Genomic DNA, 54,847 nt, shown 5'->3' with positions numbered 1-54,847 from the left:
TCGCGCCGGCGAGCGGCTCGATCGTGCGGTAATGGGTGATCGCATGCTTGCCGCGCCCCGCGGGCACCACCGCCATTTTCTTGCGGTTGGCGCTCGACCGGCCGAGCGCCGCGTCGACGGTGCCGTTCGCGGGCATCGGGCGCCCGGTGGCGAGCGCGAGATAGCGGCGGTCGATGCTGTGCGCGGCGAATTGCTTCGCGAGGCCTTCGTGCGCCTTGTCGTGCTTCGCGGCGACGATCAGCCCGCTCGTGTCCTTGTCGATGCGGTGGACGATGCCGGGGCGGGCGACACCGCCGATCCCGGAGAGTTGCCCCGCGCAATGGTGGAGCAGCGCGTTGACCAGCGTGCCGTCGGCATTGCCCGCGGCGGGGTGGACGACGAGCCCTGCGGGCTTGTCGACGACGATCAGATGCTCGTCCTCATAGGCGATGACCAAAGCGAGATCCTGCGCGACATTGTGCGCGGGCGCCGGGGCGGGAAGGCGAACCGCGATCGTCGCGGGCGCCGCGGCCTTCGCGGACGGGTCCCAGAGCACCGCGCCGCTCGCATCGGCGACGCGGCCGCCCTTGATCAGCGTCTTCAAGCGCTCGCGCGACAGGTTCGGGAGCGCCTCGGCGAGCGCCCGGTCGAGCCGCAGCCCGGCGGCGCTGTCATCGAGCGCTACGGTCAAGATATCCTCGTCCCCCTGCATTGAGGGGAATGTGGCCCCGGAACGCCGAATTTCAAGGGGACGCGCTTGCCCTGGGCGGCCTTGCTGCCCTAGGAGCGGGGTCGCGCGGAAATATCCGCGGAACTGCGCTGGGGAGCCATTTCATCCATGACCGACGACCGCGTCGATTTCGCCTCCATGCTGGCCTCGCGGCTGTGCCATGACCTGCTGAGCCCGGTCGGGGCGTTCGCCAACGGGCTCGAATTGCTCGCCGACGAGAAGGATCCGGACATGCGCGCGCGCTGCTTCGACCTGCTCGAACAGAGCGCGCGGACGTCGGCGGCGAAGCTCAAATTCTTCCGGCTCGCCTTCGGCTCGGCGGGCGGTTTCGGCGAGGCGGTGCCGCCCGCCGAGGCCAGGGCGGCGATCGAGGGGATCATGGCCGAGCGGCCGATCACGCTCAATTGGATGATCGGCGACGAACCGCTGCCCAAGCCCGCGGTCAAGATCATCCTCAATCTCGCGCTGATCCTGGTCGATGCGCTGGTGCGCGGCGGCCGGCTCGACATCGGGTGCGAGAAGCAGGACGGCGGCATCGAGATCGCGCTCCACGCCGAAGCCGAGCGCATCCTCGTCGATAAGGATGTCGAGCGCATCCTGGCCGAGGGCGAAGCGAGCGGAGCCATGACCTCGCGCACCGCGCCCGCGATGTTGGTGCAGGCGGTCGCGGCGCAGAACGGCGGCACGGTGATGCTCGCACGCGAGACGCCGACCTCGCTGCTCGTCGGGGCGGTGCTCAGGGGACGGTGATTTCGGGTCACCGGGGCGCCCCTTGCGGTGGCGATTCCCCCGTTTGCAGATTTGATGGGACATACCTTCTCCCCTCCCTTCTAGGGAGGGGCTGGGGGTGGGTAGCCGCCGAAGGCGGCGTTCTTTTGCGGGCTCGCTCCGCTCGCGCACCCACCCCTAACCCCTCCCTAAAAGGGAGGGGAATGGCTCAAATCCACCCCAAAGCCGGCGACACCAAATCCTACGCCCGCCCCGGCGCCCGCGCGCGGAGGAAATTGTCGAGCGCGACGAACAGCATCGCGCGCGCGTCGCCGCCGAGCATTTCGGCGGTCAGCCAGTCGAACTGCGCGCGGTTGCCGCGGTCGACCGCGCCGACCATCGCCGCGAGCAAGGCCTCGTCGAAGCTGACGCGCGGACAGCAGGGCGGGGCGACCGCGAAGGGGTCGGGCCAGATATGGCCGATCGCCTCGACCACCAGCCGGAAACGCCGCGCCGCGAGGATATGGCCCCAGCGCCGTTCGAGTTCGGGCATCGGGTCGCGCTCGGCGCGGCGGCAGAGGATGCAATAGCGGAGCGCAAGGACCGCCTGCGCGGCGTCGACCGACAGGTCGCGGACGAGCGGTTGTTCGGTCAATTGCCGGACGAGCGTGCTGCCTTCCATCGTGCCTCCCGGAAAAACCGGCCCGCGGTTCGGCAGTCCCATGCGGGTCCGAAAAAGATGCCGGCTGCCGCGAACGGGCGCAGCAGCCGGCAGGAGGGGACTGCCCAACCTTGCTATTGAGAATTATTCGCAAATACAAGCAAAAAAGAGAGGCGCCGGTAAGCGCCTCTCCAAATGCCGGGAATCCGGCGGATTTTTACGAAAAATCAGTCGTCGCTGGCGGGCTTCGACTGGAGCTGGACGTAATTTTCGATGCCCATGCGCTCGATCATGTCGAACTGCTTTTCGAGCTCGTCGACATGCTCCTCCTCGCTTTCGAGGATGTGCGCGAAGAGTTCGCGGCTGACATAATCGCGCACGCTCTCCGAATGGGCGATCGCGTCCTTGAGCAGCGGGATCGCCTCTTCCTCGAGCGCGAGGTCGGCCTTCAATATCTCCTCGACCGTCTCGCCGACGCGCAGCCGGCCGAGCATCTGGAAATTGGGCAGCCCGCCCAGAAACAGGATGCGGTCGGCGAGCTGATCGGCGTGCTTCATCTCGTCGATCGATTCGTGCCGCTCGAACTCGGCGAGCCGCTTGATGCCCCAATTGTCGAGCATCCGGTAATGCAGCCAGTATTGGTTGATCGCGGTCAGCTCGTTCTTCAGCGCCTCGTTGAGGAAGTCGATGACCTTTTCGTCGCCCTTCATTGCCGTGTCCTGTCTTATGTCTCGGGTGGGAAAGTGGGCGGCATTATAGGCGCCCGGACCCGGTCAGGCCAAGGGTGAAAATGGCTGATTTCCGCGAAAAATCAGGCGGTCGCTGCGACGTCGCTGATGATATTGCGAGCGAATGACAGGCACTGGCCGCACTTGGGTTTGCGACCCAGTTGCGCATAGGCGGCCTTGGCGCACCGCAATTGGCCGTTCTTTGCGACATCGCGCAAATCCCGTTCCCTTATTGCGTTGCAGACACAGACGACCATGTGCGAATCCTTCTCAACAATTGCGATGTAGGGCTAGTGCGACGGATTCGCAACAAGAAAGATGCGAGTGGTTCGCAATCGGAAAAAGGGGATTTTCATGGGTCCCGCCCCTTGCCCGAAGGGTGATTCGCGGGCATAGGCGCGCCCATCGTTCCCGCCCCCCTCTCGCAAAGGTCCGCCCCATGAAAGTCCAGGTCTATGTGACGCTCAAGCCGGGGGTGCTCGACCCGCAGGGCAAGGCGATCCACCATGCGCTGGAAGGGCTGGGCTTCGGCGGCGTCAGCGACGTGCGCGCGGGCCGCTTCATCGAGCTCGAGGTCGCCGACGGCGTCAGCGACGCCGATCTCGACGCGATGTGCGCGAAGCTGCTCGCCAACACCGTGATCGAGAATTACCGGATCGAACGCGCCTGAGGGCAGGAGACACGCCATGAAGACCGCCGTCATCGTCTTTCCGGGTTCGAACTGCGACCGCGACATGGCGGTCGCGCTGGAGCGCGTCACCGGCCGCGCCCCTGCGATGGTGTGGCATCGCGAGACCGGGCTTCCGGACGGCATCGACTTCATCGCGCTGCCCGGCGGCTTTTCCTACGGCGATTACCTCCGTTCGGGGGCGATGGCGGCGCGGTCGCCGATCCTGCGCAGCGTCGCCGACGCCGCGGCGCGCGGGGTGCCGGTGCTCGGCGTGTGCAACGGCTTTCAGGTGCTGACCGAGGCCGGGCTGCTTCCGGGCGCGCTGATGCGCAACGCGGGGCTCAATTTCGTGTGCCGCACCGTGCCGCTGACGGTCGAGAACAGCCAGTCGCTGTTCACCGCCGGCTACAATGCGGGCGAGACGATCGACATTCCGGTCGCGCACCACGACGGCAATTATTTCGCCGATGCGGCGACGCTCGACCGGATCGAGGGCGAGGGACGCGTCGCGTTCCGCTATGCGGATGGTGTCAACGGCTCGGCGCGCAACATCGCGGGCGTGCTGAACGACGCCGGCAATGTCCTCGGCATGATGCCGCACCCGGAGCGCGCGATCGACGCCGCGCACGGCGGCACCGACGGGCTACGGCTGTTCGAGGCCGCGCTCGGCGTCCTCGCCTGACGGCGGGGCCGCGTCTTCCCCTTCCGATGATGCCTTCGCCGCCGGCTGCAGCCAGCGGCCGATCAACAGCAGCGCCGTCGGCCAGAACATCGTGTTCCAGATGTCGTGCCAATGCTCGGGGTCGGGACGGATCGCCGATCGGCTCGCCTCGGCGGTGACGTCGAGCCACTCGCCGCCGCACGCCATCGCCAGCACCGCGAGCCACGCCACGAACCAGCCGCCGCGCCAGCGCCAGAGCAGCCGGACGAGGAGGAACAGCGCCATCCCGAAATAGACGTGCAGGGCATCCTTATCGAGCCCGCTCGTGGTCACGAGCCAGCTCTTCCGGTCCTCGAAAAGCGAGGCAAGCTCGATCAGGGTCATGGAGGTCAAACCTTGGCGCCGAAGGGATTGAAGTCGGTGCCCTCGTCGAACACGTCGACACCTTCGCGCCGCTTGAGCAGGCCGACGACAGCATAGGTGACGGGCGTCAGCACCACCTCCCACGTCGTCTTGAACAGCCATTGCGACAGCACGACCTGCATCAACTGTTCGGGCGGCCATCCGGCAAGGCCGTAAAAGGCGAGCGGGTAGAAAATCAGGCTGTCCAGCCCCTGGCCGACGATGGTCGAGCCGATAGTGCGCATCCAGAGGAAGCGTCCGCCGGTCGCGAGCTTCATTCGCGCAAGGACATAGCTGTTCGCGAACTCGCCGACCCAGAAGGCCGCCATCGACGCGAGCACGATGCGCCAGCTATTGCCGAAGACGAATTCATAACTTGCCTGACCCGGCCAGCCATCGGCGGGCGGCAGCGACACGACCACCCAAGCCATGAACGCCATGAACGCGAGTGCGGCAAAGCCCGTCCATATCACCCGTCGGGCGCGGGCATAGCCGTAAACCTCGGTGAGAACGTCGCCGATGATGTAGCTGATCGGAAAAAAAAGCACGCCTGCGCCGAACGCCCACTGGCGGCCGTCGGGCAGCGGGATATAGCTGGGCTTCGAAGCGCCGATGATGTTGCTGAGGAGCAGGATCGCGACGAAAGCCGCCATCACGAGGTCGTAATAGCGGAAATGGCGCACCTGTCCGGCGCTGACGTGCGCGAGCGAGGACGTGTGTCCGGACGCGGTCTGGGTGGAGTCGGTCATCGGCACGCTGCTTAACGCGCTTTGCGGTCCGCGCAAACCGCGCTATTCGCCCCTCCGCACAGCCGTGCCGCGCGCCCGTAGCTCAGCTGGATAGAGCACCCGCCTTCTAAGCGGGTGGTCGCAGGTTCGAATCCTGCCGGGCGCGCCACATGGGACCACTGATGTTTCGGCAGCGCCGGCGATGATCGCGTTGCGCTCGGCCCTAGCCGTTCGGGGACGCCGTCGCCGGCTCGGCAAGCGCGGCCTCATAGGCCGACTGCAGCCTGGCGAAGACCGACTCTGCGGGTGCCGGCGCTCCCAGGTGAAGGTGCCGCAGTTCCTCCATGAACTCGGACCATAGCGGCGGACCGCCGTCCTCGAGGATTTTCGCGCGCACCGAAAGCTCCTTCGACGCGGGCGTGTGGCGCAGGCCCCAGCCGCCCATATGGGCGAGCAGCGGCACCAGCGCGATCGATGCTTCGGTCAGGCTGTAGATGATCTTCTGCTTGTGGCCGGGATCGTCGCGGCGCGATATCAATCCGGCTTTCTCCAGGCGCGCCAGCCGGTCGGCCAGAATGTTCGAGGCGATCCGCTCCTCCGACCGGGTCAGCAGTTCGCGGAAACGGCGGCGGTTGCCGAACATCAGGTCGCGGATGACGATCAGGCTCCAGCGATCCCCCAGCGCCTCGAGCGTCAGATTGATCGGGCAGCCCGATCGGTGTGCATGCTTCAATCTCTTGGGCCTCCTACCGCTTGCAAAGTAGGATCGGTCGGGCTAAACCTCAACCGGTTGCAAATTGCAAGCATGGAGAGGTGCGGCCGTGATTACCGTATTCGGCGAGGGGCGCGGCTTCCGGGTCGTCTGGCTGCTGGAGGAAATGCGGCTTCCTTATCGATTGCGGCCGGTGGATCTGCTCGCTGGGGTCGAGAAGGATCCGGAGTTTCTGGCGATCAATCCGGCCGGATTCATTCCGGCGATCCAGGATGGCGACGTCATCATGGTCGAATCGATCGCGATCATGGAATATCTGATGGCGCGCCATGGCCCGACGCCGCTCGCGCCGCCGCCGCACGACCCCGCCTTCCCCCTGTATCAGCAGTTCCTTCACCTCGGCGAGGCCGGGCTGGCAACGTCCATCTATTTCGTCAGCGGCGCGCGCAACATCGCGCCCGAGGGCGAACGGGACAATTGGAGCGCCCGCCAGGCGATGAGCGTGTTCGAATCGCGGCTCGGCCTGGTGACGCGGCAGCTCGCGGGCGCGCCCTATGTCGCCGGCGAGGCTTTCACGGCGGCCGACATCTCGGTAGCCTATGCCCTGCTGCAGGCGAGGCGGAACGGCGGCGTCGTCTGCGGCGAGGCCGAAGAGGCTTATATCGGCCGCGTCACGGGCCGCGACGGCTACAGGCGCGCCATGGACATATGCCAGGATACCAAGGCGTGGGCGGCGGCAAGGGGCGGTTGACGCAGGGCTCAGGCGACCCGTCGAGCACCCATCCCCCATGGGGTGGATACGCCGCGCGAAGGAAAGGAAGAGGCTATGGCCAGGCTCGTGTTTGGAATGAACCAGTCGCTCGACGGCTATGTCGACCATATGGCGTTCGCGCCGGACGCCACGCTGTTCCGCCATTTCATCGCGGAGGCCGGGGGGCAGACAGGCAGCCTGTATGGCCGCCAGCTCTACGAGATCATGCGCTATTGGGACGACGACCATCCCGAATGGGGCGCCGATGAACGCGCGTTCGCGGCGGCGTGGCGGCGCCAGCGGAAATGGGTCGTCTCGCATTCGCTGAAGTCGGTCGGTCCCAACGCGACCCTGATCGGGGATGATCTGGAGGGTGCGATCCGCGCGTTGAAGGCCGAGCAGGAAGGGGAGATCGAGGTGGGAGGCCCCAGGCTGGCGCGGAGCCTTACCGAACTGGGGCTGATCGACGAATATCGCATCTATCTCCACCCCGTCGTGCTCGGGCACGGCACGCCCTATTTCGCCGGGCCCCGGCCGCGGCTTCGCCTCGTCGCCCACGACCGGATCGGCGAGGATGCGATCCGGCTGACCTATGTGCCGGCCTGATTTCGCGGCCCTGCCGATGTTCGCCTTCACTTGAGGCCCAGCCGCTCGGCGAGGAAATCGACGAAGACGCGGACGCGCGCCGGGGTGTTGGCGCCGCCCGCGAACACCGCGTGAATCGCCTCGACGTCGCCGGGATTATAGGTTTCGAGGATCGGGACGAGGCGGCCGGCGGCGAGATCGTCGACGACGCTGAACGCGCCGACGCGCGCGATGCCGACCCCGGCCGCGGCGAGTTGCCCCAGCGTTTCGCCGTTGTTCGCCTCGATATTGCCGCGAACCGACAGCGCGAAATCGCGCCCGTCGCGGCGAAAGGGCCAGACGGGCTCGGCGCGGCGGAAGTTGAAGTTCAGGCAATTGTGCGCGTGCAGCTCTTCGGGCACCTGCGGCGTGCCGTGGCGCGCCAGATAGTCGGGTGAGGCCACGATCACGCGGCCGTTCTCGCCCAGCTTGCGCGCGGTCAGCAGGCTGTCGGCGAGCGGACCGAAGCGAACGGCGACGTCGGCCTGCCCCGCGGCGACGTCGACCAGCCGGTCGGACAGGCTGATGTCGACCAGGATATGGGGATAGAGCCGTGCGAATTCGCCGAGCCGCGGCACGATGCACAGCCGCCCGTGCGCCTGCGCCGCGCTGATGCGCAGCCGCCCGCGCGGCGCGCCCTGATCGGCGATCGCCTGCTCGCTGTCGTCGAGGTCGGCGAGGATGCGGCGCGCGGCGCGAAGATAGGCGTCGCCCTCGGCGGTGAGCGCGAGCGCGCGGGTCGAACGAAGCAGCAGGCGCACCCCCAGCCGCGCCTCGATGCGGTCGACGGTGCGGCTGACCGCCGACGGGGTCAGGCCGAGCCGGCGCCCGGCGGCGGAGAAACTGCCCTCCGCGACGACCGCGGCGAAGACCTCCATCGCGCGGGCGCGATCGGCGCTTCCATCCATCTTTGCATCCATCGCAAAAATCCTTGGCTCACATGCTCGCTAATCAGCGTGGCTACGCTCCTCTATTTATGCGTTCTGTTTACAAAGGAAAGAGCGGGCTGTTCGTCGCCGGCCGGGATCACCCGCGGCGGACCCGCCCTTCGTCCAACCGGAGGACCCTCGATGAAGATCAATCTCCCGCTGCTCGCGCTCGCCACCGGCGCCTTCGGTATCGGCATCACCGAATTCGCGCCCATGGGACTGCTCCCCGACATGGCCGAGGGGCTGGGGGTTTCGATCCCCGCCGCGGGGCTGCTCGTTTCGGCCTATGCGCTCGGCGTGATGATCGGTGCGCCGCTGATGACGCTCACCACCGCGAAGATGAAGCGGCGCACGCTGCTCATCGCGCTGATGGGCATCTTCACGCTCGGCAATTTCCTGTCCGCGATCGCGAGCGACTATGCGATGCTGATGGTCGCGCGGGTGATCACCTCGCTCAACCACGGCGCCTTCTTCGGCGTCGGCTCGGTCGTCGCGGCGAGCATCGTCGCGCCCGAAAAACGGGCGAGCGCGGTCGCCGCGATGTTCATGGGGCTGACGCTCGCCAATGTCATCGGCGTGCCGCTCGCGCCCTGGGTCGGCGAGACGCTGGGCTGGCGGACGGCGTTCGCCGCGATCGGCGTCTGGGGTCTGCTGACCATGGCCGCGCTTCGCTTCGCGCTCCCCGACATGCGCCAGGAGGCGGGCGGCGACATGCTGGCCGAACTCGGCGTGCTCCGCCGCCGCGAGGTGCTCGTCGCGCTGGCGTTGACCGCGATCGGATCGGCGGCGATGTTCACCGTCTTCACCTATATCGCGCCGATCCTGAAGGAAGCCACCGGCGCGACGACGCTGTTCGTCACCGCGATGCTGGTGATCTACGGGCTCGGCCTGACCTTCGGCAACTGGCTCGGCGGCGTCTTCGCCGACAAGTCGATCGAGCGGACGCTGATCGTTTCGCTCGCGGGGCTCGCCGGGACGCTTGTCCTGTTCGCCGTGACGATGTTCACGCCGCTCGCCGCCGCGGTCACGATCTTCGTCTGGGGCATCGCGACCTTCGCGATCGTGCCGCCGCTGCAGATGCGGGTGATGGAGGCGGCATCCGACGCGCCCAACCTTGCATCGGCGGTCAACATCGGCGCCTTCAACCTCGGCAATGCGGTCGGCGCGGCGGTCGGGGGCGGCGTGATCGGCCTCGGGCTCGGCTTTCCGGCCGTGTCGATCGCGGGGGCGGCGATGGCGGTGGGCGGCCTCGCGATCGTTCTCGCCTCGCGATCCGGCGCCCGTCGTGGCGCGATTCCGGCCATCACGCAGCCGTGCGAGACTTATTGATAAATTCGATCAAAACTTCCTGTATTTTCACTTTTCGCATTGCAACATAAAGGGCTAGGGGAGGGCTCCCGACAACAAAGGAGCTCTCCATGTCCGTTCTCAATACGACCCTCAAACCCTTCAAGGCCACCGCGTTCAAGGATGGCAAGTTCGTCGACATCACCGACGCCGACGTGAAGGGCAAGTGGGCGGTTTTCTTCTTCTATCCCGCCGATTTCACCTTCGTCTGCCCGACCGAGCTCGAAGATCTCGCCGACATCTACCCGACCCTCCAGAAGATGGGCGTCGAGGTCTATTCGGTGTCGACCGACACGCATTTCTGCCACAAGGCGTGGCACGACACCTCGCCGGCGATCGGCAAGATCAACTATTATATGGTCGGCGACCAGAACCACGCGCTGTCGAACAATTTCGAAGTGCTGCGTGAAGGCGTCGGCCTTGCCGACCGCGGCACCTTCGTCGTCGATCCCGAGGGCGAGATCCAGCTCCTCGAAATCACCCCCGAGGGCGTGGGCCGCAACGCTGCGGAGCTGCTGCGCAAGATCAAGGCGCTGCAATATTGGGTCAGCCACCCGGGCGAAGTCTGCCCTGCGAAGTGGGAAGAAGGCGCCGAAACCCTCGCGCCCTCGCTCGACCTCGTCGGCAAGATCTAAGCCTTAAATCCACCGTGTGTCCCCGCGGAGGCGGGGACCCAGAGCGTCAGGCCGCAACGCTCGTGCCTGATCGCTCTGGGCTCCCGCCTTCGCGGGAGCGCACGGATGCTTTTCCAATATGCAGGAGCTCTCCCCATGCTCGACGCCAATCTGAAGCAGCAGCTTCAAGGCCTTCTCACGAATCTTCGTGAACCGATCGAACTTGTCTCGTCGCTGGGCGATGGCGCGAAGTCGGCCGAGCTGGCGGACCTTCTCGACCAGATCGCCGCGCTGTCGGACAAGGTCAGCGTGACCCGCGCCGACGACGATGCGCGCCGCCCCAGCTTCCTGATCCGCCGCGCCAGCGACGCGCAAGTCGCTGTCCGCTTCGCCGGCATCCCGCTCGGCCACGAATTCACCTCGCTCGTCCTCGCGCTGCTGCAGGTCGGCGGCCACCCGCCGAAGGTCGCGCCCGAGGTGCTCGATCAGGTCCGCGCGCTGGATGGCGACTATCATTTCGAAACCTATTTCTCGCTGTCGTGCCAGAATTGCCCCGACATCGTGCAGGCGCTCAATCTGATGAGCGTCGTCAACCCGCGCATCACCCACGCTGCGATCGACGGCGGCCTGTTCCAGGACGAGGTCGAGGCGCGCCAGGTCATGGCGGTGCCGACGATCTTCCTGAATGGCGAAACGTTCGGCCAGGGCCGGATGGAGCTCGAACAGATACTCGCCAAGCTCGACACCGGCGCCGAGGCGAAGGCGGCCGAGAAGATCGCCGCGAAGGACACGTTCGACGTGCTCGTCGTCGGCGGCGGCCCGGCGGGCGCCGCGGCCGCGATCTATGCGGCGCGCAAGGGCATCCGCGTGGGGCTCGCCGCTGAACGCTTCGGCGGGCAGGTGCTCGACACGATGGCGATCGAGAATTTCATCTCGGTCCAGCATACCGAGGGCCCGAAGCTCGTCGCGCAACTCGAGCAGCATGTCCGCGAATATGACGTCGACATCATGAACCTGCAGCGCGCCGAAAAGCTGATCCCGGCGGAACGTGAAGGCGGCCTGCACGAGGTGCGGCTCGCGAGCGGCGCGTCGCTGAAGGCGCGCACCGTGATCCTGTCGACCGGCGCGCGCTGGCGCCAACTCGGCGTGCCGGGCGAGGACGCCTATCGCAACAAGGGTGTGGCTTACTGCCCGCACTGCGACGGCCCGCTCTACAAGGGCAAGCGCGTCGCGGTGATCGGCGGCGGCAACAGCGGCGTCGAGGCGGCGATCGACCTCGCGGGTATCGTCGCGCATGTGACGCTGATCGAGTTCGACAGCCAGCTTCGCGCCGACGCGGTGCTGCAACGGAAACTGGCCAGCCTGCCCAACGTCAAGATCGTCACCTCGGCGCTGACCACCGAAGTGCTCGGCGACGGTGCGAAGGTGACGGGGCTCGCCTACAAGGATCGCGGCAAGGACGAGATGCACCAGATCGAGCTCGAAGGCATCTTCGTCCAGATCGGGCTCGTTCCCAACACCGAATGGCTGAAGGACAGCGTCGCCTTGTCGCGCCACGGCGAGATCGAGGTCGACCATCGCGGCGAGACGAGCCAGCCCGGCATCTTCGCCGCGGGCGACTGCACGACGGTGCCCTACAAGCAGATCGTCATCGCGATGGGCGAAGGATCGAAGGCGGCGCTGTCGGCGTTCGACTATATGATCCGCCTGCCGGCCGAAGCCGAGGTCGAGGCGGCGTGATCAGGTTGCGGTTGCGGCCAGCGCATAGCGCTTCGGCGGCAGTCCGACGTGACGCGCGAAGGCGGTGCTGAAGGCACTCGCCGAGCCATAGCCGACACGCTCGGCGATCTCGTCGAGCCGTCCGGCGCGGCGGCGCAACAGGTCCTTCGCGATGCTCATCCTCCAGCCTTGCAGATATTCCATCGGCGGCATGCCGACAATATGCGCGAAGCGATCGAAAAAGGCCGATCGTGACAGTGCCGCTTCCTGCGCGAGCGCTGCAACGGTCCACGATCGAGCCGGCTCGTCGTGAATGCGCCGGATGGCGACGGCGATCCGTGGGTCGGCCAGCCCCCGTAGCAGTCCTGGCGGCGCTTCGTTGCCGCTAACCGCGCGCAGCGCCTCGACCAGCAGCACCTCGACGAGCCGAGCCAGCACCAGATCTCGGCCGGGGCGCTCCTCGCCCGACTCCTGCCGGACCATTTCGACGAGCGTCGTTAGGCGTTCGACGCCGCGCAGGTGAATAAGCGAGGGAAGCTGCGATACCAGCAGTGCGGCATCCGGCGATGCGAAGGAAAAATAACCGCCGAGCATTCGCACATCGGGCGCCCCATCCTGAGGGCCATGGCGCATTTCGCCAGAAAAGCCAGCGGTTGCATGCGGGTCGATCGGAACCGGTTCGACGCGCTCGGCTGCATCGGCGCCCGACATGGTGAAGGCCGGCGTTGCCGGCAGCAGCACAAAGTCTCCCGCCTGCAAGGTGACTGGCGCCTGCCCGTCGATTGCGAGCCGGCAGGAGCCTTCCAGCAGCGTGCAGAAGCTCGGGTTGCCGAACGACGAATAGCGCACGGCCCATCCGCCGCTGCCGCTGATCGCTTTCGCAAAAACGGTTGTTGGGCGCAGCAGCACGATGAGATCGGACAGAGGGTCGAGCATATATGGACTGTCTCGAATAAAATATGGATTTTAAATTATAGATAGTCCTGATCGATAGAATTAGTCTCCTTTCATTGCAATTGGAAAGGACGCAAGATGAAAACTATCCTGATCACCGGCTGCTCGTCGGGCTATGGCCTCGAAACCGCCCGCCATTTTCACGCCCGCGGCTGGAATGTCGTCGCGACGATGCGCTCACCGCGCCTCGACCTCTTTGAAGCGTCTGATCGGATAAGACAGTTGCCTCTCGACATTACCGACGCCGCGAGCCTCGCTGAGGCGCTCAAGGCTGCGGGGCCGCTCGACGTGTTGGTCAACAATGCGGGCATCGGCCTTTTCGGCGCGCTCGAGCATTCGCCGATGCGGAAAATCCGCGAGGTATACGAAACCAACACGCTCGGCACGATCGCGATGACGCAGGCGGTTCTTCCGCAGTTTCGTGTGCGGGGCAGGGGGATGATCGTGAACGTCACGTCGTCGGCGACGCTTGCCTCCTTCCCGCTCGCTGCCGCCTATACGGGCAGCAAGACGGCGATCCAGGGCTTTACCCGCTCGCTCGCGCACGAGCTCGAGCCGCTCGGCATTTCGGTCAAGCTCGTCGAACCCGGCTATGGTCCCACCACTGCCTTCACCCGAAATACCGACATAAGATTGGAGGATGCGTTGCCTGAACCTTATGCCGGCTATGCGGAGCCCATTCTGGCCGCGATGGCCAAGCCGACACTGTTTACCACCGAGGCGGATGTCGCCGACGCGGTATGGCGGGCGGTGCACGACGAATCCGGTTTCGCGCATTTCCCGGCGGGTGCGGACGCAGAGGCGATCGCAGCGGCGGCCTAGCAGCGCATCGCGTCGAGTGAGGCAGCAAGCTGGCCCACCTCGTCTTTGGTAAAGAGCAGCCCCAGCTTGCTGCGCCGCCACAATATGTCCTCGGTCGTCCGCGCCCATTCGCGCTTCACCATCCAGCGGGCCTCGGCCGCCGACAGCCCGTGCGCGATCTCGCCGCCCAGATCGTCCCAGCCTTCGGCTTTGCCGAGCCACGTCCGCGCCGCGGTGCCATAGGCGCGGGCGATGCGGTCGGCGGTCGCGGCGGGCAGAAAGGGGTGGGCGAGGCGGAGCTTTGCGATCAGCGCCGCGAGACCATCGGTCGGGAAATCGCCGCCGGGCAGCGGCGCTCCGCCGGTCCAGCGCGGACCCGACAGCGCCGCTATGTGCGCCGCGAGTTCGTCGACCGCATGCTCGGCGACATGGCGATAGCTGGTGATCTTGCCGCCATAGATGGTGAGCAGCGGCGCGCCCTCGTCGCAGTCGAGGTCGATGCGGTAGCCGCGCGTCGCCGCCTCGGGCTTGCCCGACCCGTCCTCGACCAGCGGCCGCACCCCCGAATAGGTCCACACCACGTCGGCGGGGGTGATCGCGGTGCGGAAATACTGGTTCGCGCCCTCGCAGAGATAGGCGATCTCTTCGGCGCTCGCATGGATATCGGCGAGAGAGCCCTCGTGATCCTGGTCGGTCGTGCCGATCAGCGTGAAGTCGCCCTCATACGGAATGGCGAAGAAGATGCGTCCGTCGGGAAGCTGGAAAAAATAGGCATAGTCGTGATCGAAGATCCTGCGCACCACGATGTGCGATCCGCGCACCAGCCGCATCCTGTAATCGGGCGGCGCGGCGGCGCGGTGGAGGACGTCGAGCACTTCCGGTCCCGCGGCGTTGACGAGGCTGCGTCCGGTGAAGCGATAGGCTTGGCCCTTCGCGCCGGTCGCCTCGACCACCCATAGCCCGTCCTCGACGCGCATCATCTCGGCGCGTGTGCGGGTGCGGACGCGCGCGCCCTTGTCGGCGGCGTCGCGCGCGTTGAGCAGGACGAGCCGCGCGTCGTCGACCGCGCCGTCCGAATATTCGAAGCCGCGGACGTAGCGGCTCTGCAGCGGCGCGCCCGCCGGATGCTGGCGGAGGTCGACCGAGCGCGTCGCGGGCAGCTTCCTGCGCCCGCCGATATGGTCGTAGAGGAAGAGCCCGAGCCGCAGCAGCCAGCGCGGCCGCAGCCCGTCGCGATGGGGGAGGACGAAGCGCAGCGGGTGAATGATGTGCGGCGCGATGCCCCACAGGGTTTCGCGCTCCTTCAACGCCTCGCGCACCAGGCCGAATTCATAATGTTCGAGATATCGGAGGCCGCCGTGGATCAGTTTGGTCGAGGCCGAGGAGGTGCCGTGCGCGAGATCGCCCGCCTCGAGCAGCAGCACCCGCGCCCCGCGCCCGGCGGCATCGCGCGCGACCCCGGCGCCATTGACCCCGCCGCCGATCACGATGACGTCATAGGGCGGCGCGGGGTCGGTCATGGATTCGGCTCTTAGAATCGTTCGGCGCCGGATAGAACTATTTTCACCCCTCCCCTTCAGGGGAGGGGCAGCGAGACTTGGTTCGGCGCTAGCCGAGCCTTAGTCGAGCGGGGTGGGGGCCAGCGGCCTTGCGCTATTTCGATGGCCCCCACCCCAACCCCTCCCCTGAAGGGGAGGGGCCAATCAGCCTACGTATGCGCGTTGCAATCGGGCGGCGGCTCCGCCATTTCAGATAATGGATATTCAAGGGGAACGCCGTGAGCGTCAAAGTCGAGACATTGATATTGTTCGGGGCCACGGGCGATCTGGCGCACCGGATGCTCTTCCCCTCGCTCTACAATCTCCACATGGACGGGCTGCTCGCCGAGGCGCTGACGATCATCGGCTCGGGCCGCAGCGCGCTCGACCGCGCCGCCTTTCAGGCGCAGGTGCGCGAAGCGCTCGCCGAACATCTCCCCGAAGACCGCATCGACGCCGCGGTCGTCGACGGCTTCCTCGACCGGATCGACTATTGCGCGGTCGATGCGGGTTCGGGCACCGGCTATGACGATCTCGCCGCGCTCCTCGGCGAGCGGATGGCGCGCCCGGTCGGCGTCTATCTCTCGACCCCGCCGTCGATGTTCGGGCCGATCGCCCAGGGTCTCGCCGCCGCCGGCATCGCCTGCGCCGAATGCCGCATCGCGATGGAAAAGCCGATCGGCCACGACCTCGCTTCCTCGCGCGAGGTCAATGCCCAGGTCGGCGATGCCTTCGCCGAGGACCGCGTCTTCCGCATCGACCATTATCTCGGCAAGGAAACGGTGCAGAATCTGCTCGCGCTGCGCTTTGCCAACATGTTGTTCGAGCCCTTGTGGAACGCGCAGGCGATCGACCATGTCCAGATCACGGTCGCGGAGACGGTCGGGCTCGAAGGCCGCGTTTCCTATTATGACGGGGTCGGCGCGCTGCGCGACATGGTGCAGAACCATATGCTGCAGCTGCTCGCGATCATCGCGATGGAGCCGCCCGCGAGCGTTTCGTCGACCGCGGTGCGCGACGAGAAGGTGAAGCTGCTCCGCTCCCTGCGCAAGATGAGCGCGGAGGACGTCAAGTCGCTGAGCGTGAAGGGGCAATATACCAGCGGCGCGGTCGGCGGGCAGGCGGTCGCGGGCTATGCCGACGAACTCGGCAAGCCGTCGAACACCGAAACCTTCGTCGCCCTGAAGGCGTTCATCGACAATTGGCGCTGGAAGGGCGTGCCCTTTTACCTGCGCACCGGCAAGCGCATGCCGCAGCGCCAGTCCGAAGTGCTGATCCAGTTCAAGCCGGTGCCGCACAATATCTTCGCGCGCGTCGGCGCGGCGAAGCTCGATGCCAATGTCATGATCATCAATCTGCAGCCCGAAGAGAATATCCGCGTCAAGGTGATGGCGAAGCAGCCCGGCCTCGACCGCGACGGCGTGCGGCTCAAGGAGGTCAATCTCGACGTCTCGCTCTCGCACAGCTTCGCGGGCGAACGGCGGCGGATCGCTTATGAGCGGCTGCTGCTCGATTTCATCGAGGGCGACCAGACGCTGTTCGTGCGCCGCGACGAGGTCGAGGCGCAATGGCAGTGGATCGATTCGATCCGCGACGCCTGGGCCGCGGTCGACATGGCGCCGCAGAACTACACCGCGGGAAGCTGGGGCCCGTCGAGCGCGATCGCGCTGATCGAGCGCGACGGGGCGAGCTGGCATGATTGAGGAAATAAATCCCCTCTCCCCTTGCGGGAGAGGGTTGCGCAGACTTGCCAGCTTGCTGGCTAGTCGAAGCTGGGTGAGGGGTATGCGCTCGCCGAGCGAGCGCGCGAGCCGCTGGCTCGCAACCCCTCATCCAACTCCGCCTAGCACCTTCGGCGCAAGGCTCCGTATCCTTCTCCCGCAAGGGGAGAAGGGATTGGATTTTACATTATGACCACTCTCCACCCCACCATCGCCAAGGTCACCGACCGGATCACCCGCCGCAGCGCCGAACGCCGCGCCGCCTATCTCGACCTCATGCAGCGCCAGCGCGACGCGGGGACCAACCGCGGCATGCTGTCGTGCGGCAATCTCGCGCACGGCTTCGCGGCGTCGGGCGAGGACAAGCCGGCGATCCGCGGCGGCGCGGCGATGAACATCGGGATCGTCACCGCCTATAACGACATGCTCTCGGCGCATCAGCCCTATGGTCGCTATCCCGAGCAGATCAAGCTCGCGGCGCGCGAGAAGGGCGCGACCGCGCAGGTCGCGGGCGGCGTGCCCGCCATGTGCGACGGCGTGACGCAGGGACAGGCGGGCATGGACCTGTCGCTGTTCAGCCGCGACAACATCGCGCAGGGCACCGCGATCGCGCTCAGCCACGCGATGTTCGAGGGCGCTCTGCTGCTCGGCATCTGCGACAAGATCGTCCCCGGCCTCCTCATCGGCGCGCTGCGCTTCGGCCATCTGCCGACGATCCTCGTCCCCGCGGGACCGATGCCTTCGGGGCTCGCGAACAAGGAAAAGCAGCGCGTGCGCCAGCTCTATGCCGAGGGCAAGGCGAGCCGCGACGAACTGCTCGCCGCAGAGGCCGCCTCCTATCACGGCGCGGGCACCTGCACCTTCTACGGCACCGCGAACAGCAACCAGATGATGATGGAACTCATGGGGCTGCACATCCCCGGCAGCGCCTTCGTCAATCCGGGCACGAAGCTGCGGCAGGAATTGACCCGCGCCGCGACGCACCGGCTGACCGAGATCGGCTGGGACGGTGACGACTATCGCCCGCTCGCGCGCTGCATCGACGAGAAGGCGATCGTCAACGCCGCGATCGGCCTGCTCGCGACCGGCGGCTCGACCAATCACGCGATCCATCTGCCCGCGATCGCGCGCGCCGCAGGGATCGTCATCGATTGGCAGGATTTCGACGAATTGAGCCACGCGGTGCCGCTGCTCGCGCGCGTCTATCCGAACGGCGCGGGCGACGTGAACCATTTCCAGGCCGCTGGCGGGATCGGCTTCGTCGTGCGCGAGCTCCTGAACGCGGGACTGCTCCACGGCGACATCCTGACCGTCGGCGGCTCGATGGAGGCCTATGCGAGCGAGCCGCTGCTCGTGAACGATGAACTCCACTGGGAGGCCGCGCCCGCCGAGACGCGCGACGACGCGATGCTGCGCCCGGTCGCAGAGCCCTTTTCGCCCGATGGCGGGATGCGGCTGCTCGCCGGCAATCTCGGCCGCGCGATCATCAAGACGAGCGCGGTGGCCGAGGATCGCTGGACGATCGAGGCGCCCGCGCGCATCTTCGACGACCAGAACCAGGTGCTCGCGGCGTTCAAGGCGGGCGAACTCGACCGCGACGTCGTCGTCGTCGTCCGCTTCCAGGGCCCGCGCGCCAACGGCATGCCCGAACTCCACAAGCTGACCCCGGCGCTCGGCGTCCTTCAGGACAAGGGCTTTCGCGTCGCGCTGCTCACCGACGGCCGCATGTCGGGCGCGAGCGGCAAGGTGCCCGCGGTGATCCATCTGTCGCCCGAGGCGCTGCCCGGCATCGACGGCGTCAGTGGCCCGCTCGCCTATCTGAAGGACGGCGATCCGGTGCGCGTCTGCGCGGTGAAGGGCGAGGTTGTGGCGCTGGTCGACGAGGCCGAATGGGCGTCGCGCGCCCCCGCCGCGCCGCCTCCGCCCGCGCTCGGCGTCGGCCGCGAGCTGTTCGCCTTGTTCCGCATCCACGCCGACGAGGCGGAGAAGGGCGGCTCGGCGATGCTCGCGGCGATGGAGACTGTAATTTAATCCGTCGCCCCCGCGAAGGCGGGGGCCGCCGGCCACCTTGCGCAACACCGATAACGGCCCCCGCCTTCGCGGGGGCGACGATGAAAGAAGAGTTTGAAAATGGCAGAATCAGGCATCGAACAGATCATGGCGCTGGCGCCGGTCATTCCGGTGATCGTCATCGACCGGGTCGAGGATGCGGTGCCGATGGCCGAGGCGCTCGTCGCGGGCGGGCTGCCGGTGCTCGAGGTGACGCTGCGCACCCCCGCCGCGCTCGACGCGATGAAGGCGATGAAGCAGGTCGCCGGCGCGGTGGTCGGCGCGGGCACGGTGCTGAACGCGCGAATGCTCAGCGATGCGCTGGATGCCGGCGCCGAGTTCATCGTCTCGCCCGGCCTCACCGACAGCCTCGGCGAAGCGGCGGTGGCGGCGGGCATCCCCTTCCTGCCGGGCATCGCCAACGCGTCGAACATCATGACGGGTCTCGACATCGGGCTCGACAGCTTCAAATTCTTCCCCGCCTCGACCAGCGGCGGCGTCGCGGCGCTGAAGGCTCTGTCGGGGCCGTTCCGCGGCCTCAATTTCTGCCCCACCGGCGGCATCACCGCCGCGACCGCGCCCGAATGGCTCGCGCTCGACGCGGTGCGCTGCGTCGGCGGGAGCTGGGTCGTTCCGCCGGGCCCGCTCGACCCCGCGAAGATCGAGGCGCTGGCGCGCGAGGCGGCGGCGCTCAAACCCTGACCGTCGCCCCCCGCGCAGGCGGGGGCCGTAGGCGGGGTGACGCAGAAAGCAAAATCACGCTCCTGCTTTCAAACGGAGTCGCCGCCGACGAATGGGACGCATTGCCTAACCCCGTTTTCCCTGCCATCGTGCAGGCACAGGCGGCAATATAGCCGCTGGTGGGGAGATGCGCGTGCCGAGGCCGCAGCCGCATTTGGAAGAGGTTCTTGGCTCCGAACCCGGACCGCATATCGCCGCGCTCTTCGACTTCGACGGAACGATCATCTCGGGCTATTCGGCGACGGCGATGCTGCGCGAGAAATTCCAGCGCCGCGAAATGTCGGTCGAGGAGATCGTCGAGACGGGCAATGTGATCGCGCAGCACAGCATGGGGCAGCTCGGCTTCTCGGGGCTGATGTCGGCGGCGGCCAAATTCATGAAGGGTGTCGACGAGGAAAGCTTCGTCACCTTCGGCGAGGAGCTCTACAAGAAGCATATCGCGCGCAAAATCTATCCCGAAACCCGCGCGATCATCGAGGCGCATCAGGCGAAGGGGCACCGCGTCGCGATCATCTCGTCGGCGACGATCTACCAGATCGAGCCGACCGCGCGCGACCTCGGCATCACCGACATCAAATGCTCGGCCTATGAAATAGAGGATGGCGTCTTCACCGGCGAGATCGTCCGCCCCCTGTGCTTCGGCGAGGGCAAGGTGCTCGCGGCCGAGGAACTGGCCGCCGAATATGGCCTCGATCTGGATCAGAGCTTTTTCTACTCGGACAGCGACGACGACATCGAACTGCTCGAACGCGTCGGCAAGCCGCGCCCGCTCAATCCGAACATGAAATTGAAGGGCATCGCCGACGAACGCGGCTGGCCGGTGCAGCGCTTCGCGAGCCGCGGCACGCCGTCGTGGATCGACTATACGCGCACCATCTACGCGACCGGCTCGCTCGTGGGGGCGTTCGCCGCGGGGCTGCCGATCTGGGCGCTGACCCGCTCGCAGCGCGAGGCGGTCAATTTCTCGATGGGGCTGTTCGGCGATTTCGCGACCGCGATCACCGGGGTCGAGCTGGAGGTCGAGAACGAACGCCATCTCTGGTCGTCGCGCCCCTGCGTCTTCATCTTCAACCATCAGAGCAAGGCGGACGTGATGATCCTCGCCAAGCTCATCCGCCGCGACATGGGGGCGGTGGGGAAGAAGGAAATCCGCGACATTCCCATCCTCGGCAAGCTGATGGAATGGGGCGGCACCGTCTTCGTCGACCGCGCCGACGGCAAGAGCGCGATTCGGGCGATGGAGCCGCTGGTCGACGCGATCCGCCACGAAGGCAAGTCGATCTGCATCGCGCCCGAGGGTACGCGCACGCTGACGCCAAGGCTCGCGCCGTTCAAGAAGGGCGCCTTCCACCTCGCGATGCAGGCGGGGGTGCCGATCGTCCCGATCGTGATCCACAACGCCACCGACGTCGCGCCCAAGAACGAGTTCGTGATGCGCCCCGCGACGGTGCGTGTCACCGTGCTGCCGCCCGTCGATACGTCGGGCTGGAGCGTGCGAAATCTGAATGCACATGTCCGCGAGGTGCGGGGCATGTTCCTGCGCACGCTGGGGCAGAGCGAGGAAGAAGGCGAGGCGGAACCCGCGAAGAAGCCATCGCCCGTCAAGGCTGCGGTCAAGCCGAAGAAGCCGGCAACGAAGAAGCCGGCAACGAAGAAGCCCTCTCCCCGCAAGGGAAAGGCAAGCTAGGCGATGATCCCTTTCTCCGCTTGCCCTGAGCTTGTCGAAGGGCCGTTCTTCCTCTCAACCGTGGGAAAGGAAAAGAACAGCCCTTCGACAAGCTCAGGGCGAGCGGTGTTAGGGGCGGCGGCAAGCGCACCGATATCCGGTTGTCGCCCGTGCCGGAGGACGGGCTGAGCCGTGGCCGACGGAACGCCCCGCGCGCCCGTCGCCTCCGCTGCGGCCGACCGCCTCTACATCATCGACGCGCGCAACCGGGTCGAGCGGCGGGTGCTGCTCGACTGGGTCCATGCGACGGCGGGGGATCTGGGCGGTGATCAGGCGCCGCAATGGGCGAGCCTGTCGATCGCGGACGGCGACCATGCGCTCGATCTCGACGCGCTCGAGGCGCGCCTCGCCGATGCGTCGTGCCGACAGGTCGTGCCGCTGCGCGTCGCGTGGCGCATCCCGCATTTCGAGCGCGAACGCGCGCTCAAGTTCCGCCATCTGATCTTCGGCGATCCGCGCCAGCCGGGGCCGATCCGCGCGCGGCTCATCCTGTGGCGCGACCGGCGGCGCGCGCAGATCCTCGTCGGGGAGGCCGCGACCGAGGACGCGCTCCGGGCGCGCTTTCTCGCCCGGACCGGCGGCGGCGACGGCGCGGAGGGCGGGAGCGAATTCGCCGCCTTCGTCGCGCGGCAGGCGGGGCTCGCGCTCGATGTCGCCGAGCGCGGCATTCGTGGTACCCGCTACAAGGTGCCGCGCTTCGTCGCCGACAGCCTGCGCACCAGTCCCAAGTTCCGCGCCGCGCTCGCCGGCCTGGCGCAGCAGCTCGGCCGCCCGGTCGCCGACCTCTACCGCGAGGCGCGGCCGCTGATGAAGGAGGTCATCGCGACCCCCGGCGCGCTGTTCCTCGACCTGCGCGCGCGGCTCGACCGCATGATGTTCGGCGGCTACGCGCCCGATATGGAGGTCGACGCCGCCGAGCTCGCGAAGCTGCGGTCGGTGCTGCGCGAGCATCCGACCTGCATCCTCTTCACCCACAAGACCTATATCGACGGCGCGACGCCCAGTCGCCTCGCCTATGAGAACGACCTGCCGATGCTCCACAGCTTCGGCGGCGCCAATCTCGACTTCGCGGTGATGGGGCAGTTCTTCCGCCGCTCGGGGATGATCTTCATCCGGCGGAGCTTTCAGGACCAGCCGGTCTACAAGCTGGTGCTGCGCCATTATATCGCCTGGCTGCTCGCCAAGCGCTTCCCCTTGAGCTGGGCGTTCGAGGGCACGCGCTCGCGGCTCGGCAAGCTGATGCCGCCCAAATATGGTCTGATGAAATATGTCCTCGACGCCGCCCACGCGACGGGGACCGGGGACGTCCATTTCGTCCCCTTCGTCACCAGCTTCGACCTGATCCGCGACGTCGAGGAATATGCCGCCGAGCAGACCGGGCGGAGCAAGAAGCCCGAATCGCTGTCCTGGTTCCTCGGCTATATGAAGAGCCTCCGCGCGCCGTCGGGCCGCATCCGCATCGATATCGGCGAGCCCGTGGTGATCGAGCGCGCGCCCGGCCCCGACGACCGGCGCGCGCTCGAACGGATCGCCTTCTCGGTCGCGGTCGAGGCCAACCGCGTGACCCCGCTCACCGTCACTTCGGTCCTCTGCCTGATCCTGCTCGGCACCGCGCCGCGCGGGGTGACCGAGGGCGAGATGCGCGTGACGATCGCGCGGGTCGCCGCCTGGGCGCGCGAGCGCGATATCCGCCTCAGCCGCGAACTCGAAAGCGGCGACGACGCCGCGCTCGCGGCGACGCTCGACACGCTCGTCGCGAGCGGCCTCCTGACCCGCTTCACGGCGGGGAGCGAGACGGTCTATTCGATCGATCCCGCGCATCATCCGATGGCGAGCTATTACCGCAACATCATCGCGCATCATTTCCTCGACCGCGCGATGATCGAGCTCGCGCTGTTCGAATTGCGCGACGCCGACAGCCGCGATGCGACCGACGCCTTCTGGGCGAAGGTCGACCGGCTGCGCGACCTGTTCAAATTCGAATTCTTCTATCCCCCGCGCGACGTGCATCGCACCGCGCTCGAAGCCGAGCTGGGGCGCATCGACCCCGCCTGGGAAAAGCGCCTGGCGAGCGGCGACCGCGGTGTGGCGCAGCTCATCCGCCGCTGCCAGCCGCTCGTCGGCCACGCGATCCTGCTGCCCTTCGCGGAAGCCTATTCGGTCGTCGCCGACATATTGGCGCGCGCGGCGCCGGGCGATGCGGTCGACGAAAAGATGTTGCTCGACGCCGCTCTGGTCGAGGGGCGCCAGGCGTGGCTGCTCCGCCGGATCAGCAGCGAGGCGGCGATCGGGAAATTGCTCTTCGCCAACGGCTTGTCGCTGATGCGGCACAGGGGGCTGGCCGAGACGGCGACCCCCGACGGGCTGAGGGCGCGCCGCGCGCTGCTCGTCGAGCTCCGCGGGCTCGCCAACGTCATGGAATCGATGCGCCTCGCGACGCTGGCGCTCGCGGATCGTTTGCCACCCCATGGAGGATAGGATGCTCAAACAGCTCAGCGCGCAGGACGCCCAGTTCCTCTACACGCAGACCGCGAACAATCTGACGCACATCATGGGGGTCTATATCTACGATCCCTCGACCGCGCCGGGCGGCTTCGTGCGCTTCAAGGACATCATCCGCCACGTCGAGGCTCGCGTCGACACCTCGCCGCTGTTCAGGCGCCGCCTCCACCGGCTGCCCTTCGACCTCGACCATCCCTATTGGGTCGAGGACGAGCATTTCGATATCGAGGCGCATATGAGCCACGCGCGCCTGCCCGAGCCCGGCGACTGGCGCCAGTTCTGCATCGCGGTCGCGCGCTGGTTCTCGAAGCCGATGGACATGAACCGGCCGCTCTGGGACATATATGTCATCGAGGGGCTCGACCGGATCGAGGGCATCCCCAGGGGCAGCTTCGCGATGCTCCACCGCGTCCATCACGCCGCGGTCGACGGCGCCTCGGGCGCGCACGCCTTCATCGCGATGAGCGATATCGACGCGCAGGGCACGCCCGCGATCGCCGAACCCCCGCCGCTGGAGGCGCTGGGCCGCGCGCCGTCGAGCGCCGAGACGGTGACGCGCGCCTGGTCGGCGTCGATGCAGTCGCCGGTCAAGTTCATGAACGCGCTGATGAAGGTGTCGCCCGCGATCGTCGCCTCGGCGCGCAAATCGATCGCGGAGGGCGGGATGGCCGCGGGCGTGCCCGAAACGCGCTTCAACGTCCCCGTCGGCCCGCACAAGATGTTCGACGGCACCACCATCGCGCTCGCCGACGTCGCCGAAGTCCGCAAGAAGGTGCCCGGCGCGACGGTCAACGACGTCGTCCTCACCACCGTCGGTGGCGCGCTGCGCAAATATCTGGAGAAACACAAGGAATTGCCGGGCGAAAGCCTCGTCGCGGTCGCGCCGATCAACCTGCGCGGCAAGGAAAAGGGGGCGGGCCCGGGAGGCAAGGGGGCCTCGACCCCCGGCAATCAGGTCTCGGCGATGAGCGTGCCGGTGCGCACCGACATCGCCGATCCGCTCGAACGGCTCGCGGCGATCCGCGACTATACGGTCGAGGCGAAGGAAGCCAAGGCCGGCGTCAGCGCGCGGCTGATGACCGACCTGTCGCAGCATATCCCCGGCGCGACGATGGCCGCGGTCGCGCGCATCCTGACCAGCGAGCGCTTCGCGGTGCGCGGCACCAACCTCTTCATCTCGAACGTGCCGGGCGCGCAGGTGCCGCTCTATCTCGCTGGCGCGCAGCTCGTGCAGCAATATGGCATGGCGCCGCTCGCCAATAATATGGGGCTGTTCGTCGCGACCCCGAGCTACAACGGCCGCATCGCCTTTTCGATCATCTCCGAACGCGCGGTGATGCCCGACATCGCCTTTTTCCGCGCGTGCATCGACGAAAGCTTCGCGGACCTGATGGCGGCGGCGCCCAAGGCGGAGAAGGTGCCCGCAAAGCCCAAGGCAAAGGCGAAACCGGCGCCCGCAGCGAAAAGTGCGGCCAAGGCGGCATCGAAAGCGGCCACAAAGCCCAAGCCGAAGGCAAAGGCAGCGGGAAAGAAGAAGTCCTCCACTTCGTCACCCCGGACTTGATCCGGGGTCCCGCTTTCCACCGTTGCTGAGCGGGACCCCGGATCAAGTCCGGGGTGACGTGGGTGGAATGAGGGTGTCAAAATAGTTGCCAAAGGCAACGCAACCGGCAAGACTCGCAAAAAATAAACCATATTGCAGGACGACCGAATGATCTTCGCCCCGACGCTCAGCGCCGACGCCGAGCTGGCCAACGCCCCCGACTATGCCGCCTGGTCGAAGGCTGCGCGGACGCATGACGCGAAATCGGGAATGCAGGCGTGGCGCGAGGCCGACGCCAGCGAGCATTTCGATTATAAGGCGATCCGCGCCCGGCTCGAAAAGCTGCGCGGCCTGTTTGCGGCGGGGGACGTCAAGGGGCTGCTCTTCGTGCTCAACGAGGGCATCCACGGCAATATCGACGGCATGGGGCACGAACGCCTCTATCAAAAGGCGCGTTTCGGCACGAAAATACTGATCGAGGCCTATGTCGCCGAGGTCGTCGCCGCGCTGGAAAAGATCGCCGCGTCGCGGTCGATCCCGCGCGAGGAAAAGCGCGACTTCTTCCGCCGCGCCCAGCATTGCTACGGCCGCTCGGCGCTGCTCCTCTCAGGCTCGGGCAGCTTCCTCTTCTTCCACGTCGGCGTGGTGAAGGCGCTGTGGGACGAAGGCGTGCTGCCCAATATTCTCGCGGGGTCGAGCGGCGGGTCGATCGTCGCGGCGATCGTCTGCACCCGCAAGGACGGCGAGGTCGGCACCTTCCTCGGCAGCGACCGGCTCGCCAATCCCGCGCGCGATCCCGAACTCCGCCGCCTCGCCCCCGACGAGGTCCGCGCCCGGCTCGCCGAGCTGATCCCCGACCTGACCTTCCGCGAGGCCTGGGAACTCAGCGGCCGCCACCTCAACGTCTCGGTCGCGCCCGCCGAAAAGCACCAGAACGGCCGCCTCCTCAACGCGATCACCGCGCCCAACGTGCTGATCCGCGAGGCGGTGCTCGCCTCGTGCGCGGTGCCCGGCGTCTTTCCGCCCGTCATGCTGATGGCGCGGGACGAGGATGGCGGGCGCGTGCCCTATCAGCCCGACCGGCGCTGGGTCGACGGCTCGGTGACGCACGACATTCCGACCAAGCGCCTCGAACGCCTCTATGGCGTCAATCATCATATCGTCAGCCAGGCCAATCCGCTGGCGCTGCCCTTCGCGACCGACACGCGCAAGCAGATGGCGCCGATCGAGGCGATCCAGCATGCGTCGATGGCGACCTTCAAGGCGTGGCTCAACGCCAATATGGTGATCTTCCAGAAACCGCTCGAGCTCGTACCGCCCCTGAACAGCCTCGCCAATCTCGCGCGTTCGGTGATCAACCAGGAATATACCGGCGACATCAACATCATCCGGCCGCCCAAATTCTGGTCGCCGACCAAGATCCTCTCCGACCTGTCGCAGGACGATATCGACGAGCTGATCGACACGGGGATGCGCACCGCCTGGCCCAAGGTCGAGATGGTGCGCACCCAGACCGCGATCAGCCGCGCGCTCGACGCGATTCTCGCGAAGATCGACAAAGCGGGCGATGATGGCCCGGGCCATCGCGGCCCGGCGCCGAAGAAGGCGGGGGGTTAAAACGATGGGTTATGAACCTGAATCGCCCTTTTCTCCGTTCGTGCTGAGCTTGTCGAAGCACCGTCCTTATTTTGGCACCGCCAGACGAAAGTACGGCCCTTCGACAAGCTCAGGGCGAACGGCGGAAATTTAATATGGTCGGCAGCGCTATCGTCCTGCCCGCGGGCTCGGCGGGTGCGGGGGCAAAGCTGCACGTTACCCGCTGGCTCCCCGAAGGCTCACCGAAAGCGATCGTACTCCTCGCGCACGGCTATGCCGAACATGCGGGACGGTACGAGCATGTCGCGCAGCGGCTGACCGATGCGGGCTACGCGGTCTATGCGATCGACCATTGGGGCCATGGCCGCTCCGACGGCACGCCGGGCTTCGTGCCGCGTTTTTCGGCCTTTACGGGCGGCATGGCCGAGCTGCTGACGCTGGTCGAGGTCCATCACGCGGGCGTGCCGCGCGTGCTGCTCGGCCACAGCATGGGCGGGCTGATCGCGACCTTGTTCCTGATCGAGCGGCAGGACGCGTTCGTTGCCGCCGCGCTCTCGGGCCCCGCGATCGTCCCCGGCGCGCCGCCCTCGCGCTTCACCGTCTGGATCAGCCGCTTTCTCTCGCGCTTCTTCCCGCGGCTGGGCGTTCTGGCGCTCGATGCGGAAGGCGTCAGCCGCGACCCCGCGGTGGTCGCCGCCTATCGCGCCGACCCGCTCGTCTACACCGGCAAGATCGGCGCGCGGCTCGGCAAGGAGTTCATGGAGGCGATGGCCGCGGCGCAGGCGGGCGCGGCGACGATCACCCTTCCGATCCTGCTCCAGCACGGCGAGGCCGACAAGCTGACCGCCCCCGAGGGCTCGCGCTATCTGTTCGAGCATGTCTCCTCGGCCGACAAGCGGCTGATCGTTTATCCCGGCCTGTTTCACGAAATTTATAACGAGCCCGAACGCGATGCGGTGCTCGACGACCTGGTGGGCTGGTTCGATGCGCATGTCCCCACTCAGAACCCCTCCCCTTCAGGGGAGGGGCAGAGAGACTTGGTCCGGCGTTAGCCGGGCCTTAGTCGAGCGGGGTGGGGTCTATCGGCCTTGCGCACCGCCGACAGACCCCACCCCAACCCCTCCCTGCGAAGGGGAGGGGCTAAGGAGACGCCATGAAAATCCTGCTCGTCCTCCTCTTCGCTCCGCTGATCGCGCTGGCGCTCCTCTATTTCATCTTCCCCGGCCGTCTCGTCGCCTTCGGGCGCTGGCTGCTCCGCAAGCGCGGCGGGATGGTGCAAAAGAGCGTGACGGTCGACGGCCGCACCTGGCCCTATCTCGAGGGCGGCGACCCGGCGAAGCCGTTGCTGCTGCTCGTCCATGGCTTCGCGGGCGACAAGGATAATTGGTCGATGATCGCGCCTTACCTCACGCGCGATTATCATGTCGTCGCGCCCGACCTGCCGGGGTTCGGGGAGAATGAGCGCAACCCCGCGCTCGCTTATGACGTCGCGGCGCAGACCGCGCGGCTCAAGGGCTTCGCCGACGCGCTGGGGCTCGATCGGCCGCACGTCGCCGGCAACAGCATGGGCGGCTGGATCGCGCTGCGCTACGCGCTCGACTATCCGGACGCGCTCGCCAGCCTGATCCTGCTCGACAATGCGGGAGTGAAGGGCGCGAACGACAGCGACCTCGAAAAACAGGCGGCGAACGAGGATTACAACCCGCTCGTCATCGCCAATCTGGAGGATGCCGACCGGCTGGTGGCGATGGTCGTCCACAAGCCGCCCTTCATTCCTTCGCGGCTGAAGCCCGCGCTCTATGGCGACGCGCTCAAATATCGCGACCAGCTCGACGGCATCTTCTGGGTGATCGCCACCGAAATGCGCGACCATCCGCTCAACGACCGGCTCGGCGAGGTCCGGGTGCCGACGCTGATCCTGTGGGGCCGCCACGACCGGCTGATCGACGTGAGCTGCGTCCCCGTGCTCGAAGCGGGCATCGCGGGCAGCACCGCGCACATCATGGAGCATGTCGGCCACGTCCCGATGGTCGAGGACCCGAAAGGCACCGCCGCGATCCTCAAGGGCTTTCTTGCCAAGCTTCCATAACCCCCCGTCACTCGAACAGCAGTCGTCGCCCCCGCGCAGGCGGGGGCCGCCAGCGGTTTGCGCGGCGATGAAGGGCGAGGCCGCCAGCGGCCCCCGCCTGCGCGGGGGCGACGGGATGGGAGCGGCCTTGCCAACCTCCCGCAACCTCGCCACTCTCGCCGAAACAGCGGGGAGAGGGTGATGCGGCTGAAGATCGGCCTGCTCGGGGGCGGCAGCTGGGGAACGACGGTCGCGGCGGTCGTGTCGCGCAACGCGCCGATCACGCTCTGGGCGCGCGACGCCGAAACGGTCGAGAGCATCAACAGTCTCCACGAGAACCGCAAATATCTGCCCGGCATCGCGCTGCCGCCGGCGCTACGCGCGACCGCCGACATGGGCGCGGTCGTCGCCGGGGCCGACGTCCTCGTCATGGGGGTGCCCTCGCACAGCTTTCGCGGGGTGCTCGAAGAGGCGAAGCGGCATTTGCGCCCGTGGGTGCCCGTGATCAGCCTGACCAAGGGTCTCGAACTTTCCTCGGGCAAGCGGATGACCGAGCTGATCGAGGAGATACTTCCGGGCCATCCCGTCGGCGTCCTCACCGGCCCCAACCTCGCGCGCGAGATCATGAGCGGGCAGGCGGCGGCGAGCGTCTTGTCGATGGAGGACGAGATCGTCGTGCGCGCGCTCCAGCCGGTGTTCCACTCGGGCCTGTTCCGCGTCTATACCAACACCGACCTGCTCGGCTGCGAGCTCGGCGGGGTGCTCAAGAACATCATCGCGATCGCGGTCGGCATGGGCGACGGGCTGGGCGCGGGCGACAATACGCGCTCGGCGCTGATGACGCGCGGGCTCGCGGAGATCACGCGGCTCGGCGTCGCGATGGGCGGGCGCGCCGAGACCTTCGCGGGGCTCACCGGCATGGGCGACCTGATCGCGACCTGCACCAGCCCGCTGTCGCGCAACCGCCACGTCGGGGTCGAGCTCGGCAAGGGGCGCCGCATCGACGACATCATCGCCGGAATGAACATGGTCGCCGAAGGCGTGAAGAGCGCCCCCACCGTGATCGCGCTCGCCGAACAACATGGCCTCGACATGCCGATCGCGCGCGATGTGTTCGACGTCACGCAGGGTCGGCGCAGCGCGCAAGAGGTGTTCCGCGGCCTGCTGCGCTCGGCCGTCGGTGACGAGGCGCATCCCGGATAGGGTCGATTCTCCGCCGCCCGGTGTTTTTCGCCGATGAAGCGGGAATAATCGGGCGCTCTCCTTCGTTCCTCCTTCTGACGACAGGTCATGAAGGAGACGAACGATGAAGACATGGACCACGCTCGCACTGTTGCTCGCTCTTCCGGCGTCGGTTGCCGCGGGCGGCCCGCGCTACGAAGCGCCTCCGGGCTTCCAGACGCCCGAAATCCGGGACACGCCGATCGCCGGGGTCTACAACCAATATTGGTATAATTATCGCGCCGACATCGCCGAGGCCGAAAAGGAACTCGGCAGCGACCTTCGCCACGCGACCGACCGCGAGGACCGCTGGGATGCCTGGGACGAGTGGCAGACCGAGGTCATCGACGCCGACAAGGATTATGTGAAGGAAATGCGCAAGAAGGGCTATCGCGCCGCGCGCGTGATCCTCGGCTGATCCCGCTGGCGGGTTGTGAAGGGAAGGGTGGGCGCCGCGCGGCGCCCGCCCTTTCCATGCCCCGTCATTGCGAACGAAGCGAAGCAATCCCGAGCAGGCGCATACCGCTCTGGATTGCTTCGCTTCGCTCGCAATGACGATTATGCTGCCTCCCGTGAGGGCGAAAGGGTCAGCGCCGCCAACCGCCGTCCCTTGCCGCACGCTCGGCGCCCGCATCCAGCGCGTCGCCCGCCATCATGTCCGCCGCCGCGGCCGCGAGGCTTCCCGACGCGGCCTGCCGATAGTCGGTCGCCGCCGCGCCGGGCGTCGTCCGCTCGAGCCGCCAGCGCCCGTCGGCGCGGCACCCGATGCCGTCGACCGCGGCGCTTTCGAAGCTCCGGCAATAGCGGCCCGTGCGGTCGCGGAAGCTGAGGCCGATCCGCACCGGCGCATCCGCCGGCTGGTTCGACGCGAGCTGGGTATCGAGCGCTTCGGACAGCGGTCCCGCGGCGACCAGCGCGCCGCCCTGGACCGCGACCGGCTCGGTGGGTAGCCACGGCCGCAGCCCGATCGTCAGCCCGAGCGCCAGCGACGCCGCGATCGCGCCCCATTGCATCGCGCCGAACCGCGCCCGCTTCGCCTCGCGCCGCGCGGCGAGGCTGGTGTCGACGCGGTCTGCGCCCGCGACCAGGTCGAGCAGCCGGTTCGGCACCGCCTCTTCGGCGACGGGGCCGTAATGCGCCGCCAGCGTCGCGGTCAGCGCGCGGTGGCGGGCGATGGCGTCGGCGATTTCGGGGTCGGCCTCGGCGGCGCGCTCGATGCGGCGCGCGGCGATGTCGTCGAGTTCGCCGTCGACATAGGCGGCGATGGTGGCACGGTCGATCGTCATGCCGCTTCTCCCAACAGGTGCATCAGCGTCTCGCGCCCGCGCGCGAGGCGCGAGGTGACGGTGCCGATCGGCACTTCCAATATCTCCGCCGCTTCGCGATAGGCATAGCCTTCGACAAGGACGAGCATCACCACCTCGCGCTGTTCGTCGGGCAGGTGCGCCATCGCGCCATCGACGTCGCCGCGCAGCGCGCCCGCCTCGACATGCGCGGCGCCGTCGCCGGCGACCTGCAGCACGGCCTCGTCGATCGGCTTCTGGACGCCGCGGCGCGCGGCGGCGCGGCGCTCGTCGATCCACAGGTTGCGGGTGATGCGGTACATCCAGCTGTCCAGTCTCGTTCCGTGGCTCCATTGGTCGCGCGATTTCAGCGCGCGCTCGATGGCCGCCTGGCACAGGTCGTCGGCATCGCTCGCATCGCGCGCCAAGCCGCGCGCAAAACGGCGCAGGCGCGGCAACAGCCCGACCAGTTCGTCCTCAAAGCGCATCGCCTGCCTTTTCGCATGACTGCGGAAGAAACGACGACCTTCTATCGTTTCTTCCGCATCCTGCTAAAATTTTTCGTGGATCGCCTTCACCCGCGATGCGTGAGGAGATGGAATGCGACTGCCGACCGCCCTGATGCTGACGCTCTGCCTGCTGCTCGCGGGCGCCGGGCCGCGCGCGTCGGCGCAGATCGCGCTGCCGCCGGTCCAGCTCCCGGAGCTTCCCCCGCTGCCGCGGATCGGCGAGCGACCGCTGATTGACCTCGACCGCACGCTGGGCCGGCTGCGGCTCGACCGGGTCACCGCGCTGCTCCGCGAGCATCCCGACGCGGTCGAGCTCGACCGCGACGACCAGCCCGCGGTGCGCGGCATCCTCGTCGCGGCCGGAGTCGACGCGGCGATGATCGCGCGCGCGGCCAGCGAAGGCTTCGCGCTGGAGAGCCGCGAGCGGATCGAGGGGCTCGATCTCGACATCGCCCGCTTTCGCGTGCCCGACGGCCGCAGCCTGGCGCGCGCGCAGAAACAGCTCGCGAAGCTGCTCCCCGAGGCCGAGGTCGACGCCGACAATCTCTATTTCGCGAGCGGCAGCGGCGGGACCGCCGGCGCTGTTCTGTCCACGGCAGCACTCGCCGCCGCAGCGCCCGGTCGCGCGTCGCTGGGGCTGATCGACGGCGGCGTCGCGGCGCATCCGTCGGTCGCGGGGCGCGTCGAGCAGCGCGGCTTCGCGCGCGGAGCGCCCAGCCCCAGCCGCCACGGCACCGCCGTCGCCTCGCTGCTGATCGGCGAGGGGACGGTGCGCGGCGCCGCGCCGGGCGCGCGGCTGCTCGCCGCCGATGTCTATGGCGCCGATCCCGCGGGCGGCAACGCGAGCGCGATCGCCCGCGCGCTCGGCTGGTTCGTGCAGCGCGGCGCGGCGGTCGTCACGATCAGCCTCGTCGGCCCCGACAACAAGCTGCTCGCGCTCGCGATCCGGCGCGCGCAGGGGCGTGGGTTGCTGATCGTCGCGGCGGTCGGCAACGACGGCCCCGCTGCGCCCGCCGCCTATCCCGCCGCCTACGCGGGCGTGCTCGGGGTGACGGGGGTCGATGCCAAAGGCCATGTGCTTCCCGAGGCCGGCCGCGCGGCGCAGGTCGATTTCGCCGCGCCCGGCGATGCGGTGCTCGCGGCGACGGGGGCGGCGAGCACCGATCGGCTGCGCGGCACCTCCTTCGCCGCGCCGCTCGTCGCCGGACGCCTCGCGCGCCTCTATCCGGCGCCCGCCGTCGGCCGCATCGACCCCGCGATCCGCGCGCTGGTCGCCGAGGCGCGCGACCTCGGCAAGAAGGGCCGTGACAAGCAGACCGGCTATGGTCTCATCTGCGGCGATTGCGGCCGCTGATTTTTTCGGGAAGAAAATCCGCAGCCTCATCGTTCTCCTTCCAGGCCCACCCCTCCGGGCCACAGCATCAGGAGAAGCATCATGGCTTATCGCACCCATATTTCCGCCGCCGCGCTGATCGCCTCGGCGCTCGTCTTCGCGACCCCCGCTTCGGCGCAGCTGCTCGGTGGCAGCGGCGGGCTTGGTGGCAGCCTCGGCGGCACGCTGGGCGGCACGCTCGGCAATCCGACCGGACCGATCGGCAGCACGATCGGCACGACGGGCGACCTCACCGGTTCGGGGCGCGGCGACGTCGACGTCGACCGCCGCTCGGGCCGCGTCCGCGGGCATGGCGACGCCGATGCGCGCGGCAAGGGATCGGCCGACGCCGGGCTGCTCGGCGACACGCTCGGCACCCAGGCGAGCGGTTCGGGCAGCGCGTCGGGCAGCGGCAGCGTCGACGCGCAGGCCGTCGGCACCGATTTCGTCGGTCAGACCGCGCGCGGCGCGGTCGGCACGGCACGGGGCGCGGCTTCGACCGCAACGGGCACCGCGCGCGGTGCGGTCGGGACTGTCCGCGACCGGGCCGGCGGCGCGCTGTCGAACGTCTCGGGCAGCGCGAGCGGCGCCGGTTCGGCCGCGGGCAGCTTCCAGGGCGGCCTCGGCCAGCTCGCCGCGGCGGGCAGCGGCGCTGCTTCGGGCGACGGCATGTTCGCGGTCGCCCCGGGCATGCCCGTCACCGACCCGCGCGGCAAGGTGATCGGCTACGTCCATGACGTGCGCCAGACCGGCCGCGGCGTCGTGCAGGCGGTGAGTGTCGAGGTCGGCGACCGCGTCGCGACGCTTCCGGCGGCCAGCTTCTCGGGCTCGGGCAATGCGCTCGTCACGGGCATGACCAAGGGGCAGCTCAAGGACGAGGCCAAGCAGCAGGAAGCGGACGCAAACTGACGAACAAGGGGTAGCCGGCGGATCCGCCTGGACGCGCCGGCTATCGACTGGACGGGCCGTCTGACCGGGCGGCCCGTTCTTTTTGCGTGGCCCTCAATAACTCCGCGGCATCCCCAGCACATGCTCGGCGACATAGGAGAGGATCATGTTCGTGCTGATCGGCGCGACCTGATAGAGGCGCGTCTCGCGGAACTTGCGTTCGATGTCATACTCGGCGGCGAAGCCGAAACCGCCGTGGGTCTGGATGCACGCCTCGCCCGCGGCCCAGCTCGCCTCGGCGGCGAGCATCTTCGCCATATTCGCTTCGGCCCCGGCATTCTCGCCCGCCTCATATCTGGCAATCCCGTCGTGGACGAGCAGTTCGGCGGCGCGCATCTGGGCATAGGCGCGCGCGATGGGAAACTGCACCCCCTGATTCTGGCCGATCGGGCGGCCGAACAGCACGCGCTCCTTGGCGTATGAGCTCGCCTTCTCGATGAACCACTTCGCATCGCCGATGCACTCGGCGGCGATCAGCAGCCGCTCGGCGTTCATGCCCGAGAGGATGTAGCGAAAGCCCTTGCCCTCCTCGCCGATCAGGTTCGCGGCGGGGATGCGCATATTGTCGAAGAAGACCTCGGTCGTCGCATGGTTCATCATCGTGTCGATCGGCCGGATCGACAGCGTCCCCGCGGCGAGCGCTTCCTTCATGTCGACCAGGAAGACCGACAGGCCGTCGGTGCGGCTCGCGGCTTCCTCGCGCGGCGTGGTGCGCGCGAGCAGGATCATCAGGTCGCTATGCTCGGCGCGGCTCGTCCACAATTTCTGGCCGTTGACGACGTAATGATCGCCATCGCGCTTGGCCGTGGTCTTCAGGCTCAGCGTATCGGTGCCGCTCGTCGGTTCGGTGACCCCGAACGCCTGCAGGCGCAGCTCGCCCGTCGCGACGCGCGGCAGATAGCGCGCCTTCTGCTCTTCCGAGCCGTGACGCAGCACCGTGCCCATCACATACATTTGCGCATGCACCGCGCCGCCGTTGCACCCCTGGCGCTGGATCTCCTCGAGGATCGCCGCGGCGGCCGACAAGGGCAGTCCCGCGCCGCCATAGTCCTCGGGGATCAGCGCGGCGAGATAGCCCGCTTCGCCCAGCGCCGCGACGAACTCCGACGGATATTCGCGCGCGCGGTCCTTCGCCTGCCAATAGGGGCCGGGAAAGGCGGCGCACAGCTTGGCGACCTCTTCGCGGATGGCGGTGTAATCGTGCATGGGTCTCGCTTTCCTCAGATCGGATCGTAGCCGAACACGTCGCCCGACCGCTCGTCGGGCCGGGCGAAGCTCGGGCGGAACGCGGGCAGCATCTCGTCGGCGATCGCCTGCGCGGTCCAGCCCTCGCTTTTCTGCATCGAACGGATCGGGCGCGGCTTCGAAAAGAGGAAGATCTCGTTCTTGCGCACGCCGAAGATCTGGTTGGTGACCTCCTCCGCCGCGTCGCTGGCGAGAAAGGCGACGAGCGGCGCGATCTTGTCGGCGCTCATCGTCTTCATCCGCTCGACCCGCTCGAGTTCCTCGGGGGTCGAGGCGGGGATCGACGCGGTCATCCGGCTCCATGCGAAGGGCGCGATGCAGTTCGACCGCACTCCGGCGCGCGCCATGTCGAGCGCGATCGACTGCGACAGGCCGACGATGCCCAGTTTCGCCGCCGAATAATTGGCCTGCCCGAAATTGCCGATCAGCCCGCTGGTCGAGGTGAAGTGGATGAAGCTGCCCGACCCCTGCTCGCGGAAATAGGGCGTCGCGGCCTTCGACACGTTGAAGCAGCCGTTCAGATGGACGTCGATCACCGCGTTCCAGTCCTCGTGGCTCAGCCTGTGCCAGATGCGGTCGCGCAGGATGCCGGCATTGTTCACCACCGCGTCGATGCGTCCGAAATGCTGCACCGCATCCTCGACGATGCTCGCCGCGCCCTTGGGGTCGGCGACGCTCGCGCCGTTGACGATGGCGCGGCCGCCCGCCGCCTTGATGTCGTTCACCGTCTCCTCGGCGGGCGACAGGTCGGCGCCTTCGCCTTCGCCCGAGGTGCCGAGGTCGTTGACCACCACCGCCGCGCCCTCGCGTGCGCAGAGCAGCGCGATCTCGCGCCCGACCCCGCGCCCCGCGCCGGTCACCGCCACCACCTTGTCCGCCAACAACCCGCTCATGCCGAGTCTCCCATATCTCCGTCGAACCGGGGCTAGGGGAGCGGGGGATATATTTCAATATCTCGAAGTCATTTTCATATATATGAAAGCAAAACACGGCCGTCATTGCGAGCGGCGTAGCCGCGCGGCAATCCAGAGTAGCGGTAACCGCGCTGGATTGCTTCGCTCCGCTCGCAATGACGCAGCAATAGAGCTCGGCCTCTAAACCCCCGCTTCGCCCAGCAACGCCTTCGCTTCGGCGCCCTGCCAGTCGATCGCGCCGACCACCCGCCAGACCTCCTTGCCCTCGGCATCGTAGAGGATGCTCGTCGGCAACGCGCTGCTCGCCGCGTCGAGCAAGGCGTTCTCGGGGTCGATATAAGGCTGGAGCGTTTTCAGCCCGGCCTTCTGGAACCAGGGATCGACGACCGCGGCGCCCTGCAGATCCTGCGCGACCGCGATCACCGCCATCGCCTTGCCCTGTTTCGCCGCGAGCGCGTCGAGCGTCGGCATCTCGGCGACGCACGGCGCGCACCAGGTCGCCCACAGATTGACGAGCAGCGGCTTGCCCTTGAACGCCGCGAGCGTCACCGGCGCGTCGTCGGGGCCGCGGAAGCTCGCGGCGGGGGCCGCCTCGCCGGCGTGGCTGCGGTCGAGCTGATGCTGGAAGGTCTCGACCCCGCGCGCATCCTTCGCTTCGCCGGGCGCAATATTTGCTTGGGACGCCCACGCTTGCCCCCCGTCCTGCTTTTCCCTATCGCAGCCGGCGATCGACCCCGCCAGCAGGATGGCGAGGAGGGCAATTTTCGGGTTTGGGACGCGGTGAATGGCGGAATCTCCGGACAAGAGCAGCATGTGGGGCGGCCGCTTCGGTGGCGGTCCCGCGGCGATCATGCAAGAAATAAACGCCTCGATCCCCGTCGACAAGCGGCTGTGGGAAGAGGATATCGCCGCGAGCCGCGCGCATGCCGCGATGCTCGGCGCGCAGGGCATCGTCGCCGCCGATGACGCCGCGGCGATCGATGCCGGCCTTGCGCGGATCGCCGAAGAGTTCGCGCGCGAAGGCGTGCCCGTAGACCTCGCGCTCGAGGATATCCACATGACGGTGGAATCGCGGCTCAAGGACATCGTCGGCGAACCCGCCGGGCGTCTCCATACCGCGCGCTCGCGCAACGACCAGGTCGCGACCGATTTCCGCCTCTGGACGCGCACCGCCTGCGACCGCATCGACGCGGGATTGAAGGCGCTGCAGGCCGCGCTGCTCGCGCGCGCCGACGAGCATGCCGGCAGCATCATGCCCGGCTTCACCCATCTCCAGGTCGCGCAGCCGGTGACGCTCGGTCACCATCTCCTCGCCTATGTCGAGATGGCGGGCCGCGACCGCGGGCGCTTCGCCGATGCGCGCGCGCGGCTCAACGAATCGCCGCTCGGCGCCGCGGCGCTCGCCGGCACGGGTTTTCCGGTCGATCGTAACGCGACCGCGAAGGCGCTCGGCTTCGACCGCCCGATGGCGAACAGCATCGACGCCGTGTCCGACCGCGACTTCGCATTGGAATTCTGCGCCGCCGCCTCGATCGCCGCGCTCCACCTGTCGCGCCTCGCCGAGGAGATCGTGATCTGGGCCAGCCAGCCCTTCGGTTTCGTGGCCTTGCCCGATGCCTGGTCGACGGGCAGCTCGATCATGCCGCAAAAGCGCAACCCCGACGCCGCCGAGCTGGTGCGCGGGCGCGCGGGGATGCTGCTCGGCGCCTTCCAGCGGCTCGCCGTCATCGTGAAGGGGCTGCCGCTCACTTACTCGAAGGATTTGCAGGACGACAAGGAAACGGTGTTCGGCGCCTTCGACGCGCTCGCGCTGTCGCTCGCCGCGCTGACCGGCATGGTCGAGACGCTGAGTTTTCGCACCGACCGGATGCGCGCGCTCGCCGCCTCGGGCTTCTCGACCGCGACCGATCTCGCCGACTGGCTGGTGCGCGAGGCGGGGGTGCCGTTCCGCGAGGCGCACCATATCGTCGGCGCGTGCGTGAAACGATCCGAGGAGCTGGGCGTTGAACTGTCGGCGCTGCCCATCGCCGAGGCCGCGGCGATCCACGCCGCCGTGACGCCGCAGGCGCTCGCCGCGCTGACCGTCGAGGCTTCGGTCGCCAGCCGCATCAGCTATGGCGGCACCGCGCCCGAACGGGTAAGAGACGCCATCGCCGCGGCCCGCGCCGCGCTGGAGAGTTGACGATGCGAACCCGCCCGCTGACCGCCGTCCTCCTGTCGGCCGCCGCCCTCGCGGCGACGCTCGGCGCGTGCGGCAAGCGCGAGGATCTGAAGCCGGTCGTGGGCCAGGCCCCGCCGGTCATCCCGATCGGCGCGACGCGCCCCCCGACGAACGAGGAGCTGACGACGCCTGACGCGCAGGCCAAGCCCGCGCGCAGCGACGAACTTCTCAAACGCTCGGAACAACGCGAGCCCGACGATTTCGACCTGCCCCCGCCAGGCTGATTTTCGGAAGCCTATCTATTTCCGCTCGTGCTGAGCTTGTCGAAGCACCGTCCTTCTTGCGGCGCTCGCAAAGAAAGAACGGCCCTTCGACAGGCTCAGGGCGAACGGATTCAATATCAGGATCTGTTTGTGGACCATTTTGAACTTCGTGACGGCGTGCTCCACGCCGAAGACATCCCCCTGCCGCGCATCGCCGCCGAAGTGGGAACCCCCGTCTATGTCTATTCGCGCGCGACGCTCGAACGCCATGCGCAGGTGTTCCGCGACGCGCTGAAGGATGTGCCGAAGAAGCACATCGCCTTCGCGATCAAGTGCAACCCGAACCTCGGCGTGCTGCGCGTGCTCGCGCGTCAGGGCTATGGCGCCGACGTCGTCTCGGGCGGCGAGCTCGAACGCGCGCTCGCTTCGGGCATGGCGGCCGAGGACATCGTCTTCTCGGGCGTCGGCAAGACCCGCGCCGAGCTCGCGCAGGGCCTCGATCGCGGCATCGGCCAGTTCAACATCGAGCATGAGCCCGAGGGCGTCGCGCTCGCCGAGATCGCGCTGGCGCGCGAGACGACCGCGAATGCGGTGCTGCGCGTCAATCCCGACGTCGACGCGGGCACCCACGCCAAGATCTCGACCGGCAAGGCCGAGAACAAGTTCGGGGTCGGCATCGACGCCGCGCCCGAAATCTTCGCGCGGCTCGCGGGGCTGCCCGGGCTCAACCTGCGCGGGGTTGCGCTCCACATCGGCAGCCAGCTCACCAGCCTCGCGCCGCTGGAGGCCGCGTTCGAGCGCGTCGGCCGCCTCGTCGCCGACCTGCGCGCCGCGGGGCACAGCATCACCCATGTCGACCTCGGCGGCGGGCTCGGCGTGCCCTATCGCCCCGACGACGATCCGCCGTCGCCCGCCGACTATGGCGCGATGGTCGCGCGCGTGACGAAGGATTGGGACGTCACCCTGATGTTCGAGCCCGGCCGCGTCATCGCGGGCAACACCGGCGTGCTCTTGACCGAAGTGCTGTGGGTCAAGCCCGGCGCGACCCATCCCTTCGTCATCGTCGACGCCGCGATGAACGACCTCGCGCGCCCGGCGCTCTACGATGCGTATCATGATTTCGTCGCGGTCGAACCGGGCGGCGAACGGATGACCGCCTCGATCGTCGGCCCGGTGTGCGAGACCGGCGACACCTTCGCGCGCGACCGCGACATCGACGTCGTGCAATCGGGCGATCTCGCGGTCTTCCGTACCGCGGGCGCCTATGGCGCGACGATGGCGTCGACCTACAACAGCCGCAGCCTCGTCCCCGAAGTGCTCGTCGACGGCGACCGCTACGCCGTGGTCGCCGACCGCATCGCGGCGGGCACCATCATGGCGGCGGAGCGAGTTCCGGATTGGATCGAATAAATCCAAATCCTCCCCGCTCGCGGGGAGGGGGACCGCCGCAGGCGGTGGAGGGGGCTAGCGTCCTGAAGCGATGCTTGCGTGAGGACGCGAGCCCCCTCCGTCAGGCCTGCGGCCTGCCACCTCCCCGCAAGCGGGGAGGATTTTGCTTCGGTCCGTGCTAGAATGCCGCCCATGCACCAGCTCCCGATCTTCCTGACCCTCACCGGCCGCACCGTCGTGCTCGTCGGAACCGGCGAGGCGGCCGACGCCAAGGCGCGGCTCGTCGCGCGCGCCGGCGGGCGGATCGTGTCGGCGTGGGAGCCCGGCGCGAGCCTCGGCTTCGTCGCGCTGGACGACGCCGACGCCGCGCGCGCCGCGGCCGAGGCGCTGCGCGCGCGCGGGCTGCTCGTCAACGTCGTCGACCGCCCCGATCTTTGCGATTTCACCACGCCCGCGATCGTCGACCGCGCGCCCGTCACCATCGCGATCGGCACCGGCGGCGCGTCGGCGGGGCTCGCCAAAGCCGTCCGCCAGCGTATCGAGGCCTTGCTCCCCGCGCGGCTTGGCGCGCTCGCCTCGGCGCTCCACGCCGCGCGCGCCGCGATGACCGCGCGCTGGCCCGCCGCCGCCGACCGCCGCCGCGCGATCGACGCCGCGCTCGATGCCGGCGGCGCGCTCGACCCGCTCGACGGCGGCGCGGTGGAGCGCCTCGAGGCCTGGCTCGCCGCCGCCCCCGACGCCGCGCCGCCCGCGCGCCTCGAAACCATCGCGCTCGCCAGCGCCGACCCCGACGAGCTCACGCTGCGCGCCGCGCGCCTGCTCGGGCAGGCCGACCACATCTTTCACGCGCCTTCGGTGCCGCCCGCGATCCTCGCCCGTGCCCGCGCCGACGCCGCACGAACCGAGGCCGAGGCCCCCCCCGCCGCGCCGCCGCCCGGCCTGTCGCTGTGGCTCGCGCCATTAAATTAAGTTAACTGGCGCCGCCCGCGCGCCCTTCCCATCCTGTTCGCGGCGGATCAAACGCCGGAAAACAGGAGGGATTATGCCAATGCCAGCCATCGACATCGCCGCGCTGCCGCTGCTCGACACCGCGGTCGGCCTGTTCGGCTCCTTCGCCGCCGAAATGGCGACGTCGAAGCCGTCGGTCTTCGAAGCGACCGTCACCGTGATGCTCGTCATCTACGACTGACCGTGCGCGCGGGCGGCATCCCGCGCCGCCCGCGCCATCGCTCCGGAGGCCCGCATGTCAGCGCCCGCTTCGCGTCACGACCATTATCCGCGCGCCGATGGCCCCCGGCGGCAGGCGATGCGCGCCGCCGCCGCGGCACTCGCCGATCGCTGGGCGACGGAGGATGACGCGCCCGCCGGCCTCCTCGCCGTGATGCGCGCGCAGGCGACCGCGCCGCCCGGCGAGGCGATCGCCGCCCTCGCGCCCTGGCTCGACGATATCGGCTGGCTGCGCGCCCGGCTCGCGCAGGCGCTGGACCTGTTGGCTGCCGACCCTTTCGCCCGCCCGCCACTCCGTCCCGTCGGCGGCGGTGCGCTCGGGGGGCTGCTGCTCGCGGAGGCGGGCGCGATCCGCCTGACGCTGCTCGTTCGCCCGGTCGAGGCGGCATTGCGCGGCGCGGCGCCGTCCGCGCTTTTCGTCCCCGGCCGGGCGCGCATCCGCATTCTCGCCGCGGGCAACGCCGCGATCCGCCTTCACCATGCCCCAGTGAGCCGCGCCGAGGAGGCCGGCGCTTTCACCGCCGCCGCCGCGAGCCCGTGCGTCAGCGACCCGCCGCGCCCGCTCGCCGGGGGCGAGACGCTGGCGCTCGACACCGCGCGCACCGCCTTCAGCCTGATCGGCGGCAGCGGCGACGTGCTGATGCTCGAACTCGCGGCGCAGCCGCCGTCGCGCCTCCCGATCCGCGCCTACGACAGCGAAAGCGGCCGGCTCGTCCACGTCTCGGTGTCGCGCCGCGACAGCAGCTTCCGCGCGATGGCGCTGACCCTGCTGCGCACGATGCGCCGCGCCGACGCGGCGCCGCTGTTCGCCGACGAGACGCGCACCGAGGATTTCGCGGCGCGCTGGCACGCGATGCGCGAACTCGTCGCGCTCGACCCCGCCGCCGCCCGCGCGCCGCTGGCGCGTATGGCGGAGGAAGACCGGCACCCGGAGGTCCGCCACGCAGCAACGGCGACGCTGGCGCTCTATCAATCCCCTCCCGCAAGCGGGAGGGGCAGCGAGGCTTGCGAACTTGTTCGCTAGCCGCAGCGGGGTGGGCATGACCGCACTGCCGTTGCCCACCCCCAACCCCTCCCGCATGCGGGAGGGGAGAAGGAGACCCCATGCCCCACATCATAACGCCGCCCGCCGCCCCCGAAATCGACCTCGCCGAAGTCGCGGCGCGCCTCGACGAATCCGGCGTCGACCTCGCCGATGAAGCAAACCTCGCCCGATGCGCGCATCTCCTCGCCGGCCTGTCGCGCAACCGGCACTTCCTCGCCGACCGCGTCATCGCCGAACTTAAGGCGAGTTACAGCGACCAGCTCGAAACCAACCGCTATTCGGCGCAGGTCTTTCTCCTCCACCGCAGCCGCCGCGGCTGGTTCCTCCGTGCCAATCTGTGGCCCGCGGAAAGCGATGCCGTCTACGCCGCGAGCGGCCCCGCGGCCTTCGCCTACGGCCTGCCGCACGACCATAATTTTCACTTCCTCACGACGGGCTATTGGGGCCCTGGCTATGTCAGCGACTATTACGACTACGACCCCGAAGCCGTCGACGGCCGCCTCGGCGAGCCGATGAAGCTGAATTTCGTCGAGCGCAGCACCCTCGCCGAGGGCAAGATGCTCCTCTACCGCGCCCATCGCGACATCCACAGCCAGCTCCCGCCGGAGCGGCTGTCGATCAGCCTCAACATCATGGACGAGGGCGAGCACGTCCCCTGGCGCGACCAATATATCGTGGACCTCGAACATGGCACGATCGCCCGCCGTCCGACCCTGACCCCCGGCGAGATGCTACTCCGCTGCGCGGTGCACCTGACCGAAAATGGCAGGGACATCGCGACGGAGTTCGCCAAGGCGCACCCAGTCCCCCGCCTCCGCGCGAACGCCATCGCCGCGCTGGCGGCGGTGCAGGCGGGAGAGGGCAGGACGGCGGTGCTGGAATGCGGGATGCGCGATGGCGATGCGCGGGTCAGGGACGATTGCGCGCGGTGGCTGGCGATTTAGATTTCAGAACTTCGGCGAAATGGGTCCGGCTTGAATAAACCCCTTTCCTACATTCCCCGGCCGTGCCAGCCTCGACTCTTCGGCTCTTTCGCTTCGTGGATGCTTCGCCCGCCCTGCGCTCCCGCGTAGGCCCAAATCTTTCGGACGGGTATTATGGTACCGGAGGGGAGTGACAAGTTTGACAACTTTGGAATAAAGTTGCGCTGGATCGGCGCCGCGCGGGGCGGGGCCGCTGGCGGCCGACTCGCCTGCTGACAGCGCCGCAAACCCCTGCTAACGCGCGCGCCATGACAACGCCCCTCTCCCATATCCGTAATTTTTCGATCATCGCGCACATCGACCATGGCAAGTCGACGCTGGCCGACCGGCTGATCCAGTTCACCGGCGGGCTGACCGAGCGCGAGATGTCGGCGCAAGTCCTTGATAATATGGACATCGAGAAGGAGCGCGGGATCACCATCAAGGCGCAGACGGTGCGCCTTTCCTATAAGGCGCACAACGGCGAGACCTATCAGCTCAACCTGATGGACACGCCGGGCCACGTCGACTTCGCCTATGAGGTGTCGCGCAGCCTCGCCGCGTGCGAGGGCGCGCTGCTCGTCGTCGACGCGGCGCAGGGGGTCGAGGCGCAGACGCTCGCCAACGTCTATCAGTCGATCGAGCATGATCATGAGATCGTGCCGGTGATCAACAAGATCGACCTGCCCGCCGCCGACGTCGACAAGGTGAAGGCCGAGATCGAAGACATCATCGGCCTACCCGCCGACGACGCGGTGCTCGCATCGGCCAAGTCGGGGATCGGCATCGAGGAAGCGCTCGAGGCGATCGTCGCGAAAATTCCGCCGCCGAAGGGCGATGCGTCGGCGCCGCTCGTCGCGATGCTCGTCGACAGCTGGTACGACCCCTATCTCGGCGTCGTCATCCTCGTCCGCGTCGTTGACGGCGTGCTGAAAAAGGGCCAGCAGATCAAGTTCATGCAGGCGGGCACCACCCATCTGATCGACCGCGTCGGCTGCTTCACGCCGAAACGGCAGGACCTGACCGAGATCGGCGCCGGCGAGATCGGCTTCATCACCGCGCAGATCAAGGACGTCGCGCAGGCGCGCGTCGGCGACACGGTGACCGACGCGAAGAAGCCCGCCGCGGCGCCGCTCGCCGGGTTCAAGGAAGTCCAGCCCGTCGTCTTCTGCGGCCTCTTCCCGACCGACGCGAACGACTTCGAGAAGCTGCGCGAGAGCATCCAGAAGCTGCGGCTCAACGACGCGTCGTTCAGCTTCGAGATGGAGACGAGCGCCGCGCTCGGCTTCGGCTTCCGCTGCGGCTTCCTCGGTCTCCTCCACCTCGAGATCATCCAGGAGCGGTTGACCCGCGAGTACGACCTCGACCTGATCACCACCGCGCCGTCGGTGGTCTACAAGCTGAAGCTCACCCGCTCGAAGGACGGCGGCCCGACCGAGATGGAGCTCCACAACCCCGCCGACATGCCCGACCCGAACCGGATCGAGGAGATCGAGGAGCCGTGGATCGAGGCGGTCATCTATGTCCCCGACGAATATCTGGGCAGCATCCTGAAGCTGTGCCAGGATCGCCGCGGCATCCAGAAGAACCTCACCTATGTCGGCGGCCGCGCGCAGATCACCTACGAACTGCCATTGAACGAAGTGGTGTTCGACTTCTACGACCGGCTGAAGAGCATCAGCCGCGGCTATGCGTCGTTCGACTATCACCAGATCGGCCACCGCCCCGGCGACCTCGTCAAGATGAGCATCCTCGTCAACAACGAGCCGGTCGACGCGCTGAGCATGATCGTCCACCGCGGCACCGCCGAAAGCCGCGGCCGCGGCATGTGCGAGCGCCTCAAGGACCTGATCCCGCGCCACATGTTCAAGATCCCGATCCAGGCGGCGATCGGCGGCAAGGTGATCGCGCGCGAGACGATCGCCGCGCTGCGCAAGGACGTGACCGCCAAATGCTACGGCGGCGACGCGACCCGCAAGAAGAAGCTGCTCGAGAAGCAGAAAGAGGGCAAGAAGCGGATGCGCGAATATGGCAACGTCAACATCCCGCAGGAGGCGTTCATCGCCGCGCTGCGGATGGGGGACGATGCCTGACCCATCGGGCTAGGGGAGCGGCAGCCACCCTTGTCCCGCCGGCATAGGCGCCCTATCGTCGGGGGATCGCTCGCGGCCGGGGAGATCGGCATGGCAACGACCGCGCGGGTGCCGCTGGGCGGCATCGAGGTGCATAGCGTGCTCGCCGACGGCACCGCCGTCTGCCTGCGCACGATCACGCCCGCCGACGAGCCGCTGCTGCGCGAGGGGATCGCGAAACTGTCGGCCGAGGCGCGCTATCTGCGCTTCTTTTCGCCCGCGCCGATGCCGCCCGACAGCGTGGTCGAGCGGCTGGTCGACGTCGACGGGCACGACCATATCGCGTGGGGGGCGCTGTGCACCGAATGCGAGGGGACGCCGGCGATCGGCGCGGTGCACGCGGTGCGGCATGCCGACGGAGGGCGGATCGGCGAATATTCGGTCGCGGTGCTCGACGCCTTTCACGGCAAGGGGCTCGCGCGGATGATGACCGCGGCGCTGCTGATCCAGTGCCTCGCCGAGGGGCTGGCCGCGCTCGACGTCGACATATTGTCGGAAAATCTCGCCGCGGCGCGGCTCGTGGGATCGCTCGGCGCCGAATGGCGGCGCGCGGCGGCGGGGGTGTCCGAATATCGGCTCGACGTCGCGGTGGCGCTCGATCTGCTGCGGCGGGACGAGGATGCGCGCGGGGTGCAGGATGTGTTCCGGGCGCTGGGGGGAACCCAGAGGGCGGGCGCGGCATAGAAAAGGGCGCCGCGGCGATGCCGGGCGCCCTTCCTTGCCGCCTTCGCGAAGGCAGGCAGGCTTATTTCTTGACCTCGCCGGCGGGCGGGGTCTGGGGAGCCGCAGCGCCGGTTTCGGACGGAGCGATTTCGCCCTTGTCGTCGATCGCGTTGGCCTTTTCCTCGCCCTGGGCTTCAACGGCGTCGGCCTTGTTTTCCATGGCATCCTGCGCCGGGCCTTCAGGCATGGCGTCGGCCTGGTCGTCGATCGCGTCGGCTTGGGCTTCGGCCTGATCCTCGACCTTGTCGGCCTGCGGGCTCTGGCACGCGCCGAGCGCGAGCGCCGACGCGGCGGTGAGGGTGATTGCAAACTTGCGCATGTGAGTGATCTCCTGATTGACTCCGTGGCTTAACGCCGGGTGAACGCAGGGGTTGCAAGGAAATTTCCAAATAGCGGAAACATAAGGGGTTTTTCTGAGGGTTCGGACGGAGAACTCGTGCCGCGAGCAAAAAAGAGGGCGCCCGCGGCGCCCTCTTCCGTTCGTGTCCGACGGCCTCGGTCAGAAGCGCTGCTGGCGCTCGTAAAGGTCGCGGTAGTGCTGGATGCGCGTGACACGCAGCCCCGGCATGCCGCTGCGGTCGATCGACCGCTGCCAGCCGGCGAATTCCTCGAGCGTCAGCCCATAGCGTTCGCACGCCTCGTCGACGGTCAGCAGGCCGCCGTTGACCGCCGCCACCACTTCGGCCTTGCGCCGCACGACCCAGCGCGTGGTGTTCGGCGGCGGCAGCGAGTCCAGCGTCAGCGGTTCCCCGAGGGGGCCGATGACCTGGGCCGGGCGGATTTTCTGATTCTCGATCATAGTCATTCCATAATGTCTTGAGCGGGGGGGATCGGTTCGACCGACAGCCGCTTACCTATATGGGCTAGGTTCAACATCGGCTGAAACCCTCTGGTAAACGGGCCGTTCATGGTTTCGGACAGGGCGTTTTTCCGATCGGACAGATCGAAGAAACGCGCCGGTCGCAGGTCGACGGAACGGGCCCCACCCGCATTTCCGCCCAGCATTGCGCGCAGAGCGTTCACCGCCGTCCGGTGCGATTCGCGATGCGACCGGGCGCGGAGCAGGCGCACGGTCGGCAAGGCGGCCTGCCGCGCGGCGGAAACGGCCAGAATGATGTCGAAGCCGGGCTTCGACAGACTGGCGGCACCGGCAGGGCGCGGAAGATCGGACGGGGCGAGGTTCATGCTGCCCGTCTAACCGAGACCCGCTAAAGCGGAGTAAATGTCCATTTCAGAGCTTGTTAGCGAAGCTTAACCCCCGTCAATATTTTGACGCGGCGCGCGGAAAAGCTGGCATTTCGGGCGGACCATCCCTAGATGGCCGCGATCATGGCCCATGTGCTTTCCCCTGACCGACTCGGCGATTTCCAGCTCGCCGAACCGCTGAAGGACCGGCGAATCGTCGTCGCCATGTCGGGCGGAGTCGATTCGAGCGTCGTCGCCGCGCTCGCGGCGCGTTCGGGCGCCGAGGTGATCGGGGTGACGCTGCAGCTCTATGATCATGGCGCCAAGGCGAAGCGTGTCGGGGCGTGCTGCGCCGGGCAGGACATCCGCGACGCGCGCGCGGTCGCCGACCGGCTGGGTTTCGCGCACCATGTCCACGACCATGAAAGTCGCTTTCGCGACACGGTTATCGACCAGTTCGCCGACGAATATCTCAGCGGGCGGACCCCGATTCCCTGCGTGCGCTGCAATATGGGGGTCAAGTTCACCGATCTGTTCGCGCTGGCAAAGGACCTCGGTGCCGACTGCCTCGCGACCGGCCATTATGTCCGCCGCGTGATGGGACCGGCGGGTGCCGAGTTGCACCGCGCGGTCGATCCGGCGCGCGACCAGAGCTATTTCCTGTTCGCGACGACGCAGGAACAGTTGGACTTCCTGCGCTTTCCCCTGGGCGGGCTGGAGAAGAGCGTGGTGCGCGAGATCGCGCGCGAGCTCGGCCTCGGTGTCGCTGGCAAGCCCGACAGCCAGGACATCTGCTTCGTTCCCGACGGCGATTATGCCAGCCTCGTCCGCAAGTTGCGTCCCGAGGCCGATGACCGGGGCGAGATCGTCCATGTCGACGGCACGGTGCTCGGCGCGCATCGGGGTCTGATCCACTATACGGTCGGCCAGCGGCGCGGGATCGAGATCGGCGGACAAGCCGAGCCGCTCTACGTCGTGCGGCTCGATGCCGAGGCGAAGCGCGTCGTCGTCGGGCCGCGGCGCGCGCTCGCCGTGTCGGGAGCACGGCTCGGCGAAGCGAACTGGCTCGCCGATATCGAAGGCCGCGACGTGCTCGCCAAGGTGCGCAGCATGGCGAAGCCGGTGCCGGCGCGGGTCGAAGGCGACCGGCTGCGCTTCGCCGCGCCCGAATATGGCGTCGCGCCGGGACAGGCGGCGGTGCTTTACGACGCGGCGGACGCAAGCCGCGTGCTCGGCGGCGGCTGGATCGAGGAAACGCTGGCCGCGGACCTCGCGGAATAGATTGAACTTTTCCCGCCGATGCCGCAGCCTGTGCGGCAACAAGGGGAGAGACGATATGATCAACTGGGTGTTGCGCGGTGCCGTCCTGCTGTGGGCGCTGTTTTTTGCCATCGTCGGCTTGCGCGGGATATTCGACCCGGCGAGCTTCACCGAATTGTTCGGCATCATCGCCGAGGGTCCGGCCGCGAACACGGTGCGCGCCGACCTGTCGGCCTTTTTCCTGGTCGCCGCGGGTGGTGCGGCGGTGGGCGCGCTGCTGCCCGGTTGGTCGCGCGCGCTGCTGGTTCCCGCCGCGCTTTACGGCACCGCGCTGATCGGCCGGTTGATCGGGGCGGGCAGCGGCGATGTCGTCAACGCCGGCATCATCCAGGCGATGATCATCGAGGCGCTGTCGACCGGATTGATGGTTGCAAGCTGGTGGATCCTGTCGCGGCCGGCCGCGGCGGCGGCCGAGGCGCCGGTCGACACGGTGCACTGATCGGCCCACGAGGGAATGAATTGCGGCTTCCGGCCGGTTTCGGCCATATCTTCTCCCCTCCCTTCTAGGGAGGGGCTGGGGGTGGGTAGCCGCCGAAGGCGGCGTTCTTTTGCAGGCTCGCTCCGCTCGCGCACCCACCCCTAACCCCTCCCTGAAAGGGAGGGGAATGGCTCAAATCCACCCCAAAGCACACACCCCGCATAACCGCCAACTCCCGCTTGCTTGTCTTTTTGACAATTATGTGAGTAACTGCCGGCCGGGTCGCTTCCGGTTCCTTTGTGGTGGAAAGGAAACAAGGATGGCCGACGAGGATAAACGAAACAGGCCCGACCGGCGGTCGGGCGATCGGCGCGTCGCCGACGATCCGGATTACAAGGGCCCCGAGCGCCGCAAGGGCGAGCGGCGCACCGGCAAGGATCGCCGCTCGCCCTGATGATGGGGCGGGGCGCTGCCGCGAAGGAGGATTGCCGTGACCGCAGCGCCCGTTCCGCGTCTGTCCGTCGACATCGTTTCCGACGTGATGTGCCCGTGGTGCATCATCGGCTGGCTGAAGTTCGAGACGGTGATGGCGCATTTCGCGGGCCGGCTCGACTTTCGCGTCCAATGGCATCCGTTCGAGCTCAACCCCGGCATGCCGCGCGAAGGCGAGGATGCGGCGGAGCATGTGATCCGCAAATATGGCATCACGCCCGAGCAGAGCCGCGCGAACCGCGACCGGATGGCGGGGATCGCCGCCGATCTGGGCTTCACCTTCAACCGCGGGCCGGGTTTCCGGATGCGCAACAGTTTCGACGCGCACCGGTTGCTGACCTGGGCGGGGGCGCTCGAGGCGCCCGACCAGACCGAGCCGACCGGCGTTCAGACCGCGCTGAAGCTCGCGCTGTTTCGCGCCCATTTCACCGACAATCGCGATGTAAGCGACCAGGACGTCCTCACCGACGTTGCCGCGTCGGTCGGGCTCCCTGCCGATCGCGCCGCGGCGATCCTGGCCTCGGACGATTATGCCGAGATGGTGCGTACCGAAGAAGCCTATTGGGCCGAGCAGAATATCACCGGCGTCCCCGCCTTCATCCTGGACGGGCGGATGCTGATCCCCGGCGCGCAGGATCCCGAGGCGTTCATCCGCGTGATCGAGCGCAAGGTGCTGGCCGACGCGGCCTGAGGAACGGCGGCGCCGCGCCGCGCGTTGAACCGGCATTCAGCGTGAAGGAGCCGGTCATGAGCGACAAGTCCTCGAAACCTCCCGTCGACGATGCCCGCGATCCCGGCGCGCCTGAGGCGGTCAATCGCGAACAGCGCGACGACGATGCACAGGCGCAAAGCGTTGCCGAGGATGCGCGACGCGGCCGCCGGCTGGAGGACAGCGCCAAGCCGCCCTCCCGCGACGAACGCGACGATACGCAGGACCTGGTCGATCATATGCGCCAGATGGAGCGGTCGGGCCGCATCGACATGGACGCCTATCGCGGCGAACGGAGCGACGATGACGAGGAGGGCGAACTCGGCCCTGGCGGGATCGACGACGACGAGCCGCGCGGGGCGCCGTGAGCCCGGTCGGAAACGGCGCCGCGCTGGACGCGTTTCGCCCGCCTTCGCTTTCATAGCGGACGGAGCCGTTGGTACTTCGGTAAGCCCGGCATGGCAAACCGCCGCCATGCCGCACCCTTCCTTCCGGCCCAGTCGGCACCCCCGCAAAGCCCATCGCGACGCCGCGCGCTTCCGCCGCCGGCGGTGGCCGAGCTTCGGCATCGGGCTGGTGCTTGTGGCGCTGGGCGGCTTCGTCGGCACCCTCGCTGCGCTTCGGCTAAACTCCGCGGAACCGGCGATCGCCAGCGTCGAGTATGCGCTGAGCCGCGGGGCTGCGGCCCCGGAGTCCGGGGACGACCTCCATGCGCGCTTTGGCTTCTGCCACAGCGGCGGTGGGCGCAATTGCGTGGTCGATGGCGACACCTTCTGGTTCGCGGGCGAGAAATATCGCATCGCCGACATCGACACCCCCGAAACCCACCCGCCGCGCTGCGCCGAAGAAGCGCGGCTGGGCGAGGCGGCGACCGAGCGCTTGCGGGAATGGCTGAACGAAGGCGCGTTCCGCCTCGAACGCATCGACCGCGAGGCCGATAGCTATGGCCGAAAGCTGCGTGTCGTGACGCGCGGCGGTGTGAGCGTGGGCACGGCGCTGGTCGGCGAAGGGCTGGCGCGAGAGTGGGCGGGGTATCGGCGACCATGGTGCTAGCGCGTCGATCCGACGGCTTGCGAAACGCCGGTCAATCGCCCTCTGGCGCTGGCACTGCTTCGCGCAGAGGTTTCTTCGGCCCGGCGATCTGGCGGTCGACGTCGTCGGCGACGATCTGCGCCAGGGGGTCGGCGGCGCGGGCACGATAGGCATCGCGGAACCGCGTGAGCGCCGGGGCCTGCTCGGCGGCGGGCAGCGCCGCAACCTCGGCATAGACGCGCGCCGCCTGGAGCCAGGGCGCGTCATCGGTCAACACATCCTCGGCCCAGCGGCTGAACGGCCCGCCCGCCGGGACCCATTGGCCGTCCCGCTGCTTCAGAAAGAAAAGGACGTGCGAACCGCGCGGGAAAGCATAACGGTTGCACGCGCCCGCGAGGCTCTGCGGATGCGGTTCGGCGAGTTCATAAGGATTGCTGAGTCCGGGCATCGCGCGGGTCGCGATCATCGCCTGCGGCAGGGCGACCGGCCCTGTCGGCATCGTGCCCTTGATCGCGGCGAGCGGGCGGACGCGCAATGTCATCCTATCCTCGTTTCCCGGCTGCGTCGCGCCGTCCTCGACCGCTGCGAGCAGGATCAGGTCGGCCGCCGCCGTCAACTCGAGGTTGGTCGGCGGGCGATAGCCGGCGACCGGCGAGCAGGCGGCGGCGGGAAGCGGCGCCGCGGCGAGGGCGAGGGCGGCAAAACGAAGAATAGGCATCGCGTCATGCTAGCGCAGCGCCGGCGGGGATGAAAGCCGGCGAAAATTTCGCCCGGCTCGTCGGAGGCGCTGGAGCCGAATCGGATCTGGCGCGTAGGGCGAACAGGCTCGCGCGGCAGGGCCCGCGAGCGGCAAGGAGACAGACCATGGCCGAGCATGACCATAGCGCGATCAAGGAACATATGAAGGTGGTGGGCGCCGACGGCGTCCATGTCGGCACCGTCGACCATCTCGACGGCGAACGCATCAAGCTGACGAAGAGCGACAGCCCGCAAGCCGAGGATGGCGAGGGCGCGAAGCATCATTACCTCCCGGCTGGGCTCGTTGCCTCGGTCGATGGCGATACGGTACGCCTGTCGGCGACCGCGGCGAATGCCGTCGATCTGTTCGAGGAAGCCGACTGACGGTCTGACCGGATAATCAGAAGGCCGGGCGCGCAATCCGGCGCCCCGGCACTGAAACTGGCCCGCCCCGACGCCCCGGGGCGGGCCATTTCCTTTGGCGCTGGCTCCGTCGGTGGTCGGGCGCCGATCGCTTCGTGATTTTTCAACGCTTTGCCGTTATGTTGCCGTTCGATGACGGGTGCGGGGACGAAAGAGACCCGCCGCGCGCGACGCGGCGGCTGGGGATGGATCGCGGTAGCGGCGCTGCTGTTCGCGGCGGGCTTCGCGCTCGCCAATCGCTTTCAGCTGACGCATTCGGTGCTCTATCGCCTGGCCGCGGGCGACGCGGCGAGCGCTGCCACCGCCTTCCTTTTCCTCTCGATGCAGGCCGCGCTGCTGCTCGCCGCGAGCTGGCTGCTGCCGCGCCGCTGGTTTGCGGCGATCCTGGCGCTCGCGGGTGCGTCGATCCTCGTCAACATCGGCTATGGGCAGGTCATCGGCGCGCCGCTCGACGCGGCGACGCTCGACTGGATGCTCGCCGAGGCGCGGCAGGCGGGCAATGCGGCGGGCGAGTTCACCGCGCCGCTGCTGCTCGCGGTCGCGCAGACCGTCGCGGCGCTGGCGCTGCTCGCGGGTTCGCGCGTGCTGGCGCGGCGGAGCGGGCGGTTGCCGGCGTGGCCCCGCGCGCTGCCGGCGCTGCTGATCCTGCTGATCGTCCCGAGCCTCGCCTATCGCCTCGCCGACGTCTGGCCCGAGAGCGCCGAGCGCAACCTCTATGGTCTCGCTTGGGACGTCGCCACCGCCGAAGCGCCGCCGCCGCGCGCCGCCCCCGCGCTGCGGCCGACGCCGGAGGGCGCGGCGCTGGCGCCGCGCCATATCGTCTGGGTGATCGACGAGAGCGTCGCGCGGGCGCCGTTCGAGCGCATCATCGGTCCGCTGCTGACCCGCACCCCGCATATCGATTTCGGGGTGACGGCGGCGATGGCCAATTGCAGCGCGCCGGCGCATGTCGCGCTGCGATCGGGGGTCGATGTTCGCCGCGCGGGGCCGGGGATCGATCTTCGGCGGACGCCGTCGATCTGGGGCTATGCCCGCGCCGCGGGCTATCGCACCTTGCTGATCGACGGGCAGACGAGCGGGGCGCCGCAGAATCTGCTGCTGCCGCCCGAGCGTGCGCTGATCGAACGGGTGCTGTCGATGAAGGGCGGGATCGACACCGACCTGAAGATCGCCGACCGGCTCAACGCCGAGCTCAAGAGCCGCGGACGGACGTTCAGCTATGCCGTGCTGCGCGGGGTGCATTTCCAGTATCGCGACCATTATCCGCTCGGCACCATCCCCGCCGACGCGCCGGTCGCGCGGCAATATGCGACGGCGCTCGCCTGGTCGAAGCGGCGCTTCTTCGCCCGGCTGCTCGCCGGGGTCGACCGCGACGATGTGGCAATCGTCTATACCTCCGACCACGGCCAGAATCTGAGGCCGGGCGCGCTGCCGCATTGCAGCCGCGAACCCGTGGCCGACGAATTCCGCGTGCCCCTGCTCGCTTTCCTGCCCGCGCGGTTCGCCGATCATTATGCCGAAGCGCCGCGCGACGGCCATTCGGCGAGCCAGATCCTGCCCGCGACGCTCGGCTGGATGGGCTATGACTCTGCGGCGGTCGCGGCGCGTTACGACAATGATCTGACGCGGCCGACCGCGCGCTATGTCTGGTTTGGCCGCGCGGTCATCCCGATCGCGGCGGGCGGCGAGGTCGATGTGCACGCGGGTTCGAACTTTCCCGGCACAAAGTGAAGGCGCCGGAGCCTAAGCTCCGGCGCCTTCATGCGCGGCCGGGGGGGGGGGATGGCCGCGCGGGGGGCTCGTTCGATCAGCGGCCGCCAGGGTCGCTGGCCTCGGCGCCGGCATCGGCGCCCGCCGCGCCACGCGCCTCGAATTCGGATTTTGGCAGCTTGGTCACCAGGCCGTGCGCTGCGCCTTCGGCGTGGCTGTAGAGC

At 68.1% G+C, this 54,847-nt stretch carries 59 protein-coding genes and 1 tRNA gene (2 of these 60 cut by a window edge); 40 read left to right on the top strand and 20 right to left on the bottom strand.

Annotated elements, in window-relative coordinates; all coding sequences use genetic code 11:
* Nucleotides 1-691: the 5' portion of an RluA family pseudouridine synthase gene (locus tag CD928_RS12870; RefSeq protein ID WP_095387522.1), read on the bottom strand. 266 nt of this gene lie to the left of the window's left edge; 691 of the gene's 957 nt are visible here — the first part of the coding sequence; its start codon is at nt 689-691; its stop codon lies off the left edge, out of view.
* A 126-nt stretch (nt 692-817) separates the two neighbouring features.
* Here CD928_RS12870 and CD928_RS12865 point away from each other — a divergent pair, with 126 nt between their 5' ends.
* Nucleotides 818-1,459, top strand: a complete 642-nt coding sequence (locus CD928_RS12865) for a histidine phosphotransferase family protein (RefSeq protein ID WP_095387521.1) — start codon at nt 818-820, stop codon at nt 1,457-1,459.
* Nucleotides 1,460-1,679: 220 nt separating this feature from the next.
* Here the strand turns inward: CD928_RS12865 and CD928_RS12860 are convergent, their stop codons facing one another.
* From CD928_RS12860 to CD928_RS12850, 3 genes are all read right to left on the bottom strand, one after another.
* Nucleotides 1,680-2,099, bottom strand: coding sequence for an addiction module antidote protein (locus tag CD928_RS12860; protein ID WP_095388038.1), 420 nt, complete (start codon nt 2,097-2,099; stop codon nt 1,680-1,682).
* 206 nt (nt 2,100-2,305) lie between these two features.
* Nucleotides 2,306-2,788, bottom strand: coding sequence for a bacterioferritin (gene bfr, locus CD928_RS12855; RefSeq protein WP_095387520.1), 483 nt, complete (start codon nt 2,786-2,788; stop codon nt 2,306-2,308).
* 101 nt (nt 2,789-2,889) lie between these two features.
* Nucleotides 2,890-3,063, bottom strand: a complete 174-nt coding sequence (locus CD928_RS12850) for a bacterioferritin-associated ferredoxin (protein WP_095387519.1) — start codon at nt 3,061-3,063, stop codon at nt 2,890-2,892.
* A gap of 182 nt (nt 3,064-3,245) precedes the next feature.
* Here CD928_RS12850 and purS point away from each other — a divergent pair, with 182 nt between their 5' ends.
* Nucleotides 3,246-3,476, top strand: a complete 231-nt coding sequence (purS, locus tag CD928_RS12845; protein ID WP_095387518.1) for a phosphoribosylformylglycinamidine synthase subunit PurS — start codon at nt 3,246-3,248, stop codon at nt 3,474-3,476.
* A 16-nt stretch (nt 3,477-3,492) separates the two neighbouring features.
* On the top strand, nt 3,493-4,158 hold the full coding sequence (gene purQ, locus CD928_RS12840) for a phosphoribosylformylglycinamidine synthase subunit PurQ (RefSeq protein ID WP_095387517.1): 666 nt from the start codon (nt 3,493-3,495) through the stop codon (nt 4,156-4,158).
* Here the strand turns inward: purQ and CD928_RS12835 are convergent.
* Nucleotides 4,120-4,521, bottom strand: a complete 402-nt coding sequence (locus tag CD928_RS12835) for a hypothetical protein (protein WP_095387516.1) — start codon at nt 4,519-4,521, stop codon at nt 4,120-4,122. The two genes, purQ and CD928_RS12835, sit on opposite strands and share 39 nt — an antisense overlap.
* Nucleotides 4,522-4,526: 5 nt before the next feature.
* Nucleotides 4,527-5,288: a queuosine precursor transporter gene (locus CD928_RS12830; RefSeq protein WP_176473575.1), complete on the bottom strand. Its 762-nt coding sequence runs from the start codon at nt 5,286-5,288 to the stop codon at nt 4,527-4,529.
* 71 nt (nt 5,289-5,359) lie between these two features.
* On the opposite strand from CD928_RS12830, the gene CD928_RS12825 reads away from it, so the two are divergent.
* Nucleotides 5,360-5,436 (top strand) — tRNA-Arg (locus CD928_RS12825).
* 54 nt (nt 5,437-5,490) lie between these two features.
* Here the strand turns inward: CD928_RS12825 and CD928_RS12820 are convergent.
* On the bottom strand, nt 5,491-6,000 hold the full coding sequence (locus CD928_RS12820; RefSeq protein WP_095387515.1) for a helix-turn-helix domain-containing protein: 510 nt from the start codon (nt 5,998-6,000) through the stop codon (nt 5,491-5,493).
* 88 nt (nt 6,001-6,088) lie between these two features.
* Between CD928_RS12820 and CD928_RS12815 the strand changes: the two genes are divergently transcribed.
* Together CD928_RS12815 and CD928_RS12810 are read left to right on the top strand one after the other, a co-directional pair.
* On the top strand, nt 6,089-6,730 hold the full coding sequence (locus CD928_RS12815) for a glutathione S-transferase family protein (protein WP_095387514.1): 642 nt from the start codon (nt 6,089-6,091) through the stop codon (nt 6,728-6,730).
* A 75-nt stretch (nt 6,731-6,805) separates the two neighbouring features.
* The gene (locus CD928_RS12810) at nt 6,806-7,336 is read left to right on the top strand and encodes a dihydrofolate reductase family protein (protein WP_095387513.1); all 531 of its coding nucleotides are present in this window, start codon (nt 6,806-6,808) and stop codon (nt 7,334-7,336) included.
* 26 nt (nt 7,337-7,362) lie between these two features.
* Here the strand turns inward: CD928_RS12810 and CD928_RS12805 are convergent, their stop codons facing one another.
* Nucleotides 7,363-8,274, bottom strand: a complete 912-nt coding sequence (locus CD928_RS12805) for a LysR substrate-binding domain-containing protein (RefSeq protein ID WP_095387512.1) — start codon at nt 8,272-8,274, stop codon at nt 7,363-7,365.
* A gap of 150 nt (nt 8,275-8,424) precedes the next feature.
* Between CD928_RS12805 and CD928_RS12800 the strand changes: the two genes are divergently transcribed.
* From CD928_RS12800 to ahpF, 3 genes are all read left to right on the top strand, one after another.
* Nucleotides 8,425-9,612, top strand: coding sequence for an MFS transporter (locus tag CD928_RS12800; RefSeq protein ID WP_095387511.1), 1,188 nt, complete (start codon nt 8,425-8,427; stop codon nt 9,610-9,612).
* An 89-nt stretch (nt 9,613-9,701) separates the two neighbouring features.
* Complete coding sequence (ahpC, locus tag CD928_RS12795; RefSeq protein WP_095387510.1) at nt 9,702-10,265, top strand: alkyl hydroperoxide reductase subunit C; 564 nt, start codon at nt 9,702-9,704, stop codon at nt 10,263-10,265.
* A 135-nt stretch (nt 10,266-10,400) separates the two neighbouring features.
* Nucleotides 10,401-11,984, top strand: a complete 1,584-nt coding sequence (gene ahpF / locus CD928_RS12790) for an alkyl hydroperoxide reductase subunit F (protein WP_095387509.1) — start codon at nt 10,401-10,403, stop codon at nt 11,982-11,984.
* Here ahpF and CD928_RS12785 read toward each other — a convergent pair whose 3' ends face one another.
* Nucleotides 11,985-12,899 carry an AraC family transcriptional regulator gene (locus CD928_RS12785; RefSeq protein WP_095387508.1) on the bottom strand — a complete coding sequence of 305 codons (915 nt, stop codon included), beginning with the start codon at nt 12,897-12,899 and terminating at the stop codon, nt 11,985-11,987.
* Between the two features lie 96 nt (nt 12,900-12,995).
* On the opposite strand from CD928_RS12785, the gene CD928_RS12780 reads away from it, so the two are divergent.
* The gene (locus CD928_RS12780; RefSeq protein WP_095387507.1) at nt 12,996-13,739 is read left to right on the top strand and encodes an SDR family oxidoreductase; all 744 of its coding nucleotides are present in this window, start codon (nt 12,996-12,998) and stop codon (nt 13,737-13,739) included.
* Here the strand turns inward: CD928_RS12780 and glpD are convergent.
* Nucleotides 13,736-15,238: a glycerol-3-phosphate dehydrogenase gene (gene glpD, locus CD928_RS12775; protein WP_095387506.1), complete on the bottom strand. Its 1,503-nt coding sequence runs from the start codon at nt 15,236-15,238 to the stop codon at nt 13,736-13,738. The two genes, CD928_RS12780 and glpD, sit on opposite strands and share 4 nt — an antisense overlap.
* Nucleotides 15,239-15,555: 317 nt before the next feature.
* Here glpD and zwf point away from each other — a divergent pair, with 317 nt between their 5' ends.
* The 11 genes from zwf to CD928_RS12720 all read left to right on the top strand — a co-directional run bounded on the left by zwf (nt 15,556) and on the right by CD928_RS12720 (nt 30,841).
* Nucleotides 15,556-16,959: a glucose-6-phosphate dehydrogenase gene (zwf, locus tag CD928_RS12770; protein WP_255247201.1), complete on the top strand. Its 1,404-nt coding sequence runs from the start codon at nt 15,556-15,558 to the stop codon at nt 16,957-16,959.
* Between the two features lie 207 nt (nt 16,960-17,166).
* Nucleotides 17,167-19,008, top strand: a complete 1,842-nt coding sequence (gene edd / locus CD928_RS12765; protein WP_095387504.1) for a phosphogluconate dehydratase — start codon at nt 17,167-17,169, stop codon at nt 19,006-19,008.
* Nucleotides 19,009-19,107: 99 nt separating this feature from the next.
* Nucleotides 19,108-19,728, top strand: coding sequence for a bifunctional 4-hydroxy-2-oxoglutarate aldolase/2-dehydro-3-deoxy-phosphogluconate aldolase (gene eda / locus CD928_RS12760; protein WP_095387503.1), 621 nt, complete (start codon nt 19,108-19,110; stop codon nt 19,726-19,728).
* Between the two features lie 166 nt (nt 19,729-19,894).
* Nucleotides 19,895-21,454 carry an HAD-IB family hydrolase gene (locus CD928_RS12755; protein ID WP_095387502.1) on the top strand — a complete coding sequence of 520 codons (1,560 nt, stop codon included), beginning with the start codon at nt 19,895-19,897 and terminating at the stop codon, nt 21,452-21,454.
* A gap of 171 nt (nt 21,455-21,625) precedes the next feature.
* Nucleotides 21,626-23,971: a glycerol-3-phosphate 1-O-acyltransferase gene (locus CD928_RS12750; RefSeq protein WP_095387501.1), complete on the top strand. Its 2,346-nt coding sequence runs from the start codon at nt 21,626-21,628 to the stop codon at nt 23,969-23,971.
* 1 nt (nt 23,972) lies between these two features.
* Entirely contained in the window at nt 23,973-25,559 is a 1,587-nt protein-coding gene (locus CD928_RS12745; protein WP_095387500.1) for a wax ester/triacylglycerol synthase family O-acyltransferase, read from the top strand.
* Between the two features lie 147 nt (nt 25,560-25,706).
* A complete protein-coding gene (locus CD928_RS12740) occupies nt 25,707-27,155 on the top strand; it encodes a DUF3336 domain-containing protein (protein ID WP_095387499.1) in 1,449 nt (482 codons plus the stop codon).
* 134 nt (nt 27,156-27,289) lie between these two features.
* Entirely contained in the window at nt 27,290-28,186 is an 897-nt protein-coding gene (locus CD928_RS12735) for an alpha/beta hydrolase (protein WP_095387498.1), read from the top strand.
* 101 nt (nt 28,187-28,287) lie between these two features.
* Nucleotides 28,288-29,223 (top strand): alpha/beta fold hydrolase, encoded by a 936-nt coding sequence (locus tag CD928_RS12730; RefSeq protein ID WP_095387497.1) that lies wholly within the window; start codon nt 28,288-28,290, stop codon nt 29,221-29,223.
* Nucleotides 29,224-29,403: 180 nt separating this feature from the next.
* The gene (locus CD928_RS12725; protein WP_095387496.1) at nt 29,404-30,405 is read left to right on the top strand and encodes an NAD(P)H-dependent glycerol-3-phosphate dehydrogenase; all 1,002 of its coding nucleotides are present in this window, start codon (nt 29,404-29,406) and stop codon (nt 30,403-30,405) included.
* Between the two features lie 103 nt (nt 30,406-30,508).
* Nucleotides 30,509-30,841, top strand: coding sequence for a hypothetical protein (locus CD928_RS12720; protein WP_095387495.1), 333 nt, complete (start codon nt 30,509-30,511; stop codon nt 30,839-30,841).
* A gap of 169 nt (nt 30,842-31,010) precedes the next feature.
* On the opposite strand, the gene CD928_RS12715 is transcribed toward CD928_RS12720, so the two are convergent.
* Nucleotides 31,011-31,709, bottom strand: a complete 699-nt coding sequence (locus CD928_RS12715) for an anti-sigma factor (protein ID WP_095387494.1) — start codon at nt 31,707-31,709, stop codon at nt 31,011-31,013.
* On the bottom strand, nt 31,706-32,194 hold the full coding sequence (locus CD928_RS12710; protein ID WP_095387493.1) for an RNA polymerase sigma factor: 489 nt from the start codon (nt 32,192-32,194) through the stop codon (nt 31,706-31,708). The genes CD928_RS12715 and CD928_RS12710 overlap by 4 nt, the downstream gene beginning before the upstream one ends.
* 112 nt (nt 32,195-32,306) lie before the next feature.
* Between CD928_RS12710 and CD928_RS12705 the strand changes: the two genes are divergently transcribed.
* Complete coding sequence (locus tag CD928_RS12705) at nt 32,307-33,569, top strand: S8 family serine peptidase (protein WP_095387492.1); 1,263 nt, start codon at nt 32,307-32,309, stop codon at nt 33,567-33,569.
* Between the two features lie 81 nt (nt 33,570-33,650).
* Nucleotides 33,651-34,496: a hypothetical protein gene (locus CD928_RS12700; protein ID WP_095387491.1), complete on the top strand. Its 846-nt coding sequence runs from the start codon at nt 33,651-33,653 to the stop codon at nt 34,494-34,496.
* Between the two features lie 93 nt (nt 34,497-34,589).
* Here CD928_RS12700 and CD928_RS12695 read toward each other — a convergent pair whose 3' ends face one another.
* From CD928_RS12695 to CD928_RS12685, 3 genes are all read right to left on the bottom strand, one after another.
* Nucleotides 34,590-35,741, bottom strand: coding sequence for an acyl-CoA dehydrogenase family protein (locus CD928_RS12695; RefSeq protein WP_095387490.1), 1,152 nt, complete (start codon nt 35,739-35,741; stop codon nt 34,590-34,592).
* A 14-nt stretch (nt 35,742-35,755) separates the two neighbouring features.
* Nucleotides 35,756-36,673, bottom strand: a complete 918-nt coding sequence (locus CD928_RS12690; RefSeq protein WP_095387489.1) for an SDR family NAD(P)-dependent oxidoreductase — start codon at nt 36,671-36,673, stop codon at nt 35,756-35,758.
* Between the two features lie 201 nt (nt 36,674-36,874).
* Nucleotides 36,875-37,507: a TlpA disulfide reductase family protein gene (locus CD928_RS12685; protein ID WP_095387488.1), complete on the bottom strand. Its 633-nt coding sequence runs from the start codon at nt 37,505-37,507 to the stop codon at nt 36,875-36,877.
* On the opposite strand from CD928_RS12685, the gene argH reads away from it, so the two are divergent.
* The 9 genes from argH (at nt 37,506) to CD928_RS12645 (ending at nt 46,557) form a co-directional block, all read left to right on the top strand.
* Nucleotides 37,506-38,876 (top strand): argininosuccinate lyase, encoded by a 1,371-nt coding sequence (gene argH, locus CD928_RS12680; RefSeq protein ID WP_095387487.1) that lies wholly within the window; start codon nt 37,506-37,508, stop codon nt 38,874-38,876. The two genes, CD928_RS12685 and argH, sit on opposite strands and share 2 nt — an antisense overlap.
* Nucleotides 38,877-38,878: 2 nt before the next feature.
* Nucleotides 38,879-39,139, top strand: coding sequence for a hypothetical protein (locus CD928_RS12675; RefSeq protein WP_176473574.1), 261 nt, complete (start codon nt 38,879-38,881; stop codon nt 39,137-39,139).
* A gap of 129 nt (nt 39,140-39,268) precedes the next feature.
* Entirely contained in the window at nt 39,269-40,528 is a 1,260-nt protein-coding gene (gene lysA, locus CD928_RS12670; protein WP_095387486.1) for a diaminopimelate decarboxylase, read from the top strand.
* A gap of 171 nt (nt 40,529-40,699) precedes the next feature.
* Nucleotides 40,700-41,476, top strand: coding sequence for a bifunctional precorrin-2 dehydrogenase/sirohydrochlorin ferrochelatase (locus CD928_RS12665; RefSeq protein ID WP_095388035.1), 777 nt, complete (start codon nt 40,700-40,702; stop codon nt 41,474-41,476).
* Nucleotides 41,477-41,555: 79 nt separating this feature from the next.
* Nucleotides 41,556-41,696, top strand: coding sequence for a hypothetical protein (locus CD928_RS23410; protein ID WP_176473573.1), 141 nt, complete (start codon nt 41,556-41,558; stop codon nt 41,694-41,696).
* A 54-nt stretch (nt 41,697-41,750) separates the two neighbouring features.
* Nucleotides 41,751-42,758: a HEAT repeat domain-containing protein gene (locus CD928_RS12660; RefSeq protein ID WP_095387485.1), complete on the top strand. Its 1,008-nt coding sequence runs from the start codon at nt 41,751-41,753 to the stop codon at nt 42,756-42,758.
* A gap of 80 nt (nt 42,759-42,838) precedes the next feature.
* The gene (locus CD928_RS12655; protein ID WP_176473572.1) at nt 42,839-43,723 is read left to right on the top strand and encodes a transposase; all 885 of its coding nucleotides are present in this window, start codon (nt 42,839-42,841) and stop codon (nt 43,721-43,723) included.
* Nucleotides 43,724-44,010: 287 nt separating this feature from the next.
* The gene (lepA, locus tag CD928_RS12650) at nt 44,011-45,834 is read left to right on the top strand and encodes a translation elongation factor 4 (RefSeq protein ID WP_095387484.1); all 1,824 of its coding nucleotides are present in this window, start codon (nt 44,011-44,013) and stop codon (nt 45,832-45,834) included.
* A 90-nt stretch (nt 45,835-45,924) separates the two neighbouring features.
* On the top strand, nt 45,925-46,557 hold the full coding sequence (locus CD928_RS12645) for a GNAT family N-acetyltransferase (RefSeq protein WP_095387483.1): 633 nt from the start codon (nt 45,925-45,927) through the stop codon (nt 46,555-46,557).
* 61 nt (nt 46,558-46,618) lie between these two features.
* Here the strand turns inward: CD928_RS12645 and CD928_RS12640 are convergent, their stop codons facing one another.
* The 3 genes from CD928_RS12640 to CD928_RS12630 form a co-directional block, all read right to left on the bottom strand.
* Nucleotides 46,619-46,915, bottom strand: a complete 297-nt coding sequence (locus CD928_RS12640) for a hypothetical protein (protein WP_095387482.1) — start codon at nt 46,913-46,915, stop codon at nt 46,619-46,621.
* 180 nt (nt 46,916-47,095) lie between these two features.
* A complete protein-coding gene (locus CD928_RS12635; protein WP_095387481.1) occupies nt 47,096-47,395 on the bottom strand; it encodes a DUF1153 domain-containing protein in 300 nt (99 codons plus the stop codon).
* Between the two features lie 2 nt (nt 47,396-47,397).
* Nucleotides 47,398-47,781, bottom strand: coding sequence for a hypothetical protein (locus tag CD928_RS12630; RefSeq protein ID WP_095387480.1), 384 nt, complete (start codon nt 47,779-47,781; stop codon nt 47,398-47,400).
* A gap of 144 nt (nt 47,782-47,925) precedes the next feature.
* Between CD928_RS12630 and mnmA the strand changes: the two genes are divergently transcribed.
* The 6 genes from mnmA (at nt 47,926) to CD928_RS12605 (ending at nt 51,773) form a co-directional block, all read left to right on the top strand.
* On the top strand, nt 47,926-49,062 hold the full coding sequence (gene mnmA / locus CD928_RS12625) for a tRNA 2-thiouridine(34) synthase MnmA (RefSeq protein ID WP_095388034.1): 1,137 nt from the start codon (nt 47,926-47,928) through the stop codon (nt 49,060-49,062).
* Between the two features lie 55 nt (nt 49,063-49,117).
* On the top strand, nt 49,118-49,540 hold the full coding sequence (locus CD928_RS12620; protein ID WP_095387479.1) for a hypothetical protein: 423 nt from the start codon (nt 49,118-49,120) through the stop codon (nt 49,538-49,540).
* Between the two features lie 298 nt (nt 49,541-49,838).
* The gene (locus CD928_RS23840) at nt 49,839-49,973 is read left to right on the top strand and encodes a hypothetical protein (protein ID WP_255247156.1); all 135 of its coding nucleotides are present in this window, start codon (nt 49,839-49,841) and stop codon (nt 49,971-49,973) included.
* Nucleotides 49,974-50,009: 36 nt separating this feature from the next.
* Nucleotides 50,010-50,702 carry a DsbA family oxidoreductase gene (locus tag CD928_RS12615; protein ID WP_255247155.1) on the top strand — a complete coding sequence of 231 codons (693 nt, stop codon included), beginning with the start codon at nt 50,010-50,012 and terminating at the stop codon, nt 50,700-50,702.
* A 56-nt stretch (nt 50,703-50,758) separates the two neighbouring features.
* Nucleotides 50,759-51,088, top strand: a complete 330-nt coding sequence (locus CD928_RS12610) for a hypothetical protein (RefSeq protein WP_095388032.1) — start codon at nt 50,759-50,761, stop codon at nt 51,086-51,088.
* Between the two features lie 106 nt (nt 51,089-51,194).
* Nucleotides 51,195-51,773, top strand: coding sequence for a thermonuclease family protein (locus CD928_RS12605; RefSeq protein ID WP_095387478.1), 579 nt, complete (start codon nt 51,195-51,197; stop codon nt 51,771-51,773).
* A 31-nt stretch (nt 51,774-51,804) separates the two neighbouring features.
* Here the strand turns inward: CD928_RS12605 and CD928_RS12600 are convergent, their stop codons facing one another.
* A complete protein-coding gene (locus CD928_RS12600) occupies nt 51,805-52,470 on the bottom strand; it encodes a hypothetical protein (RefSeq protein ID WP_095387477.1) in 666 nt (221 codons plus the stop codon).
* A 146-nt stretch (nt 52,471-52,616) separates the two neighbouring features.
* Here CD928_RS12600 and CD928_RS12595 point away from each other — a divergent pair, with 146 nt between their 5' ends.
* Together CD928_RS12595 and CD928_RS12590 are read left to right on the top strand one after the other, a co-directional pair.
* Nucleotides 52,617-52,874, top strand: coding sequence for a DUF2171 domain-containing protein (locus CD928_RS12595; RefSeq protein WP_095387476.1), 258 nt, complete (start codon nt 52,617-52,619; stop codon nt 52,872-52,874).
* Nucleotides 52,875-53,045: 171 nt separating this feature from the next.
* Nucleotides 53,046-54,644, top strand: coding sequence for a sulfatase-like hydrolase/transferase (locus tag CD928_RS12590; protein ID WP_095387475.1), 1,599 nt, complete (start codon nt 53,046-53,048; stop codon nt 54,642-54,644).
* 76 nt (nt 54,645-54,720) lie between these two features.
* Here CD928_RS12590 and CD928_RS12585 read toward each other — a convergent pair whose 3' ends face one another.
* On the bottom strand, nt 54,721-54,847 hold the 3' end of the coding sequence (locus CD928_RS12585; RefSeq protein ID WP_095387474.1) for a hypothetical protein. 371 nt of this gene lie beyond the right edge of the window; only the last 127 of its 498 coding nucleotides appear in the window; its start codon lies beyond the right edge, outside the window; its stop codon occupies nt 54,721-54,723.

The sequence above is a fragment of the Sphingopyxis sp. GW247-27LB genome, assembly GCF_002277025.1.
Taxonomy (GTDB): Bacteria; Pseudomonadota; Alphaproteobacteria; order Sphingomonadales; family Sphingomonadaceae; genus Sphingopyxis.
The sequence above is the reverse complement of the archived record's forward strand: the minus strand, read 5'-3'. Positions and strand labels throughout refer to the sequence as shown.

Bases quoted from the DNA above. Each gene is read 5' to 3' on its own strand.
- CD928_RS12805 (WP_095387512.1), bottom strand. From the start codon at position 8,274: ATGGATGCAAAGATGGATGGAAGCGCCGATCGCGCCCGCGCGATGGAG.
- CD928_RS12655 (WP_176473572.1), top strand. From the start codon at position 42,839: ATGCCCCACATCATAACGCCGCCCGCCGCCCCCGAAATCGACCTCGCC.
- ahpC (WP_095387510.1), top strand. From the start codon at position 9,702: ATGTCCGTTCTCAATACGACCCTCAAACCCTTCAAGGCCACCGCGTTC.
- CD928_RS12595 (WP_095387476.1), top strand. From the start codon at position 52,617: ATGGCCGAGCATGACCATAGCGCGATCAAGGAACATATGAAGGTGGTG.
- CD928_RS12800 (WP_095387511.1), top strand. From the start codon at position 8,425: ATGAAGATCAATCTCCCGCTGCTCGCGCTCGCCACCGGCGCCTTCGGT.
- CD928_RS23840 (WP_255247156.1), top strand. From the start codon at position 49,839: ATGGCCGACGAGGATAAACGAAACAGGCCCGACCGGCGGTCGGGCGAT.
- purQ (WP_095387517.1), top strand. From the start codon at position 3,493: ATGAAGACCGCCGTCATCGTCTTTCCGGGTTCGAACTGCGACCGCGAC.
- CD928_RS12695 (WP_095387490.1), bottom strand. From the start codon at position 35,741: ATGCACGATTACACCGCCATCCGCGAAGAGGTCGCCAAGCTGTGCGCC.
- CD928_RS12610 (WP_095388032.1), top strand. From the start codon at position 50,759: ATGAGCGACAAGTCCTCGAAACCTCCCGTCGACGATGCCCGCGATCCC.
- CD928_RS12735 (WP_095387498.1), top strand. From the start codon at position 27,290: ATGGTCGGCAGCGCTATCGTCCTGCCCGCGGGCTCGGCGGGTGCGGGG.
- CD928_RS12600 (WP_095387477.1), bottom strand. From the start codon at position 52,470: ATGCCTATTCTTCGTTTTGCCGCCCTCGCCCTCGCCGCGGCGCCGCTT.
- argH (WP_095387487.1), top strand. From the start codon at position 37,506: ATGTGGGGCGGCCGCTTCGGTGGCGGTCCCGCGGCGATCATGCAAGAA.
- CD928_RS12630 (WP_095387480.1), bottom strand. From the start codon at position 47,781: ATGAACCTCGCCCCGTCCGATCTTCCGCGCCCTGCCGGTGCCGCCAGT.
- CD928_RS23410 (WP_176473573.1), top strand. From the start codon at position 41,556: ATGCCAGCCATCGACATCGCCGCGCTGCCGCTGCTCGACACCGCGGTC.
- CD928_RS12685 (WP_095387488.1), bottom strand. From the start codon at position 37,507: ATGCTGCTCTTGTCCGGAGATTCCGCCATTCACCGCGTCCCAAACCCG.
- glpD (WP_095387506.1), bottom strand. From the start codon at position 15,238: ATGACCGACCCCGCGCCGCCCTATGACGTCATCGTGATCGGCGGCGGG.
- CD928_RS12605 (WP_095387478.1), top strand. From the start codon at position 51,195: ATGCCGCACCCTTCCTTCCGGCCCAGTCGGCACCCCCGCAAAGCCCAT.
- CD928_RS12720 (WP_095387495.1), top strand. From the start codon at position 30,509: ATGAAGACATGGACCACGCTCGCACTGTTGCTCGCTCTTCCGGCGTCG.
- edd (WP_095387504.1), top strand. From the start codon at position 17,167: ATGACCACTCTCCACCCCACCATCGCCAAGGTCACCGACCGGATCACC.
- CD928_RS12785 (WP_095387508.1), bottom strand. From the start codon at position 12,899: ATGCTCGACCCTCTGTCCGATCTCATCGTGCTGCTGCGCCCAACAACC.
- eda (WP_095387503.1), top strand. From the start codon at position 19,108: ATGGCAGAATCAGGCATCGAACAGATCATGGCGCTGGCGCCGGTCATT.
- CD928_RS12810 (WP_095387513.1), top strand. From the start codon at position 6,806: ATGGCCAGGCTCGTGTTTGGAATGAACCAGTCGCTCGACGGCTATGTC.
- CD928_RS12705 (WP_095387492.1), top strand. From the start codon at position 32,307: ATGCGACTGCCGACCGCCCTGATGCTGACGCTCTGCCTGCTGCTCGCG.
- CD928_RS12865 (WP_095387521.1), top strand. From the start codon at position 818: ATGACCGACGACCGCGTCGATTTCGCCTCCATGCTGGCCTCGCGGCTG.
- CD928_RS12645 (WP_095387483.1), top strand. From the start codon at position 45,925: ATGGCAACGACCGCGCGGGTGCCGCTGGGCGGCATCGAGGTGCATAGC.
- CD928_RS12710 (WP_095387493.1), bottom strand. From the start codon at position 32,194: ATGCGCTTTGAGGACGAACTGGTCGGGCTGTTGCCGCGCCTGCGCCGT.
- lepA (WP_095387484.1), top strand. From the start codon at position 44,011: ATGACAACGCCCCTCTCCCATATCCGTAATTTTTCGATCATCGCGCAC.
- CD928_RS12690 (WP_095387489.1), bottom strand. From the start codon at position 36,673: ATGAGCGGGTTGTTGGCGGACAAGGTGGTGGCGGTGACCGGCGCGGGG.
- CD928_RS12715 (WP_095387494.1), bottom strand. From the start codon at position 31,709: ATGACGATCGACCGTGCCACCATCGCCGCCTATGTCGACGGCGAACTC.
- bfr (WP_095387520.1), bottom strand. From the start codon at position 2,788: ATGAAGGGCGACGAAAAGGTCATCGACTTCCTCAACGAGGCGCTGAAG.
- CD928_RS12635 (WP_095387481.1), bottom strand. From the start codon at position 47,395: ATGATCGAGAATCAGAAAATCCGCCCGGCCCAGGTCATCGGCCCCCTC.
- CD928_RS12745 (WP_095387500.1), top strand. From the start codon at position 23,973: ATGCTCAAACAGCTCAGCGCGCAGGACGCCCAGTTCCTCTACACGCAG.
- purS (WP_095387518.1), top strand. From the start codon at position 3,246: ATGAAAGTCCAGGTCTATGTGACGCTCAAGCCGGGGGTGCTCGACCCG.
- ahpF (WP_095387509.1), top strand. From the start codon at position 10,401: ATGCTCGACGCCAATCTGAAGCAGCAGCTTCAAGGCCTTCTCACGAAT.
- CD928_RS12755 (WP_095387502.1), top strand. From the start codon at position 19,895: ATGCGCGTGCCGAGGCCGCAGCCGCATTTGGAAGAGGTTCTTGGCTCC.
- CD928_RS12675 (WP_176473574.1), top strand. From the start codon at position 38,879: ATGCGAACCCGCCCGCTGACCGCCGTCCTCCTGTCGGCCGCCGCCCTC.
- mnmA (WP_095388034.1), top strand. From the start codon at position 47,926: ATGGCCCATGTGCTTTCCCCTGACCGACTCGGCGATTTCCAGCTCGCC.
- CD928_RS12700 (WP_095387491.1), top strand. From the start codon at position 33,651: ATGGCTTATCGCACCCATATTTCCGCCGCCGCGCTGATCGCCTCGGCG.
- CD928_RS12740 (WP_095387499.1), top strand. From the start codon at position 25,707: ATGATCTTCGCCCCGACGCTCAGCGCCGACGCCGAGCTGGCCAACGCC.
- CD928_RS12860 (WP_095388038.1), bottom strand. From the start codon at position 2,099: ATGGAAGGCAGCACGCTCGTCCGGCAATTGACCGAACAACCGCTCGTC.
- CD928_RS12780 (WP_095387507.1), top strand. From the start codon at position 12,996: ATGAAAACTATCCTGATCACCGGCTGCTCGTCGGGCTATGGCCTCGAA.
- CD928_RS12725 (WP_095387496.1), top strand. From the start codon at position 29,404: ATGCGGCTGAAGATCGGCCTGCTCGGGGGCGGCAGCTGGGGAACGACG.
- CD928_RS12830 (WP_176473575.1), bottom strand. From the start codon at position 5,288: ATGACCGACTCCACCCAGACCGCGTCCGGACACACGTCCTCGCTCGCG.
- CD928_RS12850 (WP_095387519.1), bottom strand. From the start codon at position 3,063: ATGGTCGTCTGTGTCTGCAACGCAATAAGGGAACGGGATTTGCGCGAT.
- CD928_RS12730 (WP_095387497.1), top strand. From the start codon at position 28,288: ATGAAAATCCTGCTCGTCCTCCTCTTCGCTCCGCTGATCGCGCTGGCG.
- CD928_RS12835 (WP_095387516.1), bottom strand. From the start codon at position 4,521: ATGACCCTGATCGAGCTTGCCTCGCTTTTCGAGGACCGGAAGAGCTGG.
- zwf (WP_255247201.1), top strand. From the start codon at position 15,556: ATGCTCTTCCCCTCGCTCTACAATCTCCACATGGACGGGCTGCTCGCC.
- CD928_RS12620 (WP_095387479.1), top strand. From the start codon at position 49,118: ATGATCAACTGGGTGTTGCGCGGTGCCGTCCTGCTGTGGGCGCTGTTT.
- CD928_RS12640 (WP_095387482.1), bottom strand. From the start codon at position 46,915: ATGCGCAAGTTTGCAATCACCCTCACCGCCGCGTCGGCGCTCGCGCTC.
- CD928_RS12590 (WP_095387475.1), top strand. From the start codon at position 53,046: ATGACGGGTGCGGGGACGAAAGAGACCCGCCGCGCGCGACGCGGCGGC.
- CD928_RS12660 (WP_095387485.1), top strand. From the start codon at position 41,751: ATGTCAGCGCCCGCTTCGCGTCACGACCATTATCCGCGCGCCGATGGC.
- CD928_RS12665 (WP_095388035.1), top strand. From the start codon at position 40,700: ATGCACCAGCTCCCGATCTTCCTGACCCTCACCGGCCGCACCGTCGTG.